Raw genomic sequence first — 55,809 nt, forward strand, 5'->3', positions numbered from 1 at the left:
GTGCACATGCCCGCCCCCGACAAAAACATACTCGCTCATCCGACGGGCTCCGGCATCGAGAGAGCCCGCTTCACAACCCAAGGAGACCGTCATGACACTGCTTCGTTCGATCGTCGCCGCGGCCATCGTCGCCGCCTTCGCGCCCGTCCACGCCGACGAGACCTGCAACTCGCCCTACATGGCCAACCTGGTCACCGGGCAGGAAGACTACGTGCACGTCTGGACGCTCGGCATCAAGGGCATGGGCGACGGCAACGACAAGCTCGTCACCATCGACGCCCATCCCAAGTCGAAGAACTACGGCAAGGTCGTCCACAAGATCTCGCTGCCGGGCCGCGGCGAGGCGCACCACATGGGCTTCACCGACGACCGCCGCTACCTGTGGGCCGGCCGCCTGGACGACAACAAGATCTTCGTCTTCGACATGATCCGCCCCGAGAAGCCGCGCCTGGTCAAGACGATCTCCAATTTCGCGCAGAAGACCGGCTTCGTCGGCCCGCACACCTTCTACGCCATGCCGGGGCGGATGCTGGTGCAGGCGCTGTCCAACACCAAGGACCACGGCGGACAGACCGGCCTGGTGCTGTTCAACAACAAGGGCGACATCGTCGAGACCTACCCCATGCCCACCGGCGAGGTCGGCGGCGCCAAGGGCGACGGCTACGGCTACGACATCGCGATCAACCCGGGCAAGAACGTCATGCTGACCTCCAGCTTCACCGGCTGGAACAACTACATGATGGACATCGGCAAGCTCGTCAAGGACGGCGAGGCCATGAAGCGCTTCGGCAACACGATGGTGGCCTGGGACGTGAAGGCGATGAAGCCTCTCAAGGTCTTCGACGTGCCGGGAGCGCCGCTGGAGATCCGCTGGTCGCTCAAGGAGGGCGACAACTGGGCCGTCACCGCGACGGCGCTGACCTCGAAGATCTGGCTGATCAAGCAGGACGCCAAGGGCGAGTGGCAGGCCAAGGACGTGGCCACCATCGGCGACCCGGCCAAGGTGCCCCTGCCCGTGGACATCAGCATCTCCGCCGACGGCAAGGGCCTGTGGGTCAACACCTTCATGGACGGCACGACGCGCTACTTCGACATGAGCAACCCGGAGCAGCCGAAGGAGACCTTCACGATGAAGACCGGGCCGCAGGTCAACATGGTCTCGCAGAGCTGGGACGGCAAGCGCGTCTACCTCACCTCGTCGCTGCTGGCCAACTGGGACAAGAAGGGCAACGACAACGAGCAGGTGCTGCGCGCCTTCGACTGGGATGGCAAGACGCTGACGCAGCGCTTCGAGGTCGACTTCGCCAAGCTCAAGCTCGGCCGCGCGCACCACATGAAGTTCACCGCGCGGCCGGCCGGCCAGCAACTCGCCGCCGCGGGCGCCCTGGTGGCATCGGCATCGAAGTGAAGCGCCGGCAGTTCGTCGGCGCCGCCGCGCTCGCGCCCTGGGGCGTGCGCGCGGCGACCGACGCCGCCTCCGGCCCGCTGGTCAAGGCGCGCGTCGACACCTCGCGCCTGCCCGCGCCGGGCAGCTACAAGCTCGCGCGCATCATGGCGGCGCCCGCCGGCATCGTGCTCGACACCCAGGGGCGCACGCAGCGCCTGCACACGGCCCTGCTCGGGCGCCTGAGCGTCGTCTCGTTCATCTACACCTACTGCCGCGACCCGGACGGCTGCCCGAAAGCCTGGGCGGCGCTGGACGGGCTGCATGCGTCCCTGCGCGCCGACCCGGCGCTCGCCCGGCACGCCCAGATCGTCAGCATCAGCTTCGACCCGACGCACGATACGCCCGAAGTCATGCGTCTTCACGCCAGCGCACGCTCGAACGATCCGGCGGTGCGCTGGCGCTTTTTCACGACCTCGTCGGTGGGCACGCTGCTGCCGCTGCTGCGCGGCTTCGGACAGGACGTCAGCGTCGAGACCGACGCGGCCGGACGCCCGACCCGGACCTTGAACCACCTGCTCAAGCTGTTCCTGGTCGACGCGCAGTTGCAGATCCGGGAGATCTACGGCGTCGCGACGCTGGCCCCGCAGGCGCTGCTCAACGACCTGCGCACGCTGGACCTCGAACAGAGGGCGGCGCCATGAAGTCTCCCTGGAGAGCGCTTCTGCTCACGTGCGCGGGGGCGCTGGCCCTGGCCGGGCCGGGCGCCGCGCAGCCGCTGGGGCTGCCGCCGCTGCCCGCGCCGCCGGCCGCGCTGGTGGCGCTGGGCAAGCAGTTGTTCTTCGAACGCCGCCTGTCCATCAACGAAACGCTGTCGTGCGCCATGTGCCACGTGCCGGCCCAGGGCTTCACGGTCAACGAGTTGAAGACCTCGGTCGGCATGGAGGGCATCAGCCTGCGCCGCAACGCGCCGACGCTGCTGAACGTGGCCTACGTGCGCAAGCTGTTCGTCGATGGCCGCGCCGCCAGCCTCGAAGCGCAGGCGCTGCAACCCATCGTGCACCCCGACGAACTGGCCCATCCGGACATGGCATCGGCGATGCGCCGCCTGGCGGCGCTGCCCGAATACAAGGCGCCGTTCCGGCGCGCGTTCGGCTCCGCGCGGCCGACGCCGGCGCGCGTGGCGGCCGCGCTCGCGGCCTACGAGCGGACCCTGCTCGCCGGCGACTCGCCGTTCGACCGCTGGCACTACGGGAAGCAGGCCGACGCCCTGGGCGAGCAGGCGCGCCGCGGCTTCGCGCTGTTCGTTCAGCACGGTTGCGCGCAATGCCACCCGATCGGCACGCGCGACGCGCTGTTCAGCGACGGCCTGTTCCACAACACCGGGGTCCAGGCGCGCAGCGACGCGCAGCGCGGCAGCGGCGCATCGTTCACGCTCGTTCCCGGGCTGCAGGCCAGTTTCGACCACGACACGCTGCGCCGCATCGGCGTGCCCGATCTTCCCGACCTGGGGCGCTACGAAGTGACGCGGCGGGAGCGGGACAAGCGCGCCTTCCGCACGCCCGGGCTGCGCAACGTCGCCCTGACGGCGCCGTACATGCACGACGGATCCTTCGACACGCTCGAGGCCGTCATCGACTTCTATGCCGGCGGCGGCTGGCCCGGCGACGCGCGACAGGATCCGCGCATCCAGCCCTTCCGCCTGGCCCCCGAGGAACGCTCGGCCCTGGTCGAGTTCCTGGTCGCGCTCACGTCGCCCGCGGCGCGATCCACCGACCCTTGACAACGTGAAGGAGGACCCGCGACATGAGACCCACCCTCGTTCTTGCGCTCGGCCTTGCCGCCGCGGCAAGCGCCCAAGCCCAGGACCCGACCCTTGCGCGCAACCTAGCGGCCACGTGCGCGAACTGCCACGGCACGAACGGCAACGTGCGAGGCAAGGAAGTCAAGCCGCTGGCCGGGGTGTCGGCCGAGAAGATCCTGGCGCAGATCGCCGACTACAAGAGCGGGGCGCAGCCGGCGACCATCATGCACCAGATCGCCAAGGGCTACAGCGACGAACAGCTCAAGCTGATCGCCCAGTGGTTCGCCGCCCAGAAGCCCGCGCAGTGAGGAGCAACGACGCCATGACCGATCACACCACGCTCTCGCGCCGCCGCCTGCTGGGCGCCGGCGCCGCCTTCGGCGCGCTCTCGCTGGCCGGCTGCGCCGCGCCGTCCTCGTCCTCCGGCCCGTCCATCGGCCGCGTCGTCGTCGTCGGAGGCGGCTTCGGCGGCGCCACCGCCGCGCGCTACCTCAGGATGTGGGGCGGCAACGTCGAGGTGACGCTGGTCGAGCGCAACGCCAGCTTCGTCTCCTGCCCGATCTCCAACCTCGTGCTCGGCGGCTACAAGCAGATCGGCGACGTCACGCGCGGCTACGACGGCCTGAAGGCGCTGGGCGTCAAGGTCGTGCAAGGCGAAGTCAGCGCGATCGACGCCGCCGCCAAGACCGTGAAGCTGGCCGACGGCAGCACCCTGCGCTACGACCGGCTGGTGGTCTCGCCGGGCATCGACTTCATGACCGAGGCGGTGGGCGGGCTGGGCGCGCCGGCGGCGCAGGCCAGGTTCCTGCACGGCTGGAAGGCCGGCGCGCAGACCGTGGCGCTGCGCCGGCAGATCGAGGCGATGAAGGACGGCGGCGTGTTCGCCATCTCCATCCCCAAGGTGCCCTACCGCTGCCCGCCCGGGCCCTACGAGCGCGCCTGCGTGGTGGCGTCGTACCTGCAGCAGGCCAAGCCGAAGTCCAAGGTGCTGGTGCTCGACGCCAACCCGGAGGTGCAGTCGAAGAAGGCGCTGTTCGAGAAGGCCTTCAAGGACCGCTATGCCGGCATCCTGGAGTACCGGGCGAACGCCGAGCTGAAGGAGGTCGACGCCGCCGGCGGCGTGGCCAGGCTGGAGTTCGAGGACGTCAAGGCCGACGTGCTGAACCTGATCCCGCCGCAGCGCGCGGCCGATCTGGCGAAGAACGCCGGGCTGGTCAACGTCAACAACCGCTGGGTGGGGGTGAACTGGCTGACGATGGAGTCCACCGCGCTGCCGGGGGTGCATGTGCTGGGCGACGCCACTTTCCCGGCGCCGACCATGCCCAAGTCGGGGCACATGGCCAACCAGCACGCCAAGGTGGCGGCCGCGGCGATCATCCAGTTGCTCAAGGGCGAGGCGGTCAACGCGACGCCGGTGGTGATGAACACCTGCTACAGCTTCGTGTCGGGCAAGGACGTGATCCACGTGGCCTCGGTGCACCAGTACGACGCGGCGCAGAAGACCTTCCTGCCGGTGCCCGGCTCGGGCGGCGTGTCCGCCGGGGCCAACCAGGTGGAGGGGCGCTATGCGCTGTCCTGGGCCGACAATATCTGGGCCGATTCGCTGGCCCTGGCCTGAGGCGCCGCAGCGGCGGATGGCCTACTGCAATGCGCTGATGTAAGACGCCACCGCCTTCGCCTCCAGCTCGGTGAGCTTGGAGGCGATGGCCGTGGCCATCGCCAACTACAGAAACCCGATCGACAGCCAAGGCACGGCCGCAACCAAGGCCAGTCCCACTGCGAGGGCGCCCATGTATCCCCAGATGGCCCGCAGCCCTTCGTTGGGGTTCACGCGCCCCACCGTGCATGCGGCGTAGTACCCCACGCCCACCGGCGGCATGAACAGCCCCATCCCCATCGCCAGGATCACGACCATGGCGTAGTGCACTTCATGAATGCCCAGGCTTCTGGCAATCGGAAATACCAGCGGGCCGAACAGGACCAGCGCCGGAATGCCTTCGAGAACGCTGCCGAGCACGATGAAGGCGAAGATCGAGAACACGAGGAACACGGGCGCACCGCCCGGCAACTGGCTCATCATCACCGCGAGCGTCCGGGAAAAGCCGGACTGCGTCAGCGCCCATGCCACCGCGGTCGCCGCACCGATGATGAAGAGGATCGCGCCCGAAAGCGTGGCGGTCTCGGAGAGCATGGCCGCCAGGCGTCGAAAGTCCGAATGGCGATAGATCACGATGCCCACGATCAGCGAATACACGATGCCGATCGTCGACACCTCCGTGGCGGTCGCCACCCCTTCGACAACCGCTGATCGGATGATGAACGGCAACGCCAGCGCCGGCAGCGCCAGCACGAAGGCCGACCAGATTTCGCGCCGCGGCGTGCGCTTGACGCTGGACAGATCCTCCTTGCGATAGCGCCATCCGACCACGGCACACAGCGCGAGGCCCAGCACCAGGCCGGGCACCAGGCCGCCGGTGAACAGCGCAGCAATCGAGACGCCCGTCACCGAGCCGATGGTGATCAAGACGATGCTGGGCGGGATCGTCTCGGTTTGAGCGCCGGTGGCCGCCAGCAGCGCCACCAGATCACCCGGCTTGGCGCCGCGCTTCTGCATCTCCGGAAAGAGCGCCGGTGCGACGGCCGCCATGTCAGCGGTCTTCGAACCGGAGATGCCCGAGACCAGGTACATCGCGCCGATCAGCACATAGGACAGGCCGCCTTTGATGTGGCCCAGAAGCGTCGCCAGGAAGCCGACCATGGCGCGCGCCATGCCGTTGCTCTCGATGAGCAGGCCAAGGAAGACGAACAGCGGAACCGCGAGCAGGATGAGGTGACTCATCCCTTCATCGATGCGGCCCGACAGGATCATGATCGGTGTCCGGGTGCTGAGGGCCAGGTAGGCGGTGGCCGAAAGCGCGAAGACGAACGCGATGGGCACGCCCATCAGCACGCCGAGCGCGATCGGGAAGACCAGGAACAGCAGCAGGTTCCATGTGCCGAGCTGCGCGAAATGCGGCTTGCCGAACAGATACAGGCACGCACCACCCACGACAAGAATCGCCGCGGCCACCACCATCGGCGCCAGCATGCGGGCGCGCACGACACGGCACAGCGCAAACGCGATCATCAGGACCACGCCGACGGGAAACGCGAACGCCCGCCATGCGTTCGAGATCTCGAGCGCCGGCGTCACGACCATGCGTTCGTCCAGCGCGTACTCGATCGCCGGCCACACGATCAGGGACAGGAAGGCCAGGGGCACCGCCAGGCCCAGCACCTCGAGAACGCGGGCAAAGCGTGGCCCGACCCGCTCCGACAGGGCTGTCATCTTCATGTGCTGGTTGCGCTGGAACGCGGATGCCGCACCCAGCATCGCCAGCCAGATGAACAGGATGCCGGCGACTTCGTCCGACCACGTGACCGGAGCATGCAAGGCATAGCGGGCGACCACGCCGGTGAAGAGCACGCCGACTTCGATGACCAGCAGGATGGACGCCAGCACCTCCACGAGCCGGCGCAACCCGAGTTCGATCTTCAAGACGAAAGCGGGCGCGCCGAGCGGCGCCGCTTCCGTGCCCAAGTGAACGGAGTGGGCGGACGAGGCCATCTTGCAGCCCTCAGGCGAGCTTGCCCGCGGCAGCCTCCAGCAAGCCCCAGGCTTCATCGCCCATGCGCTTCTTCCAGTCCGCGTAGAAGCCGGACGACTTGAGCTTCTGCCGGAAGGCCTCCGGGTTGACATCCACGAACTGCGTCCCCTTCGCGCCGAGTTGCGACTTCAGCTCCTGGTTCAGCTTCTCCACGTCGGCGCGCTGCTTCAAGGCCGATTCGTTGACGATCCGGGCCACCACGTCGCGTGCCGACGCAGGCAGCGCTTCGAACGACTTGCGGTTGGCCAGGAACCAGAAGCCGTCCCACATGTGGTTGGTGTTCGACAGGTACTTGCCCACCTCGTGCATCTTGGCGAAGTAAATGCCGGCCAGCGGATTTTCGAGTCCGTCCGCAACGCGCGTCTGCAGCGCTGAATAGGTTTCACCCCAAGGAATCGAGACCGGCGATGCTCCGATGGACTTGAACATGGCGGTCCACAGCGGGCTGGGCGGAACGCGGATCTTGAAGCCGTTGAGATCGGCCGGCGTGCGGATCGGCTTGGAAACCGACAGCGTCTGGCGGAAGCCGTTGTCCCACATCTTGTCGAAGGCCAGGAGATTGGCCTTGCCGAAGGCGTTGATCACGTGCTTGCCGAGCGCGCCATCCATCGTTCGCCACACGCTCGCATAGTCGGCAAACGCGAAGCCGATGCCGTTGATGGCCGCCACCGGCACCAGCGTCGCCAGGATCAGGCCGGTCTGCGCGAAGAAGTCGATGCCGCCGGCGCGCAGTTGCGCCAGCATGTCGGCGTCGTTGCCGAGCTGGCTGCTGGGATAGATCTGGATATCGACCTGGCCGTTGGTCTGGGCCTTGATCTGGGCGCTGGCTTCCGTCATCCGCGTGTTCAGCGGATGATCGGCCGGCATGATGTTGGCGAACTTGAGCGTGTACTGCGCCTGGCCGAACACGATGGCCGGAAATGCGAGCCCGGCGCCTGTCGCGACGGAGACCTTGAGGATCTGGCGACGATTGAAGTTCATGAGATGTCTCCTGTTTGAATCTTGTGGCAATGGTGGAAGAGCGCTCAGCGCGGCTCTTCGAGAAAGAACTTGCGCAACTCGGCAGCGATGAATTCGGGTTGCTCCTCGGTCACCCAGTGCCCGCTGTTGGGCACCAGCCCTCCACGGACGTTCTCGGCGAGGCGCTGAAGGGAATGCAGCGTGTCCAGGCCACGGCCGAAGGCCTTGTCGCCGCCGAGCGCCAGCACCGGCGTGCGCAGCTTGCCGTGGGCGGCGAGAAAGGCCTGGTTGTCCGACGCGTCCTGCGCGGTCGCACGGTAGTAGCCGAACAGGGCGCTCATCGCGCCGGGCTTGCGGTACGTGCGCAGGTACTCCTGGCGATCGGCCTGCGTGATGCTGTTGGGAAGGTAGCTGTAGTTGTCGAACAGCCAGTCGAAGAAGATGTGCTCGCGATCGTGCAGCAACGCCTCGGGCAGGTGCGGCGTGCGGAACAGCGGGTGATGCCAGCGCCGGCCGTTCTGCGAGAAATCGGCCCCGTCGCCGGGGATGGGCACGTCGAGAATGGCCAGCCGGCGCACCGCCTCGGTGTGCGCGCAGGCCAGCGCAAAAGCCGTGGGGCCGCCCCAGTCGTGGCCGACCAGGAAGAAGCTGTCGAGATTCAGGTGGTCGTGAACCAGCCGCCACACGTCGGCCGCGACGGTCTTCTTGTCGAAGCCGTCGCTGGCGCGCGAGCTGTCTCCGAGGCCGCGCAGGTCCGGCGCGATGATGCGGAAGCGGTCGGCCAGCAGGGGAATGACGTACCGCCATTCGTACGAAGTCTGCGGAATGCCGTGGAGCAGCACCAACGGCTCGCCGGCGCCGGCCGTCAAGTAGTGGACCAGGCCGCTGCCGATGTCCGCGTAGTGGCTTTGTATGTCGCTCATCGCGGTCTTTTCTCCAGGTGATAGTTGGTGGTCACCGCCGAGTCGTCCTTCGCGCCCAGCCCGCGTGCCGCGGCCTCGATGAACGACAGGTAGGCCGCATGGGCGATCGGCGCCGGGAAGCGTGCCTCGCGCGTCGCGTCGAGCACCAACGACATGTCCTTGACGAAGATGTCCACCGCCGACGTGACGTTGTCGAAGCTCTCGCTGGCCATCCTGGGCCCCCGGTCCGCGAGCATCCAGCTTCCGGCCGAGCCGCTGCAAAGTATCTCCAGCGTCTTGTCGAGCGGCAGGCCTTGGCGCCGCGCCAGTGCAATCGCCTCGCCCGCAGCCGCCAGATGCACGCCGCACAGCAGTTGGTTCAGCACCTTCATCCGCGCGCCCGCGCCGGCCGGGCCGAGGTGGTAGACGCGGGATCCGAAGGCCTCCAACACGGGACGCACCTTGTCGAAAGCTTCGGCGTCGCCCGATCCCATGACGGTCAGCGTGCCCTTGGCGGCCCCCGCGGCGCCCCCCGTCACCGGGGCATCGATCAGTTCGATCGAGTCCTGCTGGAGCCGCACCCGCAGCTCCTGAACGTAAGCCGGGGCCATCGTGCTGCACACGACGACTGCGGCGCCCGCCGGCAACGCACCGACCAGCCCGCCTTCGCCGTACAGCACGGCCTCGGTCTGCTCCGAGTTGACGACGAAGCTGACGATGATGCGGGCCTGCGCCGCCATGTCGCGAAGCGACCGGGCCGGCACGCCGCCTTGTTCGCTCAGCCACTGAAGTGCCTCGGGGCGGACGTCGAATCCCACGACGTCGAAACCCTTGGCGAGCAGGTTCGTGCAGGCGCCGCGGCCCATGGCACCCAGGCCGATGAGGCCAACCGTGGTTCGTTCGCCCTTCATCACAGCCATGCCTTGATCCGCGCACCGAGCTCGACACGGCTGATGCCGTAGCGGTCGTGCAGCGTCGGCAGGGCGCCGGCATCGAGAAAGGCATCGGGCAGCCCGGCGAGCTGGAAGCCTGCCGGCTGCACCTTGTGGCGCAGCAGCGTGCTCGCGACGGCTTCGCCGAGGCCGCCGACGACGGAATGGTTCTCCGCCACGACGACGAGACGCGGCTTGCAGCGCGCGGCCTCCACGATGGCCGCCTCGTCCAGCGGCTTGATGGTCGGGCAATGCAGCACGGCCACGCCGACGTTGTCGTGGACCAGGTCGGCGGCCACCTCCAGCGCCCGCATCGTCAGGATGCCGCTGGAGATGACCAGAACGTCGGCCCCGTCGCGCAGCAGCTTCGCCTTGCCCAGCTCGAACTTGTAGCCCTCGACCTCGTCGAGCACCAATGGAACCTGGCCGCGCAGCAGGCGCATGTAGACCGGCCCCTTGTGCTCGGCGATCTGCGGCACCGCCTGTTCGATGTCGAGTGCATCGCACGGATCGACGATCGTCAGGCCGGGGATGCCGCGCATCATCGCCAGGTCGTCCGTCGCCTGGTGACTCGGGCCGTAGCCGGTGGTCAATCCGGGCAGCGCGCAGCAGATCTTGACGTTCAGGTTCTCTTCGGCGATCACCTGATGCACGAAGTCGTAGGCGCGTCGTGTGCCGAAGACGGCATAGGTGGTCGCGAACGGCAGCAGCCCTTCCTTGGCCATGCCACCGGCGGCGCCCATCAGGAGCTGCTCGGCCATCCCCATCTGGTAGAACCTGTCCGGGTAGGCCTGCGCAAACAGGTGCAAGTCGGTGTACTTGGCCAGGTCGGCGGTCAGGCCGACGATGTCCGGCCGCTTGGCCGCGTACTCGACCAGCGCCTTGCCGAACGGCGCCGCTTTGACCTTCTGCCCCTCGGACGCGATCGACGCGATCATCGCCGAGGTCGTCAAGCGAGGCTTTTTTTCCGCCACGGCTTGGTTCATGCGCTCGCTCCTTCCGCTTGCGATTCGTCCAGGACGTTCAGCGCCTGTTCCCACTCCGGCGGGTCAACGCGGATGAAGTGGTTCTTCTCGCGCTGCTCCAGGAAAGGCACGCCCTTGCCCATCAAGGTGTCGAACAGGATGACGCGCGGCCTGGCTTCCTTCAGCGCGCGGGCGGCGTCGAAGGCATGCAGCACGGCCGGCAGGTCGTTGCCGTCGACCCGCTGCACGTGCCAGCCGAAGGCGGCCCACTTGTCGTGCAAGGGCTCGAAGCCCAGCACCTTGCCCGAGGGGCCGTCGGCCTGCTGGTTGTTGATGTCGACCAGGCAGATCAGGTTGTCGAGCCGGTGGTGCGCGGCGGCCATCGCCGCTTCCCAGGTCGAGCCCTCGTCGAGCTCACCGTCGGACATGCTGTTGTAGACGAAGGCCGGATTCTTCTTGTGCTTCAGGCCCAGCGCCATGCCGACCCCGATCGCCAACCCCTGGCCCAGGGATCCGCCCGAGATCTCCATGCCCGGCGTGTAGCTCGCCATGCCCGACATCGGCAGGCGACTGTCGTCGCTGCCATAGCTGTCGAGTTCGCTCTCGGGGACGACACCCGCCTCGATCAGCGCGGCGTAGTGGGCGATGGCGTAATGACCGTGCGACAGCAGGAAGCGGTCGCGGCCTTCCCACTCCGGCTCCGATGGCCGCAGGTTCAGCGCATGACAGTAGGCCACGGCCAGCACATCGGCCCAGCCCAGCGCCTGGCCGATGTAGCCCTGGCCCTGGACCTCGCCCATGCGCAGGGCGAAGCGACGGATGCGGTATGCGCTCGCGGCCAGTGGCTTCAGCCGGGCGGCGTCTTGCACGACGATCGCCTGGCTCATGGTTTGCCCGACAGGCAACCCTCCGCGAGGGGAACTTGGGCGGCAGCTTGCATCTCGATGGACTCCTGCGATGTGACGGCAGGAATTCTTCGATCGCGGTGGCAAGTGACCAAGTAGCTATAGTTCAAGGTCACTTGAAAATTCCTCTCATCCGCAATTACCCTATGCCCTTCCCACCGTTCAAAGGCATCCTCGCCTTCGACGCCGTGGTGCGATTGGGTAGCGTCAGCAAGGCCGCAGCCGAACTCAATCTCACCGTCTCCGCGGTGAGCCATCAACTTGCCAATCTGGAAGCATTCGTCGGCCGTCGACTGCTGGAAAGATCGCCCCGCGGAGTCACGCTGACGGTGCACGGCGAGCGCTTCCAGCGCGACATGGCCGGGGCGCTGACGCTGCTGTCGGCAGCCGCACAGCATGTGAGATCGGGAGAGACCGCGGAGGTTCTCCGCATCCATTCGGTACCCTCGTTCGCCAGCCTCTGGCTGATGCCGCGCCTTCCGACGTTCCGGGCCTTGTATCCGGAGCTGCGCGTGCACCTCGAGGCCTCATACGGCGACGTGGACTTCTCGCGCGGGCTGGTCGACGTGGACGTTCGATACGGTGCCATCCAGGAGGGGCGTGAACTGCACATCGAGTCCGTCTTCTCCGAGGACATCTTGCCGATGATCAGCCCTCGCTTGAAGGCCACCCTGGCGATTCGCGAGCCGCAGGACCTGGCGAACAAGGAACTGATCCAGTCCAAGCTCACGCTGGTGCAGTGGCCGCACTGGTTCGCCGCCAACGGCGTGGCGGTCAGCCCCAGCGACTACGTGCTGTCGTTCGATCGAACCTCGATGGTTCTCGAAGCGGCGATCCAGGGGCTGGGCATTGCACTGGACAGCCATCGTTCGGCCGAAGGCGCCTTGCGGCGCGGCGACCTGGTGCCTGTCTTCGATGACCGGAAGGCCATGCCTGTTCGCGCGCACCACCTGGTGTATCCCCGGGCGCATGCGCGATGGGACCGTGTCGAGAAGTTCACCTCTTGGCTTCGCGCCGAGGTGTCCAAGAGCTGAATCGAGAGCGCACGGCTGCCACCCCCGGTGGCGGGCGTCAGCGCACCGTCAATGCGCCCCCGCCTCCGCCGCCCCGATCCCCACGCTGCGCTGCGGCCGCGTCAGCCACACCGCCGCCACCATCGCGACGAACAGCCAGGCCGAGATGTGGAACAGGTCGGTGGCGGCCATCGTGTAGGCCTGCTGGTCGATCAGGCGGTTGATGGTCGCGGCCGCCTGCTCGGGTGAGAGCCCGGCGGCGCCGAGCTGCTCGAGCGTCTGCGTCGCCGTCAGGCTGCCCGGGTTCACCTGCTCGGCGAGCTGCGCGTGGTGCAGGATGGCGCGGTCTTCCCACAGCGTCGTGAAGATCGAGGTGCCGATCGCGCCGGCGGTGATGCGCACGAAGTTCGACAAGCCCGACGCCGCCGGCAACTGCTCGGGCGTCAGCCCGCTGAAGACGATGGCCTGCAAGGGGATGAAGAAGAACGCCATCGCCACGCCCTGCACGAAGGTCGGCACCAGGATGGTGGCGAACGGCGCCTGGGTGTTGAACTGCGCGCGCATCCACAGCACCAGGCCGAAGACGAGGAAGGCCACGGTGGCGAGCTTGCGCGGATCGACGCGCGCGACGTTCTTGCCCACCACGGGCGAGAGCAGGATCGCGAACAGCCCCACCGGCGCCATCGTCATGCCGGCCCAGGTGGCGGTGTAGCCCATGTACTGCTGCAGCCACAGCGGCAGCAGCACCACGTTGCCGAAGAACAGGCCGTAGCCGAGCGAGAGCGCCAGCGTGCCGAGCGTGAAGTTGCGCCGCGCGAACAGGCGCAGGTTGACGATAGGGTGGCGCTCGGTCAGCTCCCAGGCCAGGAAGAACGCGAAGCCCACCACCGCCACCACCGCCAGCGTGACGATCTGGCCGGAGGCGAACCAGTCCAGCTCCTTGCCCTTGTCGATCATGATCTGCAGCGCGCCGACCCACAGCACCAGCAGGCCCAGGCCGATGCTGTCCAGCGGCACCTTGCGCGGCCCGGGGTCGCGCGTGCGGTAGATCGACCAGGCCATCGCCGCGGCGAGCAGGCCCACCGGCACGTTGATGTAGAAGATCCACGGCCACGAGATGTTGTCGGTGATCCAGCCGCCGAGCAGCGGCCCCATCACCGGCGCCACCAGCGTGGTCATCGCCCACATCGCCATCGCGATGCCGGCCAGCGCCGGCGGGTAGCTCGCCAGCAGCAGCGTCTGCGACAGCGGGATCATCGGCCCGGCCACCAGGCCTTGCAGCACGCGGAACAGGATCAGCGATTCGATGTTCGGCGCCAGGCCGCACAGCCACGAGGCGATCACGAACAGGATCACGCTGGCGACGAACAGGCGCACCTGGCCGAAGCGCTGCGTCAGCCAGCCGGTCAGCGGCACGGCGATCGCGTTGGCGACGCCGAAGGAAGTGATCACCCAGGTGCCCTGCGCCGGGCTCACGCCCATGTCGCCGGCGATGGCGGGAATCGACACGTTCGCGATCGACGAGTCGAGCACGTTCATGAACGTGGCCAGCGACAGCGCGAGCGTGCCCAGGACACGCGCACTGCCCTCCAGCGGAGGGAAGGCGACAGCCCGTCGGCCGGCGGGTACGCCGCCCGATCCCCCGGGGGGATGCGGGCCCGCTTGGGAGCGGCCCGGCGCCGGGCCTGCCAATGCTTCTTCGCTCACGAGCGCGCCTTGCCGAGATTGGCGGCGATGATGCCGCGCACGAGCTTGTCGGCCTCGCCGCCGGGCACGTCCAGCGCCTGCGTGGCGTTCGGGCGCGTCACGGCGGCGGCGAGCAGCGGCGCGCCGTCCTGCTTGGCGACGTCGACCGTCGCTTCCATCGACAGGCCCACGCGCAGCGGATGTTCGGCGAGCTGCTTGGCGTCGAGTTCCACGCGCACCGGCACGCGCTGCACCACCTTGATCCAGTTGCCGGTGGCGTTCTGCGCCGGCAGCAGCGCGAAGGCCGCGCCGGTGCCGGCGCCCAGGCCGGCGATGCGGCCGTCGTACTCGACCTTGCTGCCGTAGAGGTCGGCCGAGAGCTTGACCGGCTGGCCGATGCGCATCTGGCGCAACTGCACTTCCTTGAAGTTGGCCTCGACCCACACCTGCTCGAGCGGGATCACCGTCATCAGCGGCGTGCCGGCGGCCACGCGCTGGCCGACCTGCACGGTGCGCTTGGCCACCTGTCCGCTCACCGGCGCGGGCAACTCGGTGCGCTGCAGGGCGAGCCAGGCCTCGCGCACCGCGGCGGCGGCGCGTTCGACGCTGGGGTGCTTCTCGACGCTGGTGCCCTCGGTGAGCGCCTGGTTCGACGCCGCCTGCTCGCGCGCCGCGGCCAGCGCCGACTGCGCGCCGGCCAGCGCGCTCTTCGCGGCGGCCAGCGTGGTCTCGGCGTGTTTCATCTCCTCGCCGCCGACGGCGCCGCTGGCCACCAGCGGGCGGCGCCGCGCCACGTCGTCGGCGGCGCGCGCCACCTCGGCGTCCAGGCGTGTCACCTCGGCCTCGCGGGCGCGCATCGAGGCGGTCAGCGCGGCGTTGTTCACGTACAGCGTGCGCACCTCGCGCACGGTCTGCGCGAGCTGCGCCTCGGCGCGCTCGAGCGCGAGCCTGGCGTCGGCCGGGTCGAGCCGCACCAGCGGCGCGCCGGACTTCACCACGTCGGTGTCGTCGGCCAGCACGGCCAACACGGTGCCGCTGACCTGCGGCGTGATCTGCACCACCGGCGCCTGCACGTAGGCGTTGTCGGTCGATTCGTGGTGGCGCAGCACCAGCGCCCAGTAGGCGGCATAGGCCGCGCCCGCCAGCAGCGTGACGGCGGCGACGGCCAGCAGCGCCGGCTTGCGGCGCGATGAAGAGGTGTTGTTGTCGTCCATGGGAGTGGTGTCCTGTTCTTGTTCCGGGGCCGCTCAGGCGTCCTGGTAGCCGCCGCCGAGCGCACGCGCCAGGCCGATCTCGGCGGCCAGGTGGCGCGCTTTCAAATCGGCGGCGGCGCGGCGCTGCGCCAGCACGTTGGTCTGCGCGGTCAGCACGACGAGGAAGTTGCCGAGCCCGGCCTGGTAGCGCTGCAGCGCCAGCTCGTAGGCCGCCTCGGCCGCGGCGCCGGCCTCGGCCTGCGAGCGCTGCTGGCGCTCGATGGCCTGCAGGCTCGTCACCTCGTCGGCCACCTCACGCAGCGCGCGCAGCAGCGCGGCGTTGTAGGCGTCCACCGCCGCGTCGACGTCGATGCGCCGCGCGTCGAGCTGCGCGCGCAGCCGGCCGCCGTCGAACAGCGGCAGGTGCAGCGCCGGGCCGACGCCGTAGGTGCGCGAACCGGCCTCGACGAAGCGGTCCAGCCCCAGGCTGGACAGGCCGACGAAGGCCACCAGGTCGATGTCCGGATAGAACTGCGCCTTGGCCGCGTCGACCTGCGCGGTGGCCGCATCGACGCGCCAGCGCTGCGCCACCAGGTCGGCGCGGCGGCCGATCAGGTCGGCCGGCAGCGCGGCCGGCAGCGGCGCCGAGCGCATCGGCGCCAGCGCGGGCGAGAGTTCGTCGTAGGCGTTCGGCCCCTGCCCCGCCAGCTCGGCGAGCGCGTGGCGCGTGCGGGCCGCGGCTTCGGCGAGCGCCTCGATCTCGACGCGCGACTGCGCCACCAGGCCCTCGGCCTGGCGCAGCTCGACGCGCGTGTCCAGCCCGGCGGCGATGCGCTGGCGCACCAGCGCCAGCACCTGCTCGCGCTGCGTCTGCGACTCGACGGCGATGCGCTTCGCTTCGGCGAGGCGGGCCAGGTCGACGTAGGTGGCGGCCACCTGGCTGGCCAGCAGCACGCGCGCCGCCTGCGCATCGGCCTGCGCGGCGCGCACCTGGCCGATGGCGGCGTCCAGCTCGGCGCGGCGGCGGCCGAACAGGTCCAGCTCCCAGCTCAAGCCGATCTGCGCGCTGTTGTTCCATTCGACCGATCCCGCCAGCGGCGGCGGGATCAGGCCGTTCTCGGTGAAGCGCTGGTCGCTCAGCTCGACCGACACCCTGGCCTGCGGCCGCTCGACGGCGCGCGAGGCATCGACCGCGGTGCGCGCCAGGCGCAGCCGCTCCTCTGCCGAGCGCAGGCCGGGCGAGCCGGCGAGCGCCTGCTCGACCAGCGCGTCCAGTTGCGCGTCGCCCCAGGCCGACCACCAGCGCGCCTCGGGCCAGGGCGCGCCGGCCGCGTCGGCGCCGAGTGCGGCCGGTTTCAGCAGCGCGCGCGCCTCGCCGGCCGGGCCGGGCGTGGCGCAGCCGGCCAGCGCCAGCGCGGCGGCCAGGGCCACCAGGCCTATGCGGACGGGCTTCATGCGTTGCCCTCGGGGGTTTGCAGCGCCTGGGCGTTGGCCGTCATGCGCTCGATCAGGCGGCACAACTGCTTCCATTCGCGCTCCGAGAAGCCGCGCAGCAGGTCGTTGTTGACCGCGGCCAGCACGTGCGGGATGTGCGCCGCCGCGGCCTCGCCGGCGGGCGTCAGGCGCAGGTGCACCACGCGCCGGTCGGTCTCGGAGCGCACGCGCTCGATCAGGCCCTTGTCTTCGAGCCGGTCGACCATGCGCGTCACCGCGCCGGCGTCGGTGCAGGCCTCGCGCGCCAGCTCGATCGCGGTGGCGGCGCGGCCGCTCTTGAGCAGCCACAGCGGCTTCCACTGCGCGTCGGTCAGGTCGTGGCGCACCATGCGCGACTCCACCTCGCGGCGCATCAACTGCACGAGGTTGACGAGCTGGTGGCCGACACCCTCCGCCACCTCGTAGTGGGCGCCGTCGTAGGGCGGCGGGTAGGTGGGTTTCTGCCTGGACAATGTTTGCATGGGCAAATTCTGCCCCTACAAATAAATCCCGAGCGACACCGGGGGCTTTGAAGCGCTCACCTAGACTCCCCCGCATGCCAACGAGCGACGCAACGCCCACCGCCCCGCGCAACGTGCGCTCCCTGTCCGGCCTCGGCCCCTTTTTGCGCCCGTACCGCGGGCGCATCGCGCTGGCCGGCTTCTTCCTCGTGATGGCGGCGCTGACCACGCTGGCGCTGCCCATCGCGCTGAAGTCGCTGATCGACGGCGGGCTGGTCGCCGCCGACCCGGGCAAGCGCGTGATGGCGCTGCGCGGGCACTTCCTCGCGCTGTTCGGCGTCGGCGCGGCGCTGGGCGTGTTCTCTGCGGCGCGCTTCTACATGGTCACCTGGCTCGGCGAGCGCGTCACCGCCGACCTGCGCAACGCCGTCTACGCGCACGTGGTGCGGCAGAGCCCGGAGTTCTTCGAGACCACGCAGACCGGCGAGGTGCTGTCGCGCCTGACCACCGACACCACGCTGGTGCAGACGGTGATCGGCTCGAGCCTGAGCATGGGCCTGCGCAACACCGTGATGGGCGTCGGCGCGATGGTGATGCTGATCGTCACCAACCCCTACGTGATGTCGCAGGTGCTGGGCACGCTGGTGCTGGTGGTGCTGCCCAGCCTGTGGCTGGGCCGGCGCGTGCGCAAGCTCAGCCGCGCCAGCCAGGACCGCGTGGCCGATTCGAGCGCCATCGCCGCCGAGGTGCTCAACGCCGTGCCGGTGGTGCAGAGCTTCGTGCAGGAGGCGCGCGAGGCGCGGCGCTTCGACGCCGCCACCGAGAACGCCTTCGAGACCGCGCGGCGCCGCACGCGGGTGCGCGCCTTCCTCGTCGCCTTCATCATCACGGCCACCTTCGGCGCGCTGCTGTGGGGGCTGTACCAGGGCACGCAGGCGGTGCTGCAAGGGCAGATGAGCGCCGGCCACCTGGCGCAGACCGTCGTCTACGTCACCATCCTGGTCAGCTCGGTGGCGGTGCTCTCCGAGGTCTACGGCGACATGCTGCGCGCCGCCGGCGCCACCGAGCGGCTGATGGAGCTGCTCGCCCTGCGCTCGCGCATCGCCTCGCCGGCGCGGCCGCGCGCGCTGCCGGCCACGCGCGGCGGCTCGTCGGTGGCGCTGCGCGGCGTGAGCTTCCGCTACCCGTCGCGGCCGGGCTACGCGGCGCTGGCGGCGGTCGATCTCGACGTGAAGCCGGGCGAGACGGTGGCGCTGGTCGGCCCGAGCGGCGCCGGCAAGAGCACGGTGTTCCAGTTGCTGCTGCGCTTCTACGACGCGAGCGAGGGCACGGTCGAGGTCGACGGCGTGCCGGTGCGCGAGGCCGCGCTGGAGGCGCTGCGCGAGCGCATCGGCATCGTGCCGCAGGACAGCGTGATCTTCTCGGCCGACGCGCTGGAGAACATCCGCTACGGCCGCCCCGGCGCGAGCGACGCCGAGGTGATCGCCGCGGCCCGGGCCGCCTTCGCGCACGACTTCATCTCGGCGCTGCCCGAGGGTTACCAGACCTTCCTCGGCGAGCGCGGCGTGCGCCTGTCGGGCGGGCAGAAGCAGCGCATCGCGATCGCGCGCGCGATGCTGAAGAACCCGCCGCTGCTGCTGCTCGACGAGGCCACCAGCGCGCTCGACGCCGAGAGCGAGCGCATGGTGCAGGCCGCACTCGAATCGGCGATGAAAGACCGCACCACGCTGGTGATCGCGCACCGCCTGGCCACCGTGCAGAGCGCCGACCGCATCGTGGTGATGGAGGCCGGGCGCATCGTCGAAAGCGGCACGCACGCGCAGCTCGCCGAGGCCGGCGGGCTGTACAGTCGGCTGGCGGCCTTGCAGTTCGACCAGCCCGAGCCGAGCGCCGCCTGATACAGGCGGATACGTGGCGCGGTCGGCGGCGCGCGAACTCGGCGCGTTGGCAGGAGTCGAAAGCCCGCGGCGCCACGCCGCATTCATTACCCCGAAAAGGAGAACAGCATGACGAGGACCTCGCTTCGCACCCCCGCCCTGGCCGCCCTGGCCGCCGCCGCGCTGCTGGCGGCCGGCTGCGCCGACATGAGCGAACGCCAGAAGGGCACCGCCACCGGCGCCGGCATCGGCGCCGTGGCCGGCGCGGTGCTCAGCTCGGCCACCGGCGGCAAGGCCGGCACCGGCGCGGTGGTCGGCGGCGCGGTCGGCGCGGTGGCCGGCAACCTGTGGTCCAAGCGCATGGAAGAGAAGCGCGCCGCGATGGAGAAGGCCACGCAGGGCACCGGCATCGGCGTCGAGCGCACCGCGCAGAACGAACTGAAGGTCAACGTGCCGAGCGACTTCTCGTTCGACGTCGGCCGCGCGGCGATCAAGCCGCAGATGCGCCCGGTGCTCGACCAGTTCGCGCAGGGCCTGGACGCCACGGCGCGCGTGCGCGTGGTGGGCCACACCGACAGCACCGGCAGCGACGCGATCAACAATCCGCTCTCGCTGGACCGCGCGCAGGCGGTGCGCGACTACCTGGCCGGCCGCGGCGTGGCGGCCTCGCGCGTCGAAACCGAAGGGCACGGCTCGCGCGAGCCGGTGGCCGACAACGGCAGCGACGCCGGCCGGGCGCAGAACCGCCGCGTCGAGATCTTCCTGCGCGAGCCGGCCCCTCAGGGCTGATCCTAGAATCCGGGCGATGCAGAACGCCGTTTCGCCTCGCCCGGTCCGCTCGCAGTACGAGGACTTCATGCGCCATGTCTACACGCATGGCGTGGCCAAGGCCGACCGCACCGGCACCGGCACGCGCAGCGTGTTCGGCCACCAGATGCGCTTCGACCTGCGCGAGGGCTTTCCGCTGGTGACCACCAAGAAGGTGCACCTGAAGTCCATCATCCTCGAACTGCTGTGGTTCCTGCGCGGCGACGGTAACGCGCGCTGGCTGCAGGAGCGCGGCGTGACGATCTGGGACGAATGGGCGCGGCCCGACGGCGACCTCGGGCCCGTCTACGGCGTGCAGTGGCGAAGCTGGCCGACGCCCGACGGCGGGCACGTCGACCAGATCGCCGAGGTCGTCGCGCAGCTCAAGACCAACCCGGACTCGCGCCGCATCGTCGTCAGCGCCTGGAACGTGGCCGAGCTGCCCAAGATGGCGCTGCTGCCCTGCCATGCGTTCTTCCAGTTCTACGTGGCCGAGGGGCGGCTGTCGTGCCAGCTCTACCAGCGCAGCGCCGACATCTTCCTCGGCGTGCCCTTCAACATCGCCAGCTACGCGCTGCTGACGCACATGCTCGCGCAGCAGTGCGACCTGGAGGTGGGCGACTTCGTCTGGACCGGCGGCGACTGCCACATCTACAGCAACCACTTCGAGCAGGTCGAGCTGCAGCTCTCGCGCACGCCCCACCCCTACCCGCTGCTGGCCATCAAGCGCCGGCCGGCGTCGATCTTCGACTACGCCTACGAGGATTTCGAGGTGCTGGAGTACCAGCACCACGCGGCGATCAAGGCGCCGGTGGCGGTCTGAGCCACGCAGCGCACCTCAACGGCGCGCCAGCCACAAGTCGGCGATCACCGGGCGGTGCGCCGAGGCTTCGGCGCTGCCGACGAAGCTGTCCTTCACGCCGATGGGCGCGCTGACCATGACGTGGTCGATGCGCAGGAACGAGAAGCGCGTCCGCAGCGCGTGGCCGTAGCTGTAACCCCAGCCCAGGCCGGCGGCGGCGAAGCTGTCGCGCAGGCCGGCCTCGCGCAGCCGCGCGATCACCGGCGAGGCGTCCGGCGCGTTCAGGTCGCCGGCCAGCACCAGCGGGCGCGCCGCCGCGGCGAGATCCTGCGCCAGCCGGCGCGACTGGATCATGCGCATCTCGAAGTTCTCGCGCCACTCGCCCAGCCCGCCGAGGCGCTCGCGGCGCGTCGCGTTCAGGCCCTCGCGCGGCGACAGCAGGTGCGCGGTGGCCAGGTCGAACTCGACGCCGTGCGCCGTGATCGTGCAGACCACGTAGTGGTGGCCCTCGCCGGGAAAGGAGATGTCGCCGGCGCGGCAGTCGCGCATCGGGTGGCGGCTGGCGACGAGGTACTGGCCCGACACATGCACCTGCCGGTCGCCCAGCGCCGTCTTGATCGGTGCGGGCAGGCCCTCGGGCGTGTCGGCGAAGTTGGCGTCCTGCAGGGCGATCACGTCGGCGTCGTGCAGCGCGATCTCCCAGGCGATGCGCCCGAAGCCGTCGGCCGTGTTGCCGGCCTGGTACGCCTTGGCGTTGAAGCTCATCACGCGCAGCGGCGCGCCGCCGGCGGCGTCGCCGCGATTGAGTTGCAGATCCATCACGCCGACGAGCACCAGCGCCAGCGCGGCCAGCGAGGCCACGCGCCAGCGCCAGCCCGAGCGCCACGACAGCAGCAGCGCGAGCAGCGCCGGGGCGAGGAAAATCGGGTACGGCAGATAGCGCAGCAGTTCGATCCACCAGGTCGACTCGGTGCCGAAGGCGAACGCCGCCCACAGCAGCAGCACGGCCAGCAGGCACGGCGCGGCGAGGAGTCTGGCGGTACGGGCGGCGGGCCGGATCATGGGTGGCGCGGTCACCGGCCCGGGCCGGCGCGGAAAGTTGCGTCGGCGCGATTGTCCGGCACGCCTGCCCGACAATGGCGCCGCACCCACCGCTTCTCGCATGCGCAACCCCGATTCCTTCATTCGCCGCGTTCGCGGCCGGCTGCACGAGCTGACGGCCGCCGAGCGGCGCCTCGCCGACTTCGTGCTGGAGTTCCCCGGCGAACTCGCCAGCTACGCCGCGAGCGAGCTGGCGCCGCTGGCCGGCGTGTCCAACGCCACCGTCACGCGCTTCGTCCAGCGCCTCGGCTACGCGAGCTACGAAGAGGCGCGCCGCCAGGTGCGCGAAGAAAAGGAATCGGGCTCGCCGCTGTTCCAGTCGGCGACGGACTCGCGGCGCGGCGGCGAGAGCCTGCTGGCGCTGCACCTGAGGCAGTCGCAGGTCAACCTCAGCGAAACCTTCGCCCGGCTATCGGAGCGGCACGTCGCGGCGATCGTCAAGGCGCTGGTCGCGGCGCCGCAGGTGCTGATCTTCGGCAGCCGCAGCAGCCACGCCTACGCCATCTACCTGCGCTGGCAGATCATCCAGGCGCTGCCGCGGGTGACGGCGATCCCGGGCGCCGGCGAATCGCTGGGCGAGCACCTGGCCGGGCTCGGCGCGCGCGACTGCGTGATCGTGTTCGGCGTGCGCCGGCAGACGCGCCAGATGGCCACCGTGCTCGAAGGCGCCGCGCGCGCCGGCGCGAAGATCCTGTTCATCAGCGACCAGACCTCGCCCGACAGCGCGCTGGCCACCTGGTCGATCCAGTGCCACTGCGCCGGCCCCGGCAGGCTGGACAACCACGTATCGGTGATGGCGCTGTGCGACCTGATCGCGACGATGGTGCTCGAAGCCGCCGGGCCGCAGGCGCGCAAGCGCCTCGCGGCGATCGAGCAGGCGCACGGCGAACTCGACGAACTCTGAATCGGGCGCACGAACGAGCGCACGAACGGGGCATCGGGCACTGACCGGGGGCATCGCCACCACGTCCGTGCACCGCCGCACCGATGCCGACCGTCCGGACCGGCGCGCCGCGGGCGGCCCGCCGGCGGCGCTCCAGACGCGAAATCTCCTCTGAAACCCGCCCCCTCGCGGCAGCGCGGAGGGTGCGCAGGCGCGCCTCGCGAGCACCTGGCACAGCGCTTGCAATGACTCGGGCATGAAAATTTGTTTTCACACATACATGTGATGTGAAAACAAAAGACCGAACCCGCCACCATGCCCCGCATCCTGCTGATCAACCCGAACACCAGCCGCGCCACCACCGACATGATGGTCGCGCTGGCGCAGGCCGAGCTGCCGGCGGGCTTCGAGGTGCATGGCGTCACGGCCAGCCGGGGCGTGGCGATGATCACCACCGCCGCCGAGCTGGAGGCCTCGGCCGAGCAGACGCTCGAATGCTGGGCGGCGGCCGGCCAGGACTGGGCCGGCGTGATCCTGAGCTGCTTCGGCGATCCGGGCATCGCGCGCCTGCGCGCCGCCGCCGCCCCCGTGCCGGTGGTCGGCCTGTGCGAAGCCGCCATGCACGACGCCGCGCGCGGCGGGCGCCGCTTCGGCGTGGCCACCACCACGCCCGAGCTGGCAGAGGCCATCACCGCCCTCGCCGGCACGATGGGCCTCGCCGCGCAGTTCACCGGCGTGTGCGCGACCGGCGGCGATCCGCACGACCTGACGGCGCGCACCGATGCGCTCGCACCGGCGCTCGCCGACGCGATCACGCACTGCGTGCAACACGACGGTGCGCAGGCGGTGATCGTCGGCGGCGGCCCGCTCGGCAACGCGGCCGCGCAGCTCTCGGCCCGATTCTCGCTACCCGTCATCGCACCGATCGCATCGGCGGCGCGGCTGCTGCTGCGCCGCATCGACCCGGATCGCCGCCTGCACTGAGCAACGACCGCCTTTTCGCTTCCCATCCCCGCCCCTTCACCACATCAAGGAGCTTCCGACCATGACCGCCACCACCACCCGCCGCCTGATCCTGGCCGCCACCGTCGCGTCCGCCGCCTCCGCGTTCTGCGGCGGCGCGCTGGCGCAGAGCACGCTCGACAGCATCATGCAGTCGAAGGTCGTGCGCATCGCGATCCCGACCGACTACCCGCCCTACGGCTTCGTCGGCAAGGACCTGAAGCCGCAGGGTCTGGACATCGACATGGCCAACTACGTCGCCGGCAAGCTCGGCGCCAAGGCCGAACTGGTGCCCGTCACCAGCGCGAACCGCATTCCCTACCTGCAGACGCGCAAGGTCGACATCGTCATCTCCACGCTCGGCAAGACGCCCGAGCGCGAGAAGGTGGTCGACTTCACGCACTCGTACTCGCCGTTCTTCCAGGCCGTGTTCGCGCCCAAGAGCATGCCGATCAAGAGCTTCGCCGACCTGGCCGGCAAGTCGGTCTCGGTGACGCGCGGCGCGATGGCCGACACCGAGCTCGGCAAGGTGATCCCGGCCAACGTCGACGTGAAGCGCTTCGAGGACCACGTCGGCACCGTCTCGGCCTTCGTCAGCGGCCAGGTGCAGGTGATCGCCACCAGCGCCGCCGAGGGCGGCACGATCATGGCGCAGAACCCCCAGCTCAACGTCGAATACAAGCTGCTGCTGAAGGACAGCCCGAACTACATGGGCGTCAACAAGGGCGACGACGCGCTGCGCGAGAAGCTCAACGCGATCATCCTCGAGGCGCGCAAGAACGGCGAGATCGACAAGCTCTCCACCAAGTGGCTGGGCCGCGCCGCCGGCGAACTGCCCCTCTGACGCGCCGCCGGCCGGAACCCCGCGACCACAAGACTCTCGCCCCGCCGGCAACGACGGGGTGAGCGGGAGGACCCATGCTCATCGATCTCGATTTCGCCGCCGTGCTGAGCGAATGGCCACTGATCCTCAGGGGCCTCGCCTGGACCCTGGCGCTGACCGTCGTCGGCACCGTGCTCGGCCTGCTGACCGGCATCGCCTGCGCCTGGGCGCGCACCGGCGGCCCGGCCTGGCTGCGCGCGATCGTCGCCACCTACGTGGAGGCGATCCGCAACACGCCCTTCATCGTGCAGCTCTTCTTCCTCTTCTTCGGCCTGCCCGCGGCCGGCATCCGCATCTCGCCGGAAGTGGCCTCGGTGCTCGCGATGGTGATCAACCTCGGCGCCTACTCGGCCGAGATCGTGCGCGCCGGCATCGAGGCCACGCCCAAGGGCCTGATCGAGGCCGGCGTCAGCCTCGCGCTGAGCCGCGCGCAGTTGTTCGTTCACGTGGTCCTGCCGCCGGCGCTGAAGAAGGTGTGGCCGGCCATCGTCAGCCAGGCGGTGATCGTGATGCTGGGCTCGTCGGTGTGCAGCCAGGTGTCGATGCCCGAGCTGAGCTATGCCGCCAACCTGATCCAGAGCCGCACCTTCCGCGCCTTCGAGGCCTTCCTGGTCGCCACCGCGCTGTACCTCGGCCTCGCGGTCGCGCTGCGCGGCGTGCTCGGCTGGATCGGGCCGCGCTTTCTGTTCGGGAGGTGAGCCATGGTCGAGTTCTCCGTCTGGGACATCCTGCGCAACCTGCTGCTGGCGGCGCGCTGGACCGTCGTCCTCTCGCTGATCGCGTTCGCCTGCGGCGGCCTCGTCGGCGCCCTGCTGCTGGTGCTGCGGCTGAGCCGCCTGCCCGGCGCCGACCGCTTCGTCGCGGCCTACGTGCAACTGTTCCAGGGCACGCCGCTGCTGATGCAGCTCTTCCTCGCCTACTTCGGCATCGCGCTGTTCGGCATCAACGTCTCGGTCTGGGTCGCCGCGCCGCTGGCGCTCACGCTCTACACCAGCGCCTACGTCACCGAGATCTGGCGCGGCTGCGTCGCGGCGATCCCCAAGGGACAGTGGGAGGCCGCGCAGAGCCTCGCGCTCTCGTTCACCGAGCAGTTGCGCTACGTCGTGCTGCCGCAGGCGGTGCGCATCGCCGTGGCGCCGACGGTGGGCTTCTCGGTGCAGGTCGTCAAGGGCACCGCGCTGGCCTCGGTGATCGGCTTCGTCGAGCTCACCAAGGCCGGCGGAATGATCTCCAACGCCACCTTCCGGCCGTTCGCCGTCTACGGCTGCGTCGCCCTCCTGTACTTCGCGCTCTGTTTTCCGCTGAGCCTCTACGCCAAATCGCTCGAAAGGAAACTCCATGTCCGACAACGCTGAGAGCGGCGGCCGCGCCGCCGTGCAGGTGACCGCCCTGCGCAAGTCCTACGGCTCGAACGAGGTGCTCAAGGGCATCGACCTGACGGTGCGCCGCGGCGAGGTGATCGCGATCATCGGCAAGAGCGGCTCCGGCAAGAGCACGCTGCTGCGCTGCATCAACGGCCTCGAGACCTTCCAGGACGGCTCGATCTCCGTCGACGGCAAGCCGCTGCTGCACGACAGCGCGATGGCGATGCGCGAGCTGCGCCAGCACGTCGGGATGATCTTCCAGGGCTTCAACCTGTTCCCGCACCTGAGCGTGGGGCGCAACGTGATGCTGGCGCCGACGCTGGTGAAGAAGAAGCCGGGCGCCGACGCGATGACGCATGCGCGCCAGTTGCTCGCGCGCGTCGGCCTCGCCGAGAAGTTCGACGCGATGCCCGACCAGCTCTCGGGCGGCCAGCAGCAGCGCGTCGCGATCGCGCGCGCGCTCGCGATGGAGCCGCTGGTACTGCTGTGCGACGAGATCACCTCGGCGCTCGACCCCGAACTCGTCGGCGAGGTGCTCGGCGTCGTCGAGGGCCTGGCCCGCGAGGGCATGACGCTGCTGATGGTGACGCACGAGATGAACTTCGCGCGCAAGGTCAGCGATCGCCTGATCTTCATGCACCAGGGGCGCGTCCACGAGGTGGGCCCGCCCGAAGAGCTGTTCGGCGACCCGAAGACGCCCGAGCTGCGGCAGTTCATCTCGTCGCTGCACTGAGCGCCGCCCTCGCCCGCGCCTCGCCACTCACCCCTCGCCATTGGCCCTTCGTCCGTTCACCTTCAAGGAGCTTCCATGACCCGTCCGTTCAAACTGCTCGCCCTGTGCGGCGCGCTCGCCGCCGCCTCGGGCAACGCCGCCGCGCAGAGCCAGGTCACCGTCTACGGCCTCGCCTCGGTCGAGATGCTGAACATCACCGGCTTCAACAACGGCACGCTCGCCGCGCCGCAGATCGGCACGCAGCGCCGCCTCGACAACAGCAAGGTCACCAACTCGCGGCTCGGCTTTCGCGGCGTCGAGGATCTGGGCAGCGGCCTGAGCGCCGTGTTCGGCCTCGAAGGCGCGATCGCGCTCGACACCGGCGCGCAGGCCAACGCGAGCAAGTTCTGGAACCGTGGCAGCTACGTCGGCCTGTCGAGCCGCTCGCTCGGCACGCTGACCTTCGGCCGGCAGTGGGACATCGAGGATTCGATCATGGCCCGCTACTTCATCGGCGCCGGCTACGCGGTGTTCCAGTTCAGCGAGTTCGGCTACATCAGCGACCTGGTCGACAACGCCGTCAAGTACGTGTCGCCCAAGATGGGCGGCCTGACCGTGCAGGCGCTGGCCGCGCCCGGCGAGGGCAGCGGGCGCGTGTGGGAGGTCGGCGGCACCTACGCCCTCGGCCCCTTCGACATGGGCCTCACCCACCGCCGCGCGCGCAACGCGGCCGACGTCGAGAGCCGGCAGTCGTCGTTCGGCCTGAGCTACTCGTTCGGCACGGTGCGCGTGCACGGCGGCATCGCCGTCAGCGACCCGAAGGCGCTGGGTCTCGCGAAGGCGCGCGCCTACGACCTGGGCGTGGTGTGGGACGCGCTGCCGCAGACCCAGGTCACGCTCGACTACGTCAAGCGCGACCTGCTCGACTCGCCCGACGACTCGTACTACGTGCGCCTGCAAGGCACCTACTCGCTGTCCAAGCGCACGGCGCTGTTCGTCAACCTCGTGACCCTGAAGAACGAGGGCCAGGCCAGGGAGAAGTTCTACGGCGCCGGCGCCCCCGGGGTCGACCAGAACGTCACCTCGCTCGGCATTCGCCACTGGTTCTGACGGCTGCTCCGAGCGCGGCGGTGCGCATCCGATAATCCGCGGCGCGGCGGGGCCCCTGCCGCGCCGCGGACCGGGCGCATGACGCGAATCCTGCTGATCAATCCCAACACCTCGGCCGCGACCACCGCGATGATGGTCGGGATCGCGACCGCGGCGCTGCCGCCGGGCTGCGTCGTCATCGGCCAGACGGCGGCGACCGGCGTGCCGATGATGGTCGACGAAGCCGAACTGGACGCGGCCGGCGACGAGGTCGTGCGCCGCTGGCGCGCGGACGCGCCCGAGTGCGACGGCGTCATCGTCGGCGCGTTCGGCGACCCCGGCATGGCCGGCATCCGGCGACTGACGCGCGCTCCGGTCGCCGGCATCTTCGAATCGTCGGTGCTCGAGGCGGCGCAAGGCGGCCGCCGCTTCGGCGTGGCGACCGTCACGCCCGGCCTGGCCGGGATGATCCGCCGCGGCATCGAGGCGCAGGGTTTCGGCCGCCTGTACACCGGCATCCGCCTGACGGCCGGCGCGCCGCGCGCGCTGGCCGCCGACCCCGATGCGCTGCAGGCAGCCCTCGGCGAAGCGGCGCGGCAGTGCATCGAAGACGACGGCGCCGAAGCCGTCATCATCGGCGGCGGCCCGCTGGGGCAGGCCGCGCTCGAACTGCAACGCCGCCTGCGCGCGCCCATCATCGCGCCCATCCCCGCCGCCGCACGGCGACTGATGCGCGAACTGCGCCGGCTGACGAATCCATCCCCACCGCCACAGGAGGCCCCGATGCTCTGGCGCTTCTCAGCCAACAACACCCACCTGTACCCCGGCGCCCTGCTGCGCTGCCTGGATGCGCCCGGCGGCGCCCGCCTGTCGGCGGGCGATACGCTGCGGGTGGAGTTCAGCGACGGCATGGTCGCCAACGGGCGGCTGCTGCGAGCCCAGCCGGATGCGGCGGTGCTGCAGATGCCCAGCCATCGCACCGGGCGCAACACCAGCGTGGCAAGCCGGACGTGGCGCATCGCGCCCGGCGGCGAAGCCGGCGTGGTGCGAGTGCAAAAGCGCCTGCCTGCGGTGTGAGCGCGGGCAGGCGCAATCGGGTTGTTGGTGGAGCTGGGGGGAATCGAACCCCCGTCCGCAAGCCATCGCTGGCCAGTTCTACATGCGTAGCCGTCTGATTTGAGTCTCGCGGATCCGGTCGCGCAGCGGCACGCTACCCGACCCGCCAGTCACTAGATCTCGCTCCCGGCCGAGTGACCCGACCGGAAACCAGCCAATGTGTATGACCTCTCAGCCCTTGCGGGCCCGGCCCATCGGCCAACCGTTGAGAGGCTCACCGGTGTTAAGCGGCGAGAGCGAAACGTTCGTCGTTCGCAGTTACTTTGTTCCAGTGGATTTACGAGCGAACTGGTGCTCGGCATGCCCTGAACCAACTCCGCACCCACGTCGAAGCCAGGTCAGCCCCAGAAGCGCATAGTTTAGGCCAGAGCGAGCAGCTTCAAGAGCTGGCCGGGCGACTCGATCACGTGGTCGGCGCCCCAGGTCTCGATGCGCTCGCCGTCGCCGAGGTAGCCCCAGGCCGCGGCCACGGTGCGCATGCCGGCGGCGCGGCCGGCCTGCACGTCTCGCAGGTCGTCGCCGACGTAGACGCAGCGCACCGGCTCGACGTTCATGCGCCGCGCCGCCTCGAGCAGCGGCGCCGGATGCGGCTTCGCGTGCGGCGTGGTGTCGCCGCATACCAGCGTCGCGGCTTCGCGCCCCAGGCCGAGGGCCTGCACCAGCGGCGCGGAAAAGCGCGTCGCCTTGTTGGTGACGATGCCCCAGGGCCACGCGGCCTCGCGCAGCGCGTCGAGCACCGGGCGCATCGCATCGAACAGGCGCGTCTCGCGCGTCATGCGCGCTTCATAGCGGCTCAGGAACTCGTCGCGCAGCGTCTCGAAGTCGGCGTCGCCCGGCTGCACCTGCAAGGCGCGGCCGAGCATGCCGCGCGCGCCGCTGCCGACCATCGGCCGGAAGTGCGCCAGCGGCAACAGCGGCAGGCCGCGCGCGGCGCGCATCTCGTTGCCGGCGCCGGCGAGGTCGGGGGCGGAGTCGATCAGCGTGCCGTCGAGGTCGAACAGCACCGCGTGCACGGCGAGCCTGCTCATGCCGGCTTGCGGCAGGCGATCAGGTAGTTGACGCCGGTGTCTGCCGACAGCCGGTAGCGCCGCGTGAGCGGGTTGTATTCGAGGCCGCACGTGGCCGTGGCGTCGAGCCCGGCCTCGCGGCACCAGCCCACCAGCTCGCTCGGGCGGATGAAGCGCGCGTACTCGTGCGTGCCCTTGGGCAGCAGTTGCAGCACGTGCTCGGCGCCGACAATGGCGAACAGGAAGGACTTCGGATTGCGGTTGATGGTCGAGAAGAACACCCAGCCGCCCGGCTTGGCGAGCGTGGCGCAGGCGCGCACCACCGACGACGGGTCGGGCACGTGCTCGAGCATCTCCATGCAGGTGACGACGTCGAAGGCGGCGGGCGACTCGGCCGCCAGCGCCTCGGCGGCCACCTCGCGGTAGCTCACCGAGGTGGTGCCGGCTTCCATCGCGTGCAGCTGCGCCACCTTGAGCGGCTTGGCGGCCAGGTCGATGCCCAGCACGTCGGCGCCCTTGCGCGCCATCGAATCGGCCAGGATGCCGCCACCGCAACCGACGTCGAGCACACGCTTGCCGGCCAGCGGCACGAAGCCGGCGATCCACTCCAGGCGCAGCGGGTTGATCTGGTGCAGCGGGCGGAACTCGCTGTCGGGATCCCACCAGCGGTGGGCCAGTTCGCTGAACTTGGCGAGTTCCTGCGGGTCGGCGTTGGTGGCGGTGGTCGTCGTGCTCATGACGTGCATCGTAGCGAAGCGGGGGCCAGAAACGAGAAACCCCGCCGAGGCGGGGTTCGGAACCGAAACCCGCCGCGAAGCGGGTTCGGGGTCAGAAGGATCCGAAGATCACTTCTTGGTGCGGGTACCGACGACCTCGATCTCGACGCGGCGGTTCTTCGCCTTGCCTTCCTTGGTCTTGTTGTCGGCCACGGGCTGCTTCTCGCCCTTGCCTTCGGTGTAGACGCGGTTCTTCTCGACGCCCTTGCCGGTCAGGTAGTTCTTGACCGCTTCGGCGCGGCGCACCGACAGCTTCTGGTTGTAGGCATCGGAGCCGTCGCTGTCGGTGTGGCCGACGGCGATGATGACCTCGAGGTTGATGCCGGCGATCTTGCTGACCAGATCATCCAGCTTGGCCTTGCCTTCGGGCTTGAGCACGGCCTTGTCGGTGTCGAAGAAGGCGTCGGCGGCGAAGGTGACCTTCTCGCTCACCGGGGCAGCCGGCGGCGCGGGCGGCTTCGGCGGGGCGGCCGGGGCGGGCGCCGGAGCCGGGGCCGGGGCGGGCGCCGGAGCGGGCGGCGGGGGCGGCGCCTTCTTGGGCGCGCCGTCGCAGTCTTCCTTGGCGGTCGCCGGCGTCCAGAAGCCGTCGCGCCAGCAAAGTTCGTTCGTGCCGTTCTTCCACACGTTGCCGCTGCTATCGACCCAGTTGTCGATGGCGGTGGTCTGTGCGAAGGCGCCCGAAGCCGCGGCGGCCAGGGCAGCGGTTGCGAAGAGCGAGGCCACCGTGTTCAGTTTCTTCATGATTCTCCTCTCGAGGGAATTGGCATTGAGTCTGCAATGACGTCCGACCCGGGTTCGGATGGGTGCTGGTGAACACCCGTTGCCCGGGCATTGACCACCGACGCGGCATTGTGCCATAGCGTTTTCGATAGACCGGTTTTTGGCCAGGCCCGGGCTGCTCGGCTCGGCCGTTGTTGCTCTGGCACGACAGGCAGCGCCAACTAGAATGCGCTGTTTCGCATGGCGCGCGCCGCCGTGCGTGTCTTCGCGCCTGCCCGAGCGTCGCGTGCTCGACCCGTTCGCATGACCCAGTTCGCCAAGGAAACCCTGCCCGTCAGCCTCGAAGAGGAGATGCGCCGCTCCTATCTCGACTACGCGATGAGCGTGATCGTGGGCCGCGCCCTGCCCGACGCGCGCGACGGCCTCAAGCCCGTGCATCGCCGCGTGCTCTACGCGATGCACGAGCAGAACAACGACTGGAACCGGCCGTTCAAGAAGTCGGCGCGCATCGTCGGCGACGTGATGGGCAAATACCACCCGCACGGCGACACGGCGATCTACGACACCATCGTGCGCATGGCGCAGCCGTTCTCGCTGCGCCACATGCTGGTCGACGGCCAGGGCAACTTCGGCTCGGTCGACGGCGACAACGCCGCGGCGATGCGCTACACCGAGATCCGCCTGGCCAAGATCGCGCACGAGATGCTCGCCGATCTCGACAAGGAGACGGTCGACTTCGGACCCAACTACGACGGCTCGGAGAAGGAGCCGCTGGTGCTGCCGACGCGGCTGCCCAACCTGCTGGTCAACGGCTCGTCGGGCATCGCGGTCGGCATGGCGACCAACATCCCGCCGCAGAACCTGAACGAGGTGGTCGACGCCTGCCTGCACCTGCTGAAGCACCCGCAGGCCGGCCTCGACGAGCTGATGGAGATCGTCGTCGCGCCCGACTTCCCCACCGGCGGGATCATCTACGGCCTGAACGGCGTGCGCGAGGGCTACCGCACCGGGCGCGGCAAGGTGGTGATGCGAGCCAAGTGCCACTTCGAGGACATCGACCGCGGCCAGCGCCAGGCGATCATCGTCGACGAGATCCCCTACCAGGTGAACAAGAAGAACCTGCTCGAGCGCATCGCCGAGCTGGTGCACGAGAAGAAGCTGGAGGGCATCAGCCACATCCAGGACGAGTCCGACAAGTCGGGCATGCGCGTCGTCATCGAATTGAAGCGCGGCGAAGTGCCCGAGGTGGTGCTGAACAACCTGTACAAGCAGACGCAGCTCCAGGACACCTTCGGCATGAACATGGTGGCGCTGGTGGACAACCAGCCCAGGCTGTGCAACCTGAAGGACCTGGTCGAGATCTTCCTCGAGCACCGCCGCGAGGTGGTGACGCGGCGCACGGTGTTCGAGCTGCGCAAGGCGCGCGAACGCGGCCACGTGCTCGAAGGCCTGGCGGTGGCGCTGGCCAACATCGACGAGTTCATCGAGACCATCAAGAACTCGCCCACGCCGCCGGTGGCCAAGACGGCGCTGATGAGCAAGAGCTGGGATTCGTCGATGGTGCGCGAGATGCTGGCGCGCGTCGAGGGCGACCGCGACGCCTACCGCCCCGAGGGCCTGCCGCGCCACTACGGCCTGCAGCCCGACGGCCTGTACCGCCTGTCGGAAGAGCAGGCCGGCGAGATCCTGCAGATGCGCCTGCAGCGCCTGACCGGTCTGGAGCAGGACAAGATCATCGGCGAGTACAAGGACGTGATGGCGCAGATCGCCGACCTGCTCGACATCCTCGCGCGCCCCGAGCGCGTCACCGCGATCATCTCGGGGGAACTGACCGCGCTGAAGCAGGAGTTCGGCCAGACCAAGGCCGGCGCGCGGCGCAGCACGATCGAGCACAACGCGCAGGACCTGGGCACCGAAGACCTGATCACGCCCACCGACATGGTGGTGACGCTCTCGCACACCGGCTACATCAAGAGCCAGCCGCTGGGCGAGTACCGCGCGCAGAAGCGCGGCGGGCGCGGCAAGCAGGCCGCCGCGACCAAGGAAGACGACTGGATCGACCAGCTCTTCATCGCCAACACGCACGACTACATCCTGTGCTTCACGACGCGCGGGCGCGTCTACTGGCTCAAGGTGTGGGAGGTGCCGCAGGGCACGCGCGCCTCGCGCGGCAAGCCGATCGTCAACATGTTCCCGCTGCAGCCGGGCGAGAAGGTCAACGTGGTGCTGCCGCTGACCGGCGAGTTCCGCAGCTTCCCGGCCGACCACTACGTGTTCTTCGCCACCGCCCAGGGCACGGTGAAGAAGACCGCGCTCGACGAGTTCAGCAACCCGCGCAAGGCCGGCATCATCGCCGTCGACCTGGATGAAGGCGACTACCTGATCGGCGCCGCGCTGACCGACGGCAAGCACGACGTGATGCTGTTCTCCGACGGCGGCAAGGCGGTGCGCTTCGACGAGGACGACGTGCGCGCGATGGGCCGCGCGGCGCGCGGCGTGCGCGGCATGATGCTCGACGACGGCCAGAGCGTGATCGCGATGCTGGTCGCCGAGGACGAGACGCAATCGGTGCTCACCGCCACCGAGAACGGCTACGGCAAGCGCACCTCCATCGTCGAGTACACGCGCCACGGCCGTGGCACCAAGGGCATGATCGCGATCCAGCAGAGCGAGCGCAACGGCAAGGTGGTGGCCGCCACGCTGGTGCGCGCCGACGACGAGATCATGCTGATCACCGACACCGGCGTGCTGGTGCGCACGCGCGTCTCGGAGATCCGCGAGCTGGGCCGCGCGACGCAGGGCGTCACGCTGATCGCGCTCGACGCGGGCGCCAAGCTGATCGGCCTGCAGCGCATCGTCGAGAACGACGCCAACGAGAACGGCAACGGCGACAACGGCAGCGAGCCCGCGGGCTCCGAGGAGGCGTGATGCGCAAGGGGATGGTGATGGCGGCGCTGCTCCTGGGCGCCTCGGTGGCGCACGCCCAGGGCGACGCCAAGCAGGAACTGGTGGCGCGGCTGATCAAGCTGCAGCAGGCCAGCATCGAGGACCTGGCGCGCAGCATCGTCGAGCGCCCGGCGCTCAAGCTGATGCAGGCCGCCGCCGCGACCCTGCAGACGCAGGTGCCGCCCGACAAGCGCGAGGCGGCGGCCAAGGCGGTCGACGCCGACCTGCGCAAGTACGTCGACGAGGCCACGCCCATCCTCGCCGAGCGCGCGCTGAAGATCGCGCCGCAGGCCTACGGCGCGCAGATCGAGCAGAAGTTCAGCGAGGACGAGCTGAAGCAGCTCGTCGCCTGGCTCGAATCGCCGGTCAACAAGAAGTTCATGCAGCAGATGCCGGAGTTGCAGAACGCCTTCACGCAGAAGCTCGTGGCCGAGGCCGGCCCGCTGCTCGATGCGCGCGTGCAGGCGCTGCAAGCCAAGGTGCAGGCGAGCCTGGGTGTCGCCGCGCCGGCCGCCGGCGCCTCGGCGCCCAAGGCGGCGCGGCCGCCGGCCCGGCCCGCCTCGAAGTGACGCCGCCCGAGTGATGCGAGAATTTGCGCCACACCATGGCTGACCCGTCGACCGCGCCCCCGACCGATCTGCTCGCGCTGCGCCACCAGATCGACGTGCTCGACCGCGAACTGCTCACGCTGCTGAACCGCCGCGCGGCGATCGCCAGCCACGTCGGCGAACTGAAGAAGAAGGAAGGCTCGGTGGTGTTCCGCCCCGAGCGCGAGGCCCAGGTGATCGACGGCCTGAAGGCCGCCAACCCCGGCCCGCTGCGCGCCGAGAGCGTCGCGCCGATCTGGCGCGAGATCATGTCGGCCTGCCGCGCGCTCGAGACGCCGACGCGCGTGGCCTACCTCGGCCCGGCCGGCACCTTCAGCGAGGAGGCGGCGCTGGGCTTCTTCGGCTCGTCGATCGTCAAGGTGCCGTGCGCCAACTTCGACGAGGTGCTGCACAACACCGTGGCCGGCTCGGCCGACTTCGGCGTCGTGCCGGTGGAGAACTCCACCGAAGGCGTGGTGACACGCTCGCTCGACCTGTTCCTGACCTCGCCGCTGTTCATCATCGGCGAGACCAGCCTGCTGGTGCGCCACAACCTGCTGCGCCGCGACAACGCGCTGGACGGCATCGACGCCGTGTGCGCCCATCCGCAGGCGCTGGCGCAGTGCCACGGCTGGCTGTCGCTGCACCTGCCACAGGCCGAGCGCCGCCCGGTGGCGAGCAACGCCGAAGGCGCGCGGCTGGCCGGCGCCGATGCGTCGCTGGCCGCGATCGCCAGCGTGCGCGCCGGCGCCGAGTTCGGCCTGCACGTCGTGGCGCCGGCGATCCAGGACGAGGCGCACAACCGCACGCGCTTCGCCATCCTCGCGCACCCCGACCGGCACCCGCGCCCGGCCGCCTCGGGCCACGACTGCACCAGCGTGGTGGTCTCGGTGGAGAACCGGCCCGGCGCGATGCACGACATGCTGACGCCGCTGAAGAAGCACGGCGTCTCGATGACGCGCATCGAGTCGCGCCCGGCGCGCTCGGGCCAGTGGGAGTACTACTTCTACATCGACCTGCAAGGCCACCCCGACCAGCCGCAGGTGGCGGCGGCCTTGCAGGAGCTGCGCGCCGTCTGCGCGTTCTTCAAGGTGCTGGGCACCTATCCCATCGACGTGCACTGATCACACGATGTTCAATCAGCTCGGCGTCATCGGTTGCGGTTTGATGGGCGGCTCGTTCGCCCTGGCGCTCAAGCGCGCCGGCCTGGTCAAGCGCGTGATCGGCTACAGCAAGTCGCCCTCCACCACCGAGCGCGCGCGCCAGCTCGGCGTGATCGACCAGGCCGCCGAGTCGGCGCTGCTGGCGGTGTCGGGCTCGGACATCGTGCTGATCGCGGTGCCGGTGTCGGCCACCGAGTCCACCTTCAAGGCGATCCGCCACCTCGTCGAGCCGGGCGTGCTGTTCATGGACGTCGGCTCCACCAAGCGCGACGTGGTCGACGCCGCGCGCCGCGTGCTCAAGGAGCGCGTGCCCTCGTTCGTGCCGGCGCACCCGATCGCCGGCAAGGAGGTGGCCGGCATCGCGCACGCCGACGCGGCGCTGTACAGCGGCCGGCAGGTGATCCTGACGCCGCTGCCGCAGACCACGCCCGAACTGGTGCAGAAGGCCACCGACTGCTGGGCCGCGATCGGCGCGCAGGTGCTGCGCATGACGCCGGAGAACCACGACGCCGCCTTCGCCGCCGTCAGCCACCTGCCGCACCTGCTGGCGTTCTCGTACTTCAACTCGGTGGCGCACCAGCCGGCCGGGCGCGACTTCCTCTCGCTGGCCGGCCCGGGCTTCCGCGACTTCACGCGCATCGCCGCCAGCGACCCGGAGGTGTGGCGCGACATCCTGATGTCGAACCGCGAGGAGATCCTCAAGCAGTCGCTGCGCTTCCGCCACGCGCTCGACGCGATCGAGCTGGTGATGAAGTCGGGCAACGCCGAGGCGCTCGAAGACCTGATCCGCAAGGCCGCCGACGCGCGCGGCGGCTGGCAGATGGGCGCGGGCAAGGCGGGGCGCTGAGCCCGCCCGCCCCCGCTGCCCCGATGTACAGCACGCGCTTCCTCGACCTGCCGCCGCTGGCCGGCGCCGCCGGCACGGTGCAGTTGCCGGGCTCCAAGAGCATCTCCAACCGCGTGCTGCTGCTGGCCGGGCTGAGCGAAGGCTGCACCGAGGTGCACGCGCTGCTCGACTCCGACGACACGCAGGTGATGCTGGCGGCGCTCGCGCAGCTCGGCTGCACGCTGGAGCGCCAGGGCGACGTGCTGCGCATCACCGGCCTGGGCGGCCGGCTGGGCGTGCACGAAGCGCGGCTCTTTCTCGGCAATGCCGGCACCGCGATGCGCCCGCTCGCCGCCGCGCTGGCGCTGCTGGCCGCCACGCAGGGCGGCGACTTCACGCTCGCGGGCGTGCCGCGCATGCACGAGCGGCCGATCGGCGACCTGGTCGACGCGCTGCGCCAGCTCGGCTGCACGATCGACTACGCCGGCACGGCCGGCTACCCGCCGCTGCGCCTGCGCGGCACGGCCGGCGGCCGCCTGGACACCGCACAGGCCATCCGCGTGCGCGGCGACGTGTCGAGCCAGTTCCTCACCGCGCTGCTGCTGGCGCTGCCGCTGGTGGCGCGCGACGCGCAGGTCGCCGTCGAGGTCGACGGCGAGTTGATCTCCAAGCCCTACGTCGAGATCACGCTCGAGCTGCTGGCGCGCTTCGGCGTCGCCGTGCGGCGCGAGGGCTGGCGGCGCTTCACGATTCCCGCCGGCAGCGCCTACCGCTCGCCGGGGCGCGTGCACGTGGAAGGCGACGCCTCGTCGGCCTCTTACTTCGTCGCGCTCGGCGCGATCGCGGCGGTCGACACGCCGGTGCGCATCGAAGGCGTGGGCAGCGATTCGATCCAGGGCGACATCCGCTTCGTCGAGGCGGCGCGCGCGATGGGCGCCGAGGTGTCGGGCGGCCCGGGTTTCCTCGAGGCGCGGCGCGGCGCCTGGCCGCTGCGCGCGATCACGCTGGACTGCAACCACATCCCCGACGCGGCGATGACGCTGGCGGTGATGGCGCTGTTCGCGCAGGGCACGACGCGCCTGACCAACATCGCGAGCTGGCGCGTCAAGGAGACCGACCGCATCGCCGCGATGGCCGCCGAGCTGCGCAAGCTCGGCGCCACCGTGGCCGAGGGCGCCGACTTCATCGAAGTGACGCCGCCGGCCAGGCTCACCCCGGCCGCCATCCACACCTACGACGACCACCGCGTCGCGATGTGTTTCTCGCTGGCCGCCTTCGGCGGCGTGCCGGTGCGCATCTTCGACCCGAAGTGCGTCGCCAAGACCTTCCCCGACTACTTCGAGGCGCTGTTCGACCTGGCGCGCACGCCCGTCGAGGCGGTGCCGGTGATCACGGTGGACGGCCCCACCGCCTCGGGCAAGGGCACGCTGGCCAGCGCGGTCGCCGAGGCGCTGGGTTACCACCTGCTCGACTCCGGCGCGGTCTACCGCGCCACCGCGCTGACGGCGCTGCGCATCGGCGTCGCCGCGGACGACGAAGCCGCACTGGCGCGCATCGCCGCGACGCTGCCGCTGCACTTCGTCGCCGGCGCCGCGCACCTGGGCGACGAGAACGTCGCCGACGTGCTGCGCGCCGAGGAGGTCGGCGCGATGGCCTCCAAGGTCTCGGCCTGGCCGGCGGTGCGCGAGGCGCTGCGCCAGTTGCAGCTCTCGTTCCGCCGCGTGCCCGGCCTGGTGGCCGACGGGCGCGACATGGGCACGGTGATCTTCCCCGGCGCCGAGCTGAAGGTGTTCCTCACCGCGAGCGCCGCCACGCGCGCGCAGCGTCGCTACAAGCAGTTGATTTCAAAGGGAATTTCGGCTAGCATCTCGACCCTTCGCGCCGACCTCGAAGCGCGCGACGAGCGGGATCGAAACCGCAGCGTCGCTCCCTTGAAGCCGGCCGAAGGCGCGCTGCTGCTGGACAACTCCGAACTCACCGTCGAAGCCTCGATGGAAAAGGTTCTGGAAGCCTGGGAGCAGCGCAGGCCGTTCGCCTAGGCGGGCGGCGCACCCAGGCCCGACGCCTTCCCTCCAGTGCCGCAAGGCACGCCGAGGCGCCGGATCGACAACCCAACCCCGCAGCGGAAGCTGCAACCGAGAAACTCCATGTCCCAAACCCAACAAGCCACCAGCACCGGCGGCGAATCGTTTGCCGCCCTGTTCGAAGAATCGCTCAAGCGCTCGGAGATGCGCAGCGGCGAGGTCATCACCGCCGAAGTGGTGCGTGTCGACTACAACTTCGTGGTGGTCAATGCCGGCCTGAAGTCGGAAGCCTACATCCCCATCGACGAGTTCAAGAACGACCAGGGCGAAGTCGAAGTCCAGGTCGGCGACTTCGTCTCGGTGGCCATCGACGCGCTCGAGAACGGCTACGGCGACACCATCCTGTCGCGCGACAAGGCCAAGCGCCTGGCCTCCTGGCTGTCGCTGGAGAAGGCGCTCGAATCGGGCGAATTCGTCAACGGCACGGTCAACGGCAAGGTCAAGGGCGGCCTGACGGTGCTGGTCAACGGCATCCGCGCCTTCCTGCCCGGCTCGCTGCTCGACACGCGCCCGGTCAAGGACATGACGCCCTTCGAGGGCAAGACCATGGAGTTCAAGGTCATCAAGCTCGACCGCAAGCGCAACAACGTGGTGCTGTCGCGCCGCGCGGTGGTCGAGGCCTCGATGGGCGAAGAGCGCGCCAAGCTGCTGGAGACGCTGACCGAAGGCGCGATCGTCAACGGCGTGGTCAAGAACATCACCGAGTACGGCGCCTTCGTCGACCTCGGCGGCATCGACGGCCTGCTGCACATCACCGACATGGCCTGGCGCCGCGTGCGCCACCCGAGCGAAGTCGTCCAGGTCGGCCAGGAGCTGCAGGCCAAGGTGCTCAAGTTCGACGCCGAGAAGAACCGCGTCTCGCTGGGCATCAAGCAGCTCGGCGACGACCCGTGGCACGGCGTGTCGCGCCGCTACCCGCAGGGCACGCGCCTGTTCGGCAAGGTCACCAACATCGCCGACTACGGCGCCTTCGTCGAGATCGAGCCGGGCATCGAGGGCCTGGTGCACGTCTCCGAGATGGACTGGACCAACAAGAACGTCGCGCCGAGCAAGGTCGTCTCGCTGGGCGACGAGGTCGAGGTGATGGTGCTCGAGATCGACGAGGACAAGCGCCGCATCAGCCTGGGCATGAAGCAGTGCAAGGCGAACCCGTGGGAGGAGTTCGCCGCCAACGTGCAGCGCGGCGACAAGGTCAAGGGCCCCGTCAAGTCGATCACCGACTTCGGCGTGTTCGTCGGCCTGGCCGCCGGCATCGACGGCCTGGTGCACCTGTCCGACCTGTCGTGGAACGAGCCGGGCGAGAGCGCGGTGCGCAACTACAAGAAGGGCCAGGAAGTCGAGGCCGTGGTGCTGGCCGTCGACGTCGACCGCGAGCGCATCTCGCTGGGCATCAAGCAGCTCGACAGCGACCCGTTCACCAGCTACACCTCGGTGAACGACCGCGGCATGACGGTCTCCGGCAAGGTCAAGACGGTCGACGCGCGCGGCGCCGAGATCCAGCTCAACGACGACGTGACCGGCTACCTGCGCGCCTCGGAGATCGCGCGCGACCGCGTCGAGGACGCCCGCAACATCCTGAAGGAAGGCGACGAAGTCACCGCCCTGATCATCAACATCGACCGCAAGACGCGCTCGATCCAGTTGTCGATCAAGGCCAAGGACAGCGCCGACCAGCAGGAAGCGATGCAGCGCCTGTCGGCCAGCAACGAGCGCGAGACCGCCGGCACCACCAGCCTGGGCGCGCTGCTGCGCGCCAAGCTGGACGGCAACAAGGGCGAATAAGCCCCTGCCCGGCCTGCCGAAGCGCAGCACGTCATGACACGATCCGACCTCGTGGCGCAACTCGCTGAGCGATTCAGCCAGTTGACGCACCGCGACACCGAGTTCGCCGTCAAGACCATCCTCGATGCGATGTCCGACGCGCTGGCGCGCGGGCACCGCATCGAGATCCGAGGCTTCGGCAGCTTCTCGATCAATCGCCGGCCGCCGCGCGTGGGCCGCAACCCGCGCAGCGGCGAGCAGGTGATCATTCCCGAGAAGCTGGTGCCCCATTTCAAGCCCGGCAAGGCGCTGCGCGAGGCGGTCGACGCGCACGTGCCGGTGCTCGACGCCGAAGACCCGCCCGCCACCGCCTGAGCCGCGCATCCCGCTCGTTAGAATCGACGCGGGAGACCCGATGCGCTTGCTCGTCTGGCTCGTTCGAGCCGCCCTCTTCTTCCTGCTCTTCGCCTTCGCGCTGAACAACCGGCACGAGGCCGCCATCCGCTGGTTCTTCGGCCACGAGTGGCGCACGAACATGGTGTTCGTCGTGCTCGCGGCATTCGCGCTCGGCTGCGTGTTCGGCGTGCTGGCGATGCTGCCGAGCTGGTGGCGCCAGCGCAGCGTGGCGCGCCGCCACCGCGACGAGACCGATCCCGACGACGGCCCGCCGCCCGCGCCGCCGCCCCCGCCCACCGACCACCCGCCGCGCGATGGACTTTGAGCTGCAGTGGCTGCTGCTGGGCCTGCCGGTGGCCTTCGCGCTGGGCTGGCTGGCCTCGCGCTTCGACCTGCGCCAGTGGAAGCGCGAGCAGAAGGAGTCGCCCAAGGCCTACTACCAGGGCCTGAACCTGCTGCTCAACGAGCAGCACGACAAGGCCATCGACGCCTTCATCGAGGCGGTGCAGCACGACCCGGACACCACCGCGCTGCACTTCGCGCTGGGCAACCTGTTCCGCCGCCGCGGCGAGTACGAGCGCGCGGTGCGCGTGCACGAGCACCTGCTGCAGCGCGCCGACCTGAGCGCCGCCGAACGCGAGCGCGCGCAGCACGCGCTGGCGCAGGACTTCATGAAGGCCGGCCTGTTCGACCGCGCGCAGCAGGCCTTCGAAGCACTCGAGGGCACGCCCTTCGACACCGAGGCGCGGCTCGCGCTGCTGGCGCTGCACGAACGCTCGCGCGAGTGGCGCGCCGCCGCCGAGATGGCCGCCCGGCTCGAGCGCAGCGGCAGCGGCTCGTTCGCCACGCGCATCGCGCACCACTGGTGCGAGCTGGCCGCCGAGGCCGACGCGCGGCAGCAGGGCGCCGAGGCCGACGCGGCGCTGCAACGCGCGCGCGAGGCCGCGCCGCAATCGCCGCGCCCGCTGATCATGGCCGGCCAGCGCGCTCTGGCGCGCGGCGACCGGCGCGAGGCGCTGGCGCAATGGGGCACGCTGATGGCGGCGCACCCGGGCGCGTTCAACCTGGTCGCGCACGACTATGCCGATGCCGCGCTGGCGCTGGGCGAGGCCGGCGCGGCGCTGGAGCGCCTGGATGCGCTGTACCGCCGCCAGCCGAGCGGCGACCTGCTGGCCGCGCTCGGCCGCCTCGACGCCGACGCCGCACGCCAGCGGGCACGCACGCTCGCGCACCTGAAACAAAGCGGCTCGCTGAGCGCGGCGCAGGCCCTGCTCGCCGGCGACGGCGCGGGCGGCGAAGAGACCCAGGCCGTGCGCGACGCCGTGGCGCGCGCCGCCAGGCCGCTGCAACGCTACCGCTGCGCCGCCTGCGCCTTCGAGGCGCAGAACTACTTCTGGCAATGTCCCGGCTGCCTGGGCTGGGATACCTATCCGCCGCTGCGCCAGGAAGACCTGTGATGAGCGAGGAGCAACGCGTCGTCCTGTGCATGAAGTGGGGCACCAAGTACGGCCCCGAGTACGTCAACCGCCTGTACGCGATGGTGCGCCGCCACCTGAAAGGCGAGTTCCGCTTCGTCTGCCTGACCGACCGCAGCGAGGGCATCGTGCCCGAGGTGCAGTGCCTGCCGATCCCGCCGCTGGACCTGCCGCCCGGCATCCCCGAGCGCGGCTGGACCAAGCTGACCACCTTCGCCGCCGACCTGCACGGCCTGGCCGGCACCGCGCTCTTCCTCGACCTCGACGTGGTGATCGTCGACGACATCACGCCGTTCTTCGAGCAGCCCGGCGAGTTCCTGATCATCCACGACTGGAAGCGGCCGTGGCGCGTGACCGGCAACTCGTCGGTGTACCGCTTCCGGCTCGGCGCGCATGCCGACGTGCTGGCGTATTTCCGCAGCCACTTCGAGGAAGTGCGCGCGCAGGTGCGCAACGAGCAGGCCTACCTGTCGGACTACCTGCACAAGCAGGGCAAGCTGGCCTACTGGCCGGCCGCGTGGTGCGCGAGCTGGAAGTACCACTGCATCCCGCGCTTCCCGGCCAACTACTGGCGCGAGCCCTTCATCCCCGAAGGCGCGCGCATCCTGATCTTCCACGGCGTGATGAACCCGCCGGATGCGCTGGCCGGGCGCCGCAACGGCAACTGGCGCTACGCCAGGCCGGCGCCGTGGATCGCCGAGCACTGGCGCGCCTGAGCGTCGTCAGCCGCGCAGCGCGGGCAGCTCGCGCATCGCCTGCAGCACGCGCGATCGTGCGTAGTGCGCGCCGATCACGCGGCGATTCCGTTCGCGCTCGGCGGCGCTCAGCGGGCGCAGCGCGGCGCCGCCGGCCGCCAGTTCGTCGATCGCGCGCAGCGCGACGCCCAGCCCCGTGTAGAACGGGAACAGCGGGTTCTCGCGCCGCAGGTAGACCGTGGCGCCCTTGTAGAGCGCGGCGCCTATGTTGCCCACCGCCTGCTGGCGCCGGTGGTTCATGACCACGAAGCCGCAGCGGCGGATTCGCTCGTTGTAGTCGGCCAGGCTCATCCATTCCAGCAGCGGCTCGAAGGCGCCGTCGAAGCGCTGCCGGCCGAGCGCCGCCACCTTGGCGCCGTAGTCGGCGTTGCCGTAGGACAAGGGCACCACCAGCCGTCCGTCGCCCAGGCGCCCGCGCAGCAGCTCGAAGGCGTCGGCATGGTTGTTCGACGCGGTGGCCGAGTTGCCGAGCAGGATGTCCGGCCCTTCCATCGCCGCCGGCCCGCGCTCGAAGGCATCCTCGGTCGTGAACAGCGGAATCTCGTGCTGCACGCCGGCCAGCGACGGCAGCGCGCGCCGCAGCAGCGCCTCTTCGGACGGCATCACGCTGAAGCTGTTCAGTCGCCCGGCCACGCGCTCGAGCGCCTGCGGCTTGCGCCGGCGCACCGGCGTGGCATGCGGCGGTTCGGCCGGGCCACTGCCGCCGAGCAGCACGCGCGTCGCCGGCAGGATCGGGTCGCCGAGCTGCGCCTCCAGCAGCGGGTAGTAGTCGTAGCCCCAGCCGAGCCAGGCCACGCGCGTGCGCGCGGGAGCGCGGGCGATGGCGTTGGCGAAGATCGTCGTCATGCTGTGCGCGACGATGACATCGGCACGCGCGACGTCCAACGCCACCAGCGGCGTGCGGAACCACCACTCGGGCCGGAAGGTGACGCCGGGCGCGGGTGCCACGAAACGCTGCCGGCCCCGGCCGCGCCGGGCGATCAGCCAGTGGTTCGCGCCCGGCAGGGCCTCGTCGAAGAGCTGCCGCAGCAGCGGCACGAACTTCTCGTCGCGCGCGAGGTGGACGATCCTCACGGTGCGCCGCACACCGCCGTGCAGGCCTCGACGAAGCTGCGCAGCACGAGGTCGCGGTCCACGCCTATCCACAGCGGCAGGCGCAGCAGCCGGTCGGACAGCGCATCGGTGTTCGACATCGGCGTGGCGGCGCGGCCGAAGCGCCGGCCGGCTGGCGCCGAATGCAGCGGCACGTAGTGGAACACCGGGTTCACGCCGGCCGCGCGCATGCGCGCGATGACCTCCTGGCGCGCCGCCAGCGAGGGCAGCAGCACGTAGTACATGTGCGCGTTGTGCGTGCAGTGCGCGGGCACCACCGGGCGGCGGATCCAGCCGCGCTGCTCCAGCGCCGCGAGGCCGTCGTGGTAGTGCTGCCAGATGCCCAGGCGGCGCTGCAGGATGTCGTCGCCCTTTTCCAGTTGCGCGTAGAGGAAGGCCGCGATCAGCTCGCCCGGCAGGTAGGACGAGCCGGCGTCGACCCAGGTGTACTTGTCGACCTGGCCGCGGAAGAAGGCGCTGCGGTTGGTGCCCTTCTCGCGGACGATCTCGGCGCGCGCGGCCAGCGCCGCATCGTTGACGAGCAGCGCGCCGCCCTCGCCCGAGATCACGTTCTTGGTTTCGTGGAAGCTCAGGCAGCCGAGCGCGCCCAGGGCGCCCAGCGGCCGGCCGCGGTAGGTGGAGCCGTAGCCCTGCGCGGCGTCCTCGATCACCATCAGGCCGCGGCGGCGCGCGATGTCGAGGATCGCATCCATCTCGCAGGCCACGCCGGCATAGTGCACCGGCACGATGGCCTTGGTGCGCGGCGTGATCGCGGCTTCGACCAGCGCCTCGTCGAGATTGAGCGTGTCGGCGCGGATGTCGACGAACACCGGCACGCCGCCGCGCAGCACGAAGGCGTTGGCGGTGGAGGTGAAGGTGTACGAGGGCATGATGACCTCGTCGCCCGGCGCGATGTCGGCCAGCAGCGCGCTCATCTCCAGCGCCGCGGTGCAGGAGTGCGTCAGCAGCGCCTCGGCGCAGCCGATGGTCTTCTCCAGGTGCGCGTGGCACTTCTTGGTGAAGGCGCCGTCGCCGGCCAGCATGCCGTTGGCATAGGCCTCGGCGATGTAGACGAACTCGCGGCCGGTCATGAACGGGCGGTTGAAAGGTTCCATCGTCACTCCTCGGACTCGCGCGTGCGCCCGGTGCGCGCGGCGCGGTAGACGCCATCGGCCGGGCAGTCGGCCATGATCAGCGCACCGGCGCCGATCACACAGCCCTCGCCGATGCGCACGCGGTCGCGGATGGTGGCGTTCGCACCGATGAAGCAGCGCTCGCCGATATCGGCGTCGCCGGCCACCACCGCGGCCGGGGCGAAGAAGCAATGCGCGCCGACGCGCGTATGGTGGTTGATGCCGACCTGCGGGCACAGGATCAGGTTCTCGCCGAGACGCACGAACGGCGAGACCATCGCCTGCTCCTGGATCAGCGTGTTCTCGCCGACGGCCACGTTCGCGGCCACGCAGGCGCTCGGGTGCACGTAGCTCGGCATGCTGTAGCCGGCCGCGCGCACCGCGAGAAACCAGCGCTTGCGGGCCGCCGTCGCGGTGAAGCCGATGGCCACGAACAGCTCGTGCGTATCGCTCGGGAAGCGCCGCTGCACCTCGGCGAAATCCAGCACCGGCCGGCCCAGGAACTGCGGCTCGCGGATGAACTGCGCATCGAGCGCGAAGGCGTCGACCGGCCGTCCGCCCAGCGTGTCGAAGTAGTAGTGCACCTGCTCGGCGAGCATTCCGGTGCCGACGACGACGAGGCGCTTGTCCATCGTGTGCTCTCCGCCCTCACTCCCGCCACGCCGCTGCGATCCACGCCACCGGCAGCACGTAGCGCTGCAGATGGCGGCGCCAGTTGTCGTCCACGCGCGCGCCGCCGCCGAAGGTCGCCATCACGTGCGCCCAGCGCGAGCGGCGCGGCGGCACGCGCTTGTTCCAGCGCCCTTCGATCACGTCGTCCGGATTCGGCCCGCCGGGGAAGGTGACGATGCGCGTGCCGGCCGGCAGGCGCGCCGTCATGAAATAACGCAGCGGGAACGGCGGCAGGCAGTGCAGCCGGAAGTGGCGCGTCCACGCCTCGGGCCAGAACTTCACACCCCCGGTCACCGCGTGCGTCACGTAGTGCTGCTCGAAGCCGTGCTTGTCGGCGATGCCCTGCGGGTCGGCGCGGAAGTCCTCCAGCACGTGCGCATTGCCGCCCACGGGGAAGCGGAACACCGAGGTCTGGCCGAGCTTCTCCAGCGGGCGCGCCCAGTTGCGCGCCACGTACACGTCCTGCGGATCGCCGACGCGGAAATAGTCGTCGAGCGGTCCGACGATCACCGAGTCCAGGTCGATGAAGAGCGCCGGCTTGCCGGTTTCCAGCCCCGGCACCGTCGCACCCCACAGGATCTGCTTGCGCCACTTGCCCATGGTGCGCTGCGGATGCGGGCAGCCGAGTTCGGGCAGGGCCAAGCACTCCACCTCGGCACGGATGCCGCTGCGGTCGTCGGTCAGGCACACCAGCCGGAACGGCCCGGTGATGTGCCGCGACACCATGCCGTACAGCCGGTTCACGTACTCGGGGCCGTACATCGTGCCCCACTTGACGCAGACGAGCTGCTTCACGGCCGCCGTGCTCATCATGCGCTCCACGCCCGGCGCAGCCAGTCGATGTTGCCGATGCGCCGATACCACTTGTGCCCGCCGCCGGCCAGCACCTCGCTCATCTTCGGCTCACCGGCGAACACGACGATCTTCGCGCCGGCCGGCACGGCCGGATCGCGTGCGTAGCTCGCCAGCCCGCGCGGCACGCAGGCGTTCTTGAAGCTGACGCACCAGCCCTCGGGCCAATAGGCGAGATCGCCGTGCGCGGCGAGCTGCGCGCTCTGGAACTGCTGCGAGATCTCGTAGCGCTGCGCCGCGCCCCTGGGGTCGGCCACGTAGGCGTCGAGGATGTAGCGGTGCGCGCCGATCTCGAAACGGAACACCGACGAATTGCCGACGCTGCGCAGGAAGGCGTCGCGCGCCGCGTTCAGGCGGCGCAGCGGCTTGGCGCGGAACAGGTCGTCGTCGCGGATGATCAGGAAGCGGCCCGGCTGCTCGAAGAAGGCGTCGATCGAATCGACGATCACCAGGTCGAGGTCGAGGAACAGCGCGGTGCCGGCCAGATCGGCGATCTGCTCGCGGAACACGCCCAGCTTGCGCCAGCGCAGGTCCTTCTGGCCGGCCGGCAGGCCGAGGTCGGGAATGGGGCGCACCTCGACGTCGGCGTCCAGCCCCGCGCCGTCGTCGGTGAAGCAGACGAAGCGGTGCGGCCGCGAGAGGTGGCGCCGCACGCCCGCGCGCAGGTGGTTGACGTACTCGGGGCCGTACATCGAACCCCACTTCATGCAGATGACGTTGACGGTTTCGTTCATGTCGAATCGTTCAGCGCAGCGCTTCGCTCAGCGCCGCCGGGTGCGCGTGCAGTCTGGCGTAGTGGCCGCCGAGCGCGAGCAGTTCGTCGTGCGTGCCGCTCTCGACGATGCGCCCTTCGTGCAGCACGACGATGCGGTCGGCCGAGGCGATGGTCGAGAGCCGGTGCGCGATGACCAGCGTGGTGCGGCCGCGGCGCAGGTTGTCGAGCGCGGCCTGCACCGCGCGCTCGCTGTGCGCGTCCAGCGCCGAGGTGGCCTCGTCGAGCAGCAGGATGGGCGCGTCCTTCAGCAGCGCGCGCGCGATCGACACGCGCTGGCGCTGCCCGCCCGACAGCCGCGCGCCGTTCTCGCCGACCGGCGTCGCCAGGCCCTGCGGCATCGCGCGGATGAACTCCATCGCGTGCGCCGCGTCGGCGGCGCACACGATGTCGGCCTCGGGCGTCTGCGGCTTCGCGTAGGCGATGTTGGCGGCCACGCTGTCGTCGAACAGCACCACGTGCTGCGTCACCAGCGCGATGTTGGCGCGCAGGTCGGCCAGCGCGATCTCGCGCAGGTCGACGCCGTCGAGCAGGATGCGGCCCTGCTGCACCGCGTGGAAGCGCGGGATCAGCGAGGCCAGCGTGGTCTTGCCGCCGCCCGAGGCGCCGACCAGCGCCACCGTCTCGCCGGGGTGGATCTCCAGGTCGATGCCGGCCAGCGCGTCGCGCTCGGCGCCGGGGTAGCGGAAGTGCACGCCCTCGAAGCGCAAATGGCCGCGCGCGCGGCCGATGTGCCGGGTGCCGCTGTCGTCCTCCGCCTCGGCGTCGATCAGCTCGAAGACCTGGGCCGCGCCGGCCAGGCCGCGCTGCAGCACCTCGTTGACGTTCGACAGCCGCTTCAGCGGCGTCAGCAGCAGGCCCATCGCGGTGATGAAGGAGACGAAGCCGCCTACGCTCAACTGCTGCGTCAGCGAGGCGTAGTACACGATGCCCGCCAGCGCCAGCACCGCCACGCCCTGCACGATGGGCCCGTTGGCCGACGAGGTGGAGATGGTCTTCATCGCGAAGCGGCGCGCCGCGAGGTTCACCTGCGCGAAGCGCTCGGCCTCGTGGCGCTGGCCGCCGAAGACGCGGATCTCGCGGTGCCCGGCGATCGCTTCGTCGACCACGTGCGACATCGCGCCCATCGACGACTGGATGCCGTGGCTGAAGCGGCGCAGGCGGCGGCTGACGGCGCGGATGATCAGCGCGATCGCCGGCAGCGCCGCGAAGAACACCAGCGAGAGCTTCCAGTCGAGCCAGACCATGTAGCCGATCAGGCCGACGACGGTGAGGCTGTCGCGCACCAGCGTCACCAGCGAGGTGGTGATGATCGGGTTGATCTGGTTGGAGGCGTAGGTGAAGCGCGTCACCAGCGCGGCGCCGGAGCGCTCGCCGAACCAGCTCGTCGGCAGCACCAGCAGCCGCTCGAACATCCGCTGGCGCAGGTCGAGCACCACGCGCGTGGCCACGCTGTGCATCGCCACCGAATGTGCGTAGTCGGTGAAGCCGCGCACGACGAACAGGCCGACCAGCCCGAGCGGCATCAGCCACTGGTAGCGCGGGTTGCGCTCGACGAAGCTGCCGTCGAGCAGTTGCTTGAGCAGCGCCGGCAGCGCGGCCTCGGTGGCGGCGAAGACGATCATCGCCACGATGCCGGCCGCGAAGGTGTGCCAGTAGGGCCGCATCCCGCGCAGCAGGCGGCGCAGGAGTTCGGTCGAGGAGCGGTGGGGCGGCGCGGCGTCCGGCATGGCCGGCGCATTATCCCTTCCCCCGTTCGGGGGCCCCGCGGCGGCGGCACGGGCGGGGGAACCCGCGATGGCGATTCACGGCGCGCGGCGCGCTGCCGACACTGGCGCCGAGCCTGCAATCCCGCGGCTCGTTCAACCGACAAGGAGTTTCATCATGTTCAAGATCATCGCCGCCGCCGTCCTCGCCCTCGCTTCGGCCGCCGCCTTCGCGGCCACCGAGGTCAACAAGGCCAACCAGGCCGAGCTGGAAGCCATCAAGGGCATCGGCCCGAGCATGGCCACGCGCATCCTCGATGCGCGCAAGACCGGCACGTTCAACAACTGGGCCGACCTGCAGGGCCGCGTCAAGGGCGTCGGCGACGGCAACGCGCGCAAGTACTCGGCCGACGGGCTGACCGTCAACGGCCAGGCCTATCCCGTCGGCGGGGCCGCAGTGGTCAAGGCCAAGGGCAAGCACGAGAAGACGCCTGCGAAGAAGGTCGAGGCGAAGGCCAAGTCTTGATGCGCCGTGGGGGGGGCGGCGACATGCCGTCTTCCCCGCACACCACCACCGGTTCAGCGCGACAGGCGCCACACCTCACCCCCAACCGAAGAACCCCCGCACCTCCTCCCGCCGCGCCAGCGTGTCGGCCTCGCCGAGCGCAACCAGCTCGCGCGTGTACGGCGCTTCGAAGAGCAGGTAGCTCGCCAGGGCCGCGCCGCGTGCGTCCTCGCCACGGCCCGAGACGCCGATGCCGCGCAGCATCGCCCGCACCGGCGCCGGCAGGCAGCCGAGGTGCCTGGCGGCGAGGTCGTCAAGGCGCTGGCTGGGTGCGATCACCAGCGTCTCGATCGGGCGCAGCGCGGTGCGCGCCAGCGCCTCGGGCGGCAGCAGCGCGAGCGTGGCGTTGATGCGCTGCAAGCGCTCCACGTCGACCGCCAGCGCGTCGAGGAAGATGTTCGACAGCGCATGGCCGGCGATCTGCGCGAGGTTCGGGTACTCGGCGCTGTGCGCGCGCGTGCCCGGCGGCTCGTGCATGCGTCCGGCGCCGATGATCAGGATGCGGCTCGCGCCCAGGTGCACCGCCGGCGAGATCGGCGCGGCCTGGCGCATCGAGCCGTCGCCGAAGTACTCGGTGCGGCCCTCGATGGGCAGCGGCACGGCCGGGAACACGAAGGGAATCGCCGACGAGGCCATCAGGTGCGGCACGCCGATGTCGGCGCGCACCGCGATGCGCTGCGAGCGCGTCCACGGCAGGATCTCCTGCAGCGCGTCGTAGAAGGTCACGTGCAGGCCCGAGCCGTAGCTCGACGCGGTGACGGCCAGCGCGCGCAGGTGGCCGTCGCGCATCGCCTGCTTGATGGCCGCGCCGTCGATCATGCGCCGCAGCAGGTCGGTGGCCGGCGCGTTGTCGAGCAGCGAGCGCGGCCGCGCGCGGCGCCAGCGCGCGATCAGCCAGCCGAGCGAGAACAGGGTCAGCCAGCGCGCGCCGGTGCGGATCACGCCCAGCGAGTCGGCGCGGTAGACCTGCTCGGCGTGGAAGTTCTCCCACACCTGGGCGAGCGCGCGCACGCCTTCGTCCATGTCGGCGCTGCGCGCGGCCAGCGCGGCGGCGTTGATCGCGCCGGCCGAGGTGCCGGTGATCACCGGGAAGGGGTTGCCGGCCGCCGTCGCGCCGCACTCGCGGCGGATCCTCATCACCGCCTTGAGCACGCCCACCTGGTAGGCGGCGCGCGCGCCGCCGCCGGTGAGCACCAGACCCGTGGTTGCTCGATCGCTCACTCGTAGACGACTTCGGCCCTGCCCTGCATCGCGCTGGAACGCCAGCGCGCGAGCGCCTCGTCGGTGGGATAAAAACGCGCCGCCTCGCCCAGATCGACCTCGCCGCTGGCGCGTTCGCGTTGCAGCGCGAGGCGGATCGTCAGGCCTTGCGGCAGCTCGCCGTGCTCGGTGCGCACGCGCCGCGAGGGGAAGTCGCGCAGCACCTCGGCCACCGGCGGGATGCTGCCGTTGACCTCCACGCGCAGGTACTTGCCGAAGCGGCAGCGCGCGGCGGCCAGGTCCCACACCTGCATGACGTTCAGGCGCAGCCCGCCGGAGAAGCGGTCGGGCTGCAGCTTGCCCTGCACGATCACCAGCTCGTCGTCCTTCAGCAGTTCGCGGTGCGCGTTGAGCAGTTCCTCGTTGGCCACCGCCTCGATCGCCTCGGTCTTGTCGTCGAGCTTGAAGATCGCGACGCGGCCGCGCTGGCCGTTGATCACGCGCAGGTCGCCGACGATGCCGGCCAAGAGCTGCGGCTCGCGGCTGTCGACCAGGTCGGCGTTGCGGCGCCGCGCGATGCGCCGCACCTCGTCGCCGCTCTGGTCGAACAGGTGGCCCGACAGGTAGAAGCCCAGCGCGGTCTTCTCGAAGCCCAGGCGCTCCTTGATGCTCCAGGGCTCGGCGGCCACCAGCTCGGGCTCCTGCGTGCTGGCGGCGTGCGAATCCCCGAAGTCGAACAGCCCGCCCTGGTCGGCGTTGGCCGCCTGCGTGTCGGCGTAGTCGAAGGCCAGGCCGATGCTGGCCACCAGCACCGAGCGTTCGGGGTGCAGCTTGTCGAAGGCGCCGGCCTTGATCAGCGCCTCCACCACGCGCTTGTTGATGCGCGTGCGGTCGGCGCGGTTGCAGAAGTCGAACAGCGACTTGAACGGCCCACCCTCCTCGCGCGCCGCGATGATCGCCTCGATCGCGCCCTGTCCGGTGCCCTTGATCGCGCCCAGGCCGTAGCGCACCACGTCGTCGGCCACCGGCTCGAAACGGTAGCGGCCGGTGTTGACGTCGGGCGGCTCGAAGCGGATGCCCAGCGCGACGGCGTCGTCGTGGAAGATCTTGAGCTTGTCGGTGTCGTCCAGCGCCACGCTCATGTTGGCGGCGGTGAACTCGGCGAGGTAGTGGACCTTGAGGTACGCGGTGTGATAGGCCAGCAGCGCGTAGGCGGCGGCGTGCGACTTGTTGAAGCCGTAGCCGGCGAACTTCTCCATCAGGTCGAAGATCTCGTTCGCCTTGGGCTCGGCGATGCCCTTCTTCGCCGCGCCCTCGGCGAAGGTGGCGCGGTGCGCCACCATCTCCTCGAGCTTCTTCTTGCCCATCGCACGGCGCAGCAGGTCGGCGCCGCCGAGCGTGTAGCCGCCGACGATCTGGGCCACCTGCATCACCTGCTCCTGGTAGACCATGATGCCGTAGGTCTCCTCGAGCACCTCCCTCATCAGCGGATGCGGGTACTCCACCTCCTCGCGGCCGTGCTTGCGCGCGCAGAAGGTCGGGATCAGGTCCATCGGCCCCGGGCGGTACAGCGCCACCAGCGCGATCACGTCCTCGAACACGCTCGGCTTGGCGTCGCGCAGCATGCGCTGCATGCCCGAGGATTCGAGCTGGAACACCGCCACCGTCTTGCCCTCGCTCATCAGCCGGTACGAGGCCTTGTCGTCCAGCGGCAGCGTCTCGAAGGCGAAGCGCTCCTGGCCCTTGCGGCGCGCGCGGATGAAGTCGCGGGCGAGTTCGAGGATGGTCAGCGTGGCCAGGCCGAGGAAGTCGAACTTCACCAGGCCGATGGCCTCGACGTCGTCCTTGTCGAACTGGCTCACCGCGCTGGCGCTGCCGGGCTGCTGGTACAGCGGGCAGAAGTCGGTGATCTTGCCCGGCGCGATCAGCACGCCGCCGGCGTGCATGCCGACGTTGCGCACGATGCCCTCGACGCGCTCGGCCAGCGCGAGCAGCTCGGCCACCTCTTCCTCGTTCTTCTCGCGCTCCTCGATCTCCGGCGCTTCCCTGCGCGCGTAGATCACGCCGGTGTCGGGTGGCTCGGGCGGGCGGCGCAGCGTCACCGTCTTGCCCGGCGGCGCCGGCACCAGCTTGGCGATGCTGTCGACGTGGCCGTAGCCCATGCCGAGCACGCGGCCCACGTCGCGCAGCGCCGCCTTGGCGGCCATCGTGCCGAAGGTGGCGATCTGGCTCACCGCCTCGCGGCCGTACTTCTGCTTGACGTAGTCGATCACGCGGTCGCGGTTGCCCTGGCAGAAGTCGACGTCGAAGTCGGGCATCGAGACGCGGTCGGGGTTCAGGAAGCGCTCGAACAGCAGGTTGTAGCGCAGCGGGTCGAGGTCGGTGATCTTCAGCGCGTAGGCCACCAGCGAGCCGGCGCCCGAGCCGCGCCCGGGGCCGACCGGGCAGCCGTTGTTCTTGGCCCAGTTGATGAAGTCGGCCACGATCAGGAAGTAGCCCGGGAAACCCATCTTCAGGATGGTCGCGATCTCGAAGTCGAGCCGCTCGACGTAGCGCGGCCGCTCGCGCTCGCGCTGCGCCGCATCGGGGTAGAGCTGCGCGAGCCGCTCCTCCAGCCCCTGGTGCGAGAGCCGGCGGAAGTAGTCGGCCATCGGCATCGCCGCGCCGTCCACCACGGGCGTCGGGAAGTCGGGCAACTGCGGCTTGCCGAGCACCAGGCTGAGGTTGCAGCGCTTGGCGATCTCCACCGCGTTGGCGAGCGCCGAGGGAATGTCGGCGAACAGCGCCGCCATCTGCGCCTGCGTCTTGAAGTACTGCTCGCGGCCGAAGCGCTTGACGCGCTTGGCGTTGGTCAGCGTCTCGCCCTCGGCGACGCAGACGCGCGCCTCGTGCGCCTCGAAGTCGTCGGGCGCGAGGAACTGCACCGGGTGCGTGGCCACCACCGGCAGGCCCAGCCCGGCGGCCAGCGGCACCGCGGCGCGCAGTTGCGCCTCGTGCGCCGGCATGCCGCCGCGTTGCAGCTCGATGTAGAAGCGGTTCGGGAACAGCTCGGCCAGGCGCTTCGCGGCGGCCACGGCGCGCGCCTTGTCGCCGGCCAGCAGCGCCTGCCCGACCGCGCCGAGGTCGGCGCCCGACAGCGCGATCAGGCCCTCGCCGTGCTCGGCCAGCCAGTCCCATTTCACCCAGGCCTGGCCGCGCTGTTCGTTCGCTATCCAGGCCTTGGAGAGGATCTCGCACAGGTTCAGGTAGCCGGCGCCGTTTTGCACCAGCAGCAGCAGGCGCGATGTCTGCTTCTCGCCCGTGTCGCCTTCCAGCCAGACGTCGGCGCCGAGGATGGGCTTGACGCCCTTCTTGCGCGCCTGGCTGTAGAACTTCACCGCGCCGAACAGGTTGGACAGGTCGGTGATCGCCAGCACGCCCTGGCCGTCCTTCGCCGCCGCGGCCACCATGTCGTCGACCCGCAGCGTGCCGTCGACGACGGAGAACTCGGTGTGGGTGCGCAGGTGGATGAAGTCCATGCGCGGCATTCTAGAAGCGCGCCCTCGCGATCGGTGCCGCTCAGTCCTTCAAGGCCCCCAGCACCTCGGAGCGGAACTCGCGCCGGTACAGGATGAACACGACACCCACCGTGCCCAGCGCAAAACCCAGCGGCGAGAAGAACCAGCCGATCGCCGCGAAGGCGAAGTAGTAGGCGCGCAGCCCGTCGTTGAAGGTCTCGGCGGCCAGCCCGACGATGTGCCCGGCACGCTCGGCGAAGGCCTGGCGCGCCGGCTCGTCGATGGCGTCGCGCTCGGGCAGCGCGCCGACCAGCAGCGCGCCGAAGGTGTACTGGCGCAGCGCCCAGGTGAAGCGGAAGAAGGCGTAGACGAACACGCCCAGCAGCAGCACGATCTTCAGGTCGAACACCAGCACCGAGGTGCGCGCCGCGAACGGGATCTCGCGCACCAGTTCGCTGGCCTTGTCGGTGGTGCCCAGCACGGCGAGCAGGCCGCCGATGATCAGGATGGTCGTCGAGGCGAAGAACGACGGGCTGCTCGACAGGCTCTGGATCACGATGCCGTCGACCACGCGCACCTCGCGGTAGGTCGATTGCAGCATCCACCGGCGGCGGATCTGGTTGGTGATGTCCAGCAGCGAGGGCTGCAAGGTGCTGCGCCGCTTGGCGAACACCGCGTAGCCTATCCAGCCGACGAAAAACACCGCCAGCGCCGCCCAGTCGGTCCAGGGCAGCAGGCTCATCACCTTGATCGCCGTCTCCATGGCGGCGAACTTTAGTTCAAGCGCGCGTCGCGTTCATTCGGCTCAGGCCGCGAGGTCGAACACCAGCACCTCGGCCTCGCGTCCGCCGGCGATGGACACC

52 protein-coding genes, 1 other RNA gene and 1 pseudogene (1 of these 54 only partly in view) are annotated in these 55,809 nt (G+C 70.1%); 28 read left to right on the forward strand and 26 right to left on the reverse strand.

Going from position 1 to position 55,809, the window contains the following annotated elements; all coding sequences use genetic code 11:
• Positions 1 to 91 precede the first annotated feature (91 nt).
• From QM792_RS14445 to QM792_RS14465, 5 genes are read left to right on the forward strand one after another with little or no spacing between them, the layout of a single operon-like run.
• Complete coding sequence (locus QM792_RS14445) at positions 92 to 1,408, forward strand: selenium-binding protein SBP56-related protein (RefSeq protein WP_415150800.1); 1,317 nt, start codon at positions 92 to 94, stop codon at positions 1,406 to 1,408.
• The gene (locus tag QM792_RS14450) at positions 1,405 to 2,088 is read left to right on the forward strand and encodes an SCO family protein (protein WP_415150801.1); all 684 of its coding nucleotides are present in this window, start codon (positions 1,405 to 1,407) and stop codon (positions 2,086 to 2,088) included. Before QM792_RS14445 ends, QM792_RS14450 begins: the two co-directional genes overlap by 4 nt.
• A complete protein-coding gene (locus QM792_RS14455) occupies positions 2,085 to 3,167 on the forward strand; it encodes a cytochrome-c peroxidase (protein ID WP_415150802.1) in 1,083 nt (360 codons plus the stop codon). The genes QM792_RS14450 and QM792_RS14455 overlap by 4 nt, the downstream gene beginning before the upstream one ends.
• A gap of 23 nt (positions 3,168 to 3,190) precedes the next feature.
• On the forward strand, positions 3,191 to 3,496 hold the full coding sequence (locus tag QM792_RS14460; protein WP_415150803.1) for a c-type cytochrome: 306 nt from the start codon (positions 3,191 to 3,193) through the stop codon (positions 3,494 to 3,496).
• Between the two features lie 14 nt (positions 3,497 to 3,510).
• A complete protein-coding gene (locus QM792_RS14465; RefSeq protein ID WP_415150804.1) occupies positions 3,511 to 4,806 on the forward strand; it encodes an FCSD flavin-binding domain-containing protein in 1,296 nt (431 codons plus the stop codon).
• A gap of 105 nt (positions 4,807 to 4,911) precedes the next feature.
• On the opposite strand, the gene QM792_RS14470 is transcribed toward QM792_RS14465, so the two are convergent.
• From QM792_RS14470 to QM792_RS14500, 7 genes and pseudogenes are all read right to left on the reverse strand, one after another.
• Positions 4,912 to 6,795, reverse strand: a complete 1,884-nt coding sequence (locus QM792_RS14470; RefSeq protein ID WP_415150805.1) for a TRAP transporter large permease subunit — start codon at positions 6,793 to 6,795, stop codon at positions 4,912 to 4,914.
• 10 nt (positions 6,796 to 6,805) lie between these two features.
• A complete protein-coding gene (locus QM792_RS14475; protein ID WP_415151638.1) occupies positions 6,806 to 7,816 on the reverse strand; it encodes a TRAP transporter substrate-binding protein in 1,011 nt (336 codons plus the stop codon).
• Between the two features lie 44 nt (positions 7,817 to 7,860).
• Entirely contained in the window at positions 7,861 to 8,718 is an 858-nt protein-coding gene (locus tag QM792_RS14480) for an alpha/beta fold hydrolase (protein WP_415150806.1), read from the reverse strand.
• Positions 8,715 to 9,149 (reverse strand): NAD-binding protein, encoded by a 435-nt coding sequence (locus QM792_RS14485; RefSeq protein WP_415151639.1) that lies wholly within the window; start codon positions 9,147 to 9,149, stop codon positions 8,715 to 8,717. Before QM792_RS14485 ends, QM792_RS14480 begins: the two co-directional genes overlap by 4 nt.
• Positions 9,123 to 9,623, reverse strand: a pseudogene (locus tag QM792_RS14490) (NAD(P)-dependent oxidoreductase); the annotation flags it as partial. The pseudogene QM792_RS14490 and the gene QM792_RS14485, both read right to left, overlap by 27 nt.
• Entirely contained in the window at positions 9,608 to 10,615 is a 1,008-nt protein-coding gene (locus QM792_RS14495) for a transketolase family protein (protein WP_415150807.1), read from the reverse strand. The pseudogene QM792_RS14490 and the gene QM792_RS14495, both read right to left, overlap by 16 nt.
• Complete coding sequence (locus QM792_RS14500; RefSeq protein ID WP_415150808.1) at positions 10,612 to 11,481, reverse strand: transketolase; 870 nt, start codon at positions 11,479 to 11,481, stop codon at positions 10,612 to 10,614. Before QM792_RS14500 ends, QM792_RS14495 begins: the two co-directional genes overlap by 4 nt.
• A gap of 134 nt (positions 11,482 to 11,615) precedes the next feature.
• On the opposite strand from QM792_RS14500, the gene QM792_RS14505 reads away from it, so the two are divergent.
• Complete coding sequence (locus QM792_RS14505; RefSeq protein WP_415150809.1) at positions 11,616 to 12,533, forward strand: LysR substrate-binding domain-containing protein; 918 nt, start codon at positions 11,616 to 11,618, stop codon at positions 12,531 to 12,533.
• A gap of 48 nt (positions 12,534 to 12,581) precedes the next feature.
• On the opposite strand, the gene QM792_RS14510 is transcribed toward QM792_RS14505, so the two are convergent.
• The 4 genes from QM792_RS14510 to QM792_RS14525 form a co-directional block, all read right to left on the reverse strand.
• Positions 12,582 to 14,105, reverse strand: coding sequence for a DHA2 family efflux MFS transporter permease subunit (locus QM792_RS14510; RefSeq protein ID WP_415151640.1), 1,524 nt, complete (start codon positions 14,103 to 14,105; stop codon positions 12,582 to 12,584).
• A 110-nt stretch (positions 14,106 to 14,215) separates the two neighbouring features.
• Positions 14,216 to 15,412 (reverse strand): HlyD family efflux transporter periplasmic adaptor subunit, encoded by a 1,197-nt coding sequence (locus QM792_RS14515; RefSeq protein WP_415150810.1) that lies wholly within the window; start codon positions 15,410 to 15,412, stop codon positions 14,216 to 14,218.
• Between the two features lie 33 nt (positions 15,413 to 15,445).
• Complete coding sequence (locus tag QM792_RS14520; protein ID WP_415150811.1) at positions 15,446 to 16,846, reverse strand: efflux transporter outer membrane subunit; 1,401 nt, start codon at positions 16,844 to 16,846, stop codon at positions 15,446 to 15,448.
• The gene (locus tag QM792_RS14525) at positions 16,843 to 17,346 is read right to left on the reverse strand and encodes a MarR family winged helix-turn-helix transcriptional regulator (protein WP_415150812.1); all 504 of its coding nucleotides are present in this window, start codon (positions 17,344 to 17,346) and stop codon (positions 16,843 to 16,845) included. Before QM792_RS14525 ends, QM792_RS14520 begins: the two co-directional genes overlap by 4 nt.
• A 74-nt stretch (positions 17,347 to 17,420) precedes the next feature.
• Here QM792_RS14525 and QM792_RS14530 point away from each other — a divergent pair, with 74 nt between their 5' ends.
• The 3 genes from QM792_RS14530 (at position 17,421) to QM792_RS14540 (ending at position 20,832) form a co-directional block, all read left to right on the forward strand.
• A complete protein-coding gene (locus QM792_RS14530) occupies positions 17,421 to 19,223 on the forward strand; it encodes an ABC transporter transmembrane domain-containing protein (RefSeq protein ID WP_415150813.1) in 1,803 nt (600 codons plus the stop codon).
• A 108-nt stretch (positions 19,224 to 19,331) separates the two neighbouring features.
• Positions 19,332 to 19,991: an OmpA family protein gene (locus tag QM792_RS14535; RefSeq protein WP_415150814.1), complete on the forward strand. Its 660-nt coding sequence runs from the start codon at positions 19,332 to 19,334 to the stop codon at positions 19,989 to 19,991.
• Between the two features lie 16 nt (positions 19,992 to 20,007).
• Positions 20,008 to 20,832: a thymidylate synthase gene (locus QM792_RS14540; RefSeq protein WP_415150815.1), complete on the forward strand. Its 825-nt coding sequence runs from the start codon at positions 20,008 to 20,010 to the stop codon at positions 20,830 to 20,832.
• A gap of 15 nt (positions 20,833 to 20,847) precedes the next feature.
• Here the strand turns inward: QM792_RS14540 and QM792_RS14545 are convergent, their stop codons facing one another.
• Positions 20,848 to 21,873 (reverse strand): endonuclease/exonuclease/phosphatase family protein, encoded by a 1,026-nt coding sequence (locus QM792_RS14545; RefSeq protein ID WP_415150816.1) that lies wholly within the window; start codon positions 21,871 to 21,873, stop codon positions 20,848 to 20,850.
• A gap of 100 nt (positions 21,874 to 21,973) precedes the next feature.
• Here QM792_RS14545 and QM792_RS14550 point away from each other — a divergent pair, with 100 nt between their 5' ends.
• The 8 genes from QM792_RS14550 to QM792_RS14585 all read left to right on the forward strand — a co-directional run bounded on the left by QM792_RS14550 (position 21,974) and on the right by QM792_RS14585 (position 28,922).
• Complete coding sequence (locus QM792_RS14550; RefSeq protein ID WP_415150817.1) at positions 21,974 to 22,816, forward strand: MurR/RpiR family transcriptional regulator; 843 nt, start codon at positions 21,974 to 21,976, stop codon at positions 22,814 to 22,816.
• Between the two features lie 294 nt (positions 22,817 to 23,110).
• Entirely contained in the window at positions 23,111 to 23,779 is a 669-nt protein-coding gene (locus QM792_RS14555; RefSeq protein WP_415150818.1) for an aspartate/glutamate racemase family protein, read from the forward strand.
• A 61-nt stretch (positions 23,780 to 23,840) separates the two neighbouring features.
• Positions 23,841 to 24,641, forward strand: a complete 801-nt coding sequence (locus tag QM792_RS14560; RefSeq protein WP_415150819.1) for a transporter substrate-binding domain-containing protein — start codon at positions 23,841 to 23,843, stop codon at positions 24,639 to 24,641.
• A gap of 74 nt (positions 24,642 to 24,715) precedes the next feature.
• On the forward strand, positions 24,716 to 25,378 hold the full coding sequence (locus QM792_RS14565) for an amino acid ABC transporter permease (protein ID WP_415150820.1): 663 nt from the start codon (positions 24,716 to 24,718) through the stop codon (positions 25,376 to 25,378).
• 3 nt (positions 25,379 to 25,381) lie between these two features.
• Positions 25,382 to 26,035: an amino acid ABC transporter permease gene (locus tag QM792_RS14570; RefSeq protein WP_415150821.1), complete on the forward strand. Its 654-nt coding sequence runs from the start codon at positions 25,382 to 25,384 to the stop codon at positions 26,033 to 26,035.
• On the forward strand, positions 26,019 to 26,777 hold the full coding sequence (locus QM792_RS14575) for an amino acid ABC transporter ATP-binding protein (protein ID WP_415150822.1): 759 nt from the start codon (positions 26,019 to 26,021) through the stop codon (positions 26,775 to 26,777). The genes QM792_RS14570 and QM792_RS14575 overlap by 17 nt, the downstream gene beginning before the upstream one ends.
• A 75-nt stretch (positions 26,778 to 26,852) precedes the next feature.
• Positions 26,853 to 27,866 (forward strand): porin, encoded by a 1,014-nt coding sequence (locus QM792_RS14580; RefSeq protein ID WP_415150823.1) that lies wholly within the window; start codon positions 26,853 to 26,855, stop codon positions 27,864 to 27,866.
• Positions 27,867 to 27,944: 78 nt separating this feature from the next.
• Positions 27,945 to 28,922, forward strand: coding sequence for an aspartate/glutamate racemase family protein (locus QM792_RS14585; RefSeq protein WP_415150824.1), 978 nt, complete (start codon positions 27,945 to 27,947; stop codon positions 28,920 to 28,922).
• Positions 28,923 to 28,947: 25 nt separating this feature from the next.
• Here QM792_RS14585 and ssrA read toward each other — a convergent pair.
• The 4 genes from ssrA to ompA form a co-directional block, all read right to left on the reverse strand.
• Positions 28,948 to 29,307, reverse strand: a transfer-messenger RNA (tmRNA) gene (gene ssrA, locus QM792_RS14590).
• 13 nt (positions 29,308 to 29,320) lie between these two features.
• Positions 29,321 to 29,989 carry a phosphoglycolate phosphatase gene (gph, locus tag QM792_RS14595; protein WP_415150825.1) on the reverse strand — a complete coding sequence of 223 codons (669 nt, stop codon included), beginning with the start codon at positions 29,987 to 29,989 and terminating at the stop codon, positions 29,321 to 29,323.
• Positions 29,986 to 30,705: a bifunctional 2-polyprenyl-6-hydroxyphenol methylase/3-demethylubiquinol 3-O-methyltransferase UbiG gene (gene ubiG, locus QM792_RS14600; RefSeq protein ID WP_415150826.1), complete on the reverse strand. Its 720-nt coding sequence runs from the start codon at positions 30,703 to 30,705 to the stop codon at positions 29,986 to 29,988. The genes gph and ubiG overlap by 4 nt, the downstream gene beginning before the upstream one ends.
• A 108-nt stretch (positions 30,706 to 30,813) precedes the next feature.
• A complete protein-coding gene (gene ompA / locus QM792_RS14605) occupies positions 30,814 to 31,485 on the reverse strand; it encodes an outer membrane protein OmpA (RefSeq protein ID WP_415151641.1) in 672 nt (223 codons plus the stop codon).
• A 282-nt stretch (positions 31,486 to 31,767) separates the two neighbouring features.
• On the opposite strand from ompA, the gene gyrA reads away from it, so the two are divergent.
• The 10 genes from gyrA (at position 31,768) to QM792_RS14655 (ending at position 43,418) form a co-directional block, all read left to right on the forward strand.
• A complete protein-coding gene (gyrA, locus tag QM792_RS14610; RefSeq protein ID WP_415150827.1) occupies positions 31,768 to 34,392 on the forward strand; it encodes a DNA gyrase subunit A in 2,625 nt (874 codons plus the stop codon).
• Entirely contained in the window at positions 34,392 to 34,979 is a 588-nt protein-coding gene (locus tag QM792_RS14615) for a DUF2059 domain-containing protein (protein ID WP_415150828.1), read from the forward strand. Before gyrA ends, QM792_RS14615 begins: the two co-directional genes overlap by 1 nt.
• A 35-nt stretch (positions 34,980 to 35,014) precedes the next feature.
• Positions 35,015 to 36,121: a prephenate dehydratase gene (gene pheA, locus QM792_RS14620; RefSeq protein ID WP_415150829.1), complete on the forward strand. Its 1,107-nt coding sequence runs from the start codon at positions 35,015 to 35,017 to the stop codon at positions 36,119 to 36,121.
• Between the two features lie 7 nt (positions 36,122 to 36,128).
• On the forward strand, positions 36,129 to 37,007 hold the full coding sequence (locus QM792_RS14625) for a prephenate dehydrogenase (RefSeq protein ID WP_415150830.1): 879 nt from the start codon (positions 36,129 to 36,131) through the stop codon (positions 37,005 to 37,007).
• A gap of 23 nt (positions 37,008 to 37,030) precedes the next feature.
• A complete protein-coding gene (locus QM792_RS14630) occupies positions 37,031 to 39,025 on the forward strand; it encodes a bifunctional 3-phosphoshikimate 1-carboxyvinyltransferase/cytidylate kinase (protein WP_415150831.1) in 1,995 nt (664 codons plus the stop codon).
• A 108-nt stretch (positions 39,026 to 39,133) separates the two neighbouring features.
• Entirely contained in the window at positions 39,134 to 40,852 is a 1,719-nt protein-coding gene (gene rpsA, locus QM792_RS14635) for a 30S ribosomal protein S1 (RefSeq protein ID WP_415150832.1), read from the forward strand.
• Positions 40,853 to 40,885: 33 nt separating this feature from the next.
• A complete protein-coding gene (locus QM792_RS14640) occupies positions 40,886 to 41,206 on the forward strand; it encodes an integration host factor subunit beta (protein WP_415150833.1) in 321 nt (106 codons plus the stop codon).
• A gap of 40 nt (positions 41,207 to 41,246) precedes the next feature.
• On the forward strand, positions 41,247 to 41,552 hold the full coding sequence (locus QM792_RS14645) for a lipopolysaccharide assembly protein LapA domain-containing protein (RefSeq protein WP_415150834.1): 306 nt from the start codon (positions 41,247 to 41,249) through the stop codon (positions 41,550 to 41,552).
• Entirely contained in the window at positions 41,542 to 42,684 is a 1,143-nt protein-coding gene (gene lapB, locus QM792_RS14650; protein ID WP_415150835.1) for a lipopolysaccharide assembly protein LapB, read from the forward strand. The genes QM792_RS14645 and lapB overlap by 11 nt, the downstream gene beginning before the upstream one ends.
• Entirely contained in the window at positions 42,684 to 43,418 is a 735-nt protein-coding gene (locus QM792_RS14655; RefSeq protein ID WP_415150836.1) for a glycosyltransferase, read from the forward strand. The genes lapB and QM792_RS14655 overlap by 1 nt, the downstream gene beginning before the upstream one ends.
• Positions 43,419 to 43,424: 6 nt before the next feature.
• Here the strand turns inward: QM792_RS14655 and QM792_RS14660 are convergent, their stop codons facing one another.
• From QM792_RS14660 to msbA, 6 genes are read right to left on the reverse strand one after another with little or no spacing between them, the layout of a single operon-like run.
• The gene (locus QM792_RS14660) at positions 43,425 to 44,531 is read right to left on the reverse strand and encodes a TDP-N-acetylfucosamine:lipid II N-acetylfucosaminyltransferase (protein ID WP_415150837.1); all 1,107 of its coding nucleotides are present in this window, start codon (positions 44,529 to 44,531) and stop codon (positions 43,425 to 43,427) included.
• On the reverse strand, positions 44,528 to 45,664 hold the full coding sequence (rffA, locus tag QM792_RS14665; RefSeq protein ID WP_415150838.1) for a dTDP-4-amino-4,6-dideoxygalactose transaminase: 1,137 nt from the start codon (positions 45,662 to 45,664) through the stop codon (positions 44,528 to 44,530). The genes QM792_RS14660 and rffA overlap by 4 nt, the downstream gene beginning before the upstream one ends.
• A 2-nt stretch (positions 45,665 to 45,666) precedes the next feature.
• On the reverse strand, positions 45,667 to 46,314 hold the full coding sequence (locus QM792_RS14670) for an acetyltransferase (protein ID WP_415150839.1): 648 nt from the start codon (positions 46,312 to 46,314) through the stop codon (positions 45,667 to 45,669).
• A gap of 16 nt (positions 46,315 to 46,330) precedes the next feature.
• Positions 46,331 to 47,164: a glycosyl transferase gene (locus QM792_RS14675; protein ID WP_415150840.1), complete on the reverse strand. Its 834-nt coding sequence runs from the start codon at positions 47,162 to 47,164 to the stop codon at positions 46,331 to 46,333.
• On the reverse strand, positions 47,164 to 47,940 hold the full coding sequence (locus tag QM792_RS14680) for a glycosyltransferase (protein WP_415150841.1): 777 nt from the start codon (positions 47,938 to 47,940) through the stop codon (positions 47,164 to 47,166). Before QM792_RS14680 ends, QM792_RS14675 begins: the two co-directional genes overlap by 1 nt.
• 10 nt (positions 47,941 to 47,950) lie before the next feature.
• Complete coding sequence (msbA, locus tag QM792_RS14685) at positions 47,951 to 49,708, reverse strand: lipid A export permease/ATP-binding protein MsbA (protein ID WP_415150842.1); 1,758 nt, start codon at positions 49,706 to 49,708, stop codon at positions 47,951 to 47,953.
• A gap of 154 nt (positions 49,709 to 49,862) precedes the next feature.
• Between msbA and QM792_RS14690 the strand changes: the two genes are divergently transcribed.
• Positions 49,863 to 50,210, forward strand: coding sequence for a ComEA family DNA-binding protein (locus tag QM792_RS14690; protein ID WP_415150843.1), 348 nt, complete (start codon positions 49,863 to 49,865; stop codon positions 50,208 to 50,210).
• A gap of 75 nt (positions 50,211 to 50,285) precedes the next feature.
• On the opposite strand, the gene QM792_RS14695 is transcribed toward QM792_RS14690, so the two are convergent.
• The 4 genes in view from QM792_RS14695 to QM792_RS14710 are tightly spaced (at most 42 nt apart) and all read right to left on the reverse strand, a layout consistent with a single transcriptional unit that may run on beyond the window.
• Positions 50,286 to 51,470, reverse strand: a complete 1,185-nt coding sequence (locus QM792_RS14695; protein ID WP_415150844.1) for a patatin-like phospholipase family protein — start codon at positions 51,468 to 51,470, stop codon at positions 50,286 to 50,288.
• Positions 51,467 to 54,967: a DNA polymerase III subunit alpha gene (gene dnaE / locus QM792_RS14700; RefSeq protein WP_415150845.1), complete on the reverse strand. Its 3,501-nt coding sequence runs from the start codon at positions 54,965 to 54,967 to the stop codon at positions 51,467 to 51,469. The genes QM792_RS14695 and dnaE overlap by 4 nt, the downstream gene beginning before the upstream one ends.
• A gap of 40 nt (positions 54,968 to 55,007) precedes the next feature.
• Positions 55,008 to 55,709, reverse strand: coding sequence for a DUF599 domain-containing protein (locus QM792_RS14705; RefSeq protein WP_415150846.1), 702 nt, complete (start codon positions 55,707 to 55,709; stop codon positions 55,008 to 55,010).
• A 42-nt stretch (positions 55,710 to 55,751) separates the two neighbouring features.
• Positions 55,752 to 55,809 carry the end of a pirin family protein gene (locus QM792_RS14710; RefSeq protein ID WP_415150847.1) on the reverse strand. Its footprint extends 653 nt past the window's final position, so 58 of the gene's 711 nt are visible here — the last part of the coding sequence; the start codon falls outside the window, past its right edge; it ends in the stop codon at positions 55,752 to 55,754.

It is taken from the genome of Piscinibacter sp., from assembly GCF_047600445.1.
Lineage (GTDB): Bacteria > Pseudomonadota > Gammaproteobacteria > Burkholderiales > Burkholderiaceae_C > Piscinibacter.

Coding starts and splice junctions, on each gene's coding strand:
- QM792_RS14460 (WP_415150803.1), top strand. CDS start 3,191: ATGAGACCCACCCTCGTTCTTGCGCTCGGCCTTGCCGCCGCGGCAAGC.
- QM792_RS14515 (WP_415150810.1), bottom strand. CDS start 15,412: ATGGACGACAACAACACCTCTTCATCGCGCCGCAAGCCGGCGCTGCTG.
- QM792_RS14555 (WP_415150818.1), top strand. CDS start 23,111: ATGCCCCGCATCCTGCTGATCAACCCGAACACCAGCCGCGCCACCACC.
- QM792_RS14500 (WP_415150808.1), bottom strand. CDS start 11,481: ATGAGCCAGGCGATCGTCGTGCAAGACGCCGCCCGGCTGAAGCCACTG.
- msbA (WP_415150842.1), bottom strand. CDS start 49,708: ATGCCGGACGCCGCGCCGCCCCACCGCTCCTCGACCGAACTCCTGCGC.
- QM792_RS14470 (WP_415150805.1), bottom strand. CDS start 6,795: ATGGCCTCGTCCGCCCACTCCGTTCACTTGGGCACGGAAGCGGCGCCG.
- QM792_RS14680 (WP_415150841.1), bottom strand. CDS start 47,940: ATGAACGAAACCGTCAACGTCATCTGCATGAAGTGGGGTTCGATGTAC.
- gph (WP_415150825.1), bottom strand. CDS start 29,989: ATGAGCAGGCTCGCCGTGCACGCGGTGCTGTTCGACCTCGACGGCACG.
- QM792_RS14670 (WP_415150839.1), bottom strand. CDS start 46,314: ATGGACAAGCGCCTCGTCGTCGTCGGCACCGGAATGCTCGCCGAGCAG.
- QM792_RS14445 (WP_415150800.1), top strand. CDS start 92: ATGACACTGCTTCGTTCGATCGTCGCCGCGGCCATCGTCGCCGCCTTC.
- QM792_RS14520 (WP_415150811.1), bottom strand. CDS start 16,846: ATGAAGCCCGTCCGCATAGGCCTGGTGGCCCTGGCCGCCGCGCTGGCG.
- rpsA (WP_415150832.1), top strand. CDS start 39,134: ATGTCCCAAACCCAACAAGCCACCAGCACCGGCGGCGAATCGTTTGCC.
- QM792_RS14525 (WP_415150812.1), bottom strand. CDS start 17,346: ATGCAAACATTGTCCAGGCAGAAACCCACCTACCCGCCGCCCTACGAC.
- QM792_RS14580 (WP_415150823.1), top strand. CDS start 26,853: ATGACCCGTCCGTTCAAACTGCTCGCCCTGTGCGGCGCGCTCGCCGCC.
- QM792_RS14675 (WP_415150840.1), bottom strand. CDS start 47,164: ATGAGCACGGCGGCCGTGAAGCAGCTCGTCTGCGTCAAGTGGGGCACG.
- QM792_RS14640 (WP_415150833.1), top strand. CDS start 40,886: ATGACACGATCCGACCTCGTGGCGCAACTCGCTGAGCGATTCAGCCAG.
- QM792_RS14455 (WP_415150802.1), top strand. CDS start 2,085: ATGAAGTCTCCCTGGAGAGCGCTTCTGCTCACGTGCGCGGGGGCGCTG.
- QM792_RS14560 (WP_415150819.1), top strand. CDS start 23,841: ATGACCGCCACCACCACCCGCCGCCTGATCCTGGCCGCCACCGTCGCG.
- QM792_RS14545 (WP_415150816.1), bottom strand. CDS start 21,873: ATGATCCGGCCCGCCGCCCGTACCGCCAGACTCCTCGCCGCGCCGTGC.
- QM792_RS14585 (WP_415150824.1), top strand. CDS start 27,945: ATGACGCGAATCCTGCTGATCAATCCCAACACCTCGGCCGCGACCACC.
- gyrA (WP_415150827.1), top strand. CDS start 31,768: ATGACCCAGTTCGCCAAGGAAACCCTGCCCGTCAGCCTCGAAGAGGAG.
- QM792_RS14575 (WP_415150822.1), top strand. CDS start 26,019: ATGTCCGACAACGCTGAGAGCGGCGGCCGCGCCGCCGTGCAGGTGACC.
- QM792_RS14645 (WP_415150834.1), top strand. CDS start 41,247: ATGCGCTTGCTCGTCTGGCTCGTTCGAGCCGCCCTCTTCTTCCTGCTC.
- lapB (WP_415150835.1), top strand. CDS start 41,542: ATGGACTTTGAGCTGCAGTGGCTGCTGCTGGGCCTGCCGGTGGCCTTC.
- QM792_RS14565 (WP_415150820.1), top strand. CDS start 24,716: ATGCTCATCGATCTCGATTTCGCCGCCGTGCTGAGCGAATGGCCACTG.
- ubiG (WP_415150826.1), bottom strand. CDS start 30,705: ATGAGCACGACGACCACCGCCACCAACGCCGACCCGCAGGAACTCGCC.
- QM792_RS14630 (WP_415150831.1), top strand. CDS start 37,031: ATGTACAGCACGCGCTTCCTCGACCTGCCGCCGCTGGCCGGCGCCGCC.
- QM792_RS14535 (WP_415150814.1), top strand. CDS start 19,332: ATGACGAGGACCTCGCTTCGCACCCCCGCCCTGGCCGCCCTGGCCGCC.
- QM792_RS14530 (WP_415150813.1), top strand. CDS start 17,421: ATGCCAACGAGCGACGCAACGCCCACCGCCCCGCGCAACGTGCGCTCC.
- QM792_RS14480 (WP_415150806.1), bottom strand. CDS start 8,718: ATGAGCGACATACAAAGCCACTACGCGGACATCGGCAGCGGCCTGGTC.
- QM792_RS14550 (WP_415150817.1), top strand. CDS start 21,974: ATGCGCAACCCCGATTCCTTCATTCGCCGCGTTCGCGGCCGGCTGCAC.
- QM792_RS14540 (WP_415150815.1), top strand. CDS start 20,008: ATGCAGAACGCCGTTTCGCCTCGCCCGGTCCGCTCGCAGTACGAGGAC.
- pheA (WP_415150829.1), top strand. CDS start 35,015: ATGGCTGACCCGTCGACCGCGCCCCCGACCGATCTGCTCGCGCTGCGC.
- QM792_RS14495 (WP_415150807.1), bottom strand. CDS start 10,615: ATGAACCAAGCCGTGGCGGAAAAAAAGCCTCGCTTGACGACCTCGGCG.
- QM792_RS14705 (WP_415150846.1), bottom strand. CDS start 55,709: ATGGAGACGGCGATCAAGGTGATGAGCCTGCTGCCCTGGACCGACTGG.
- QM792_RS14615 (WP_415150828.1), top strand. CDS start 34,392: ATGCGCAAGGGGATGGTGATGGCGGCGCTGCTCCTGGGCGCCTCGGTG.
- QM792_RS14465 (WP_415150804.1), top strand. CDS start 3,511: ATGACCGATCACACCACGCTCTCGCGCCGCCGCCTGCTGGGCGCCGGC.
- QM792_RS14690 (WP_415150843.1), top strand. CDS start 49,863: ATGTTCAAGATCATCGCCGCCGCCGTCCTCGCCCTCGCTTCGGCCGCC.
- QM792_RS14625 (WP_415150830.1), top strand. CDS start 36,129: ATGTTCAATCAGCTCGGCGTCATCGGTTGCGGTTTGATGGGCGGCTCG.
- rffA (WP_415150838.1), bottom strand. CDS start 45,664: ATGGAACCTTTCAACCGCCCGTTCATGACCGGCCGCGAGTTCGTCTAC.
- dnaE (WP_415150845.1), bottom strand. CDS start 54,967: ATGGACTTCATCCACCTGCGCACCCACACCGAGTTCTCCGTCGTCGAC.
- QM792_RS14570 (WP_415150821.1), top strand. CDS start 25,382: ATGGTCGAGTTCTCCGTCTGGGACATCCTGCGCAACCTGCTGCTGGCG.
- QM792_RS14475 (WP_415151638.1), bottom strand. CDS start 7,816: ATGAACTTCAATCGTCGCCAGATCCTCAAGGTCTCCGTCGCGACAGGC.
- QM792_RS14655 (WP_415150836.1), top strand. CDS start 42,684: ATGAGCGAGGAGCAACGCGTCGTCCTGTGCATGAAGTGGGGCACCAAG.
- ompA (WP_415151641.1), bottom strand. CDS start 31,485: ATGAAGAAACTGAACACGGTGGCCTCGCTCTTCGCAACCGCTGCCCTG.